47 protein-coding genes and 2 pseudogenes (1 of these 49 only partly in view) are annotated in these 57,671 nt (G+C 62.0%); 31 read left to right on the top strand and 18 right to left on the bottom strand.

The window, feature by feature from the left end; genetic code table 11:
- Nucleotides 1–541: 541 nt before the first annotated feature.
- Nucleotides 542–2,932 carry a helix-turn-helix transcriptional regulator gene (locus HCA61_RS26745; RefSeq protein ID WP_169687166.1) on the bottom strand — a complete coding sequence of 797 codons (2,391 nt, stop codon included), beginning with the start codon at nucleotides 2,930–2,932 and terminating at the stop codon, nucleotides 542–544.
- Nucleotides 2,933–3,764: 832 nt separating this feature from the next.
- On the opposite strand from HCA61_RS26745, the gene HCA61_RS05540 reads away from it, so the two are divergent.
- Nucleotides 3,765–4,121 carry a DUF2510 domain-containing protein gene (locus HCA61_RS05540; RefSeq protein WP_169687165.1) on the top strand — a complete coding sequence of 119 codons (357 nt, stop codon included), beginning with the start codon at nucleotides 3,765–3,767 and terminating at the stop codon, nucleotides 4,119–4,121.
- A gap of 280 nt (nucleotides 4,122–4,401) precedes the next feature.
- Complete coding sequence (locus HCA61_RS05535) at nucleotides 4,402–5,349, top strand: ERCC4 domain-containing protein (RefSeq protein ID WP_169687164.1); 948 nt, start codon at nucleotides 4,402–4,404, stop codon at nucleotides 5,347–5,349.
- A 79-nt stretch (nucleotides 5,350–5,428) separates the two neighbouring features.
- Here the strand turns inward: HCA61_RS05535 and HCA61_RS05530 are convergent, their stop codons facing one another.
- A complete protein-coding gene (locus tag HCA61_RS05530) occupies nucleotides 5,429–7,099 on the bottom strand; it encodes a hypothetical protein (RefSeq protein WP_169687163.1) in 1,671 nt (556 codons plus the stop codon).
- A gap of 245 nt (nucleotides 7,100–7,344) precedes the next feature.
- Nucleotides 7,345–8,532, bottom strand: coding sequence for a TerC family protein (locus tag HCA61_RS05525; protein ID WP_169687162.1), 1,188 nt, complete (start codon nucleotides 8,530–8,532; stop codon nucleotides 7,345–7,347).
- A 219-nt stretch (nucleotides 8,533–8,751) separates the two neighbouring features.
- Between HCA61_RS05525 and HCA61_RS05520 the strand changes: the two genes are divergently transcribed.
- On the top strand, nucleotides 8,752–8,937 hold the full coding sequence (locus tag HCA61_RS05520) for a hypothetical protein (protein ID WP_169687161.1): 186 nt from the start codon (nucleotides 8,752–8,754) through the stop codon (nucleotides 8,935–8,937).
- Between the two features lie 212 nt (nucleotides 8,938–9,149).
- Entirely contained in the window at nucleotides 9,150–9,305 is a 156-nt protein-coding gene (locus HCA61_RS05515; RefSeq protein WP_169687160.1) for a hypothetical protein, read from the top strand.
- 194 nt (nucleotides 9,306–9,499) lie between these two features.
- On the opposite strand, the gene HCA61_RS26160 is transcribed toward HCA61_RS05515, so the two are convergent.
- Nucleotides 9,500–9,889 carry an Ltp family lipoprotein gene (locus tag HCA61_RS26160; protein WP_346777503.1) on the bottom strand — a complete coding sequence of 130 codons (390 nt, stop codon included), beginning with the start codon at nucleotides 9,887–9,889 and terminating at the stop codon, nucleotides 9,500–9,502.
- A 294-nt stretch (nucleotides 9,890–10,183) separates the two neighbouring features.
- Nucleotides 10,184–10,270 (bottom strand): annotated as a pseudogene (locus HCA61_RS26155) (DUF2510 domain-containing protein); the annotation flags it as partial.
- Between the two features lie 651 nt (nucleotides 10,271–10,921).
- Here HCA61_RS26155 and HCA61_RS05505 point away from each other — a divergent pair.
- Together HCA61_RS05505 and HCA61_RS05500 are read left to right on the top strand one after the other, a co-directional pair.
- Nucleotides 10,922–11,230: a hypothetical protein gene (locus HCA61_RS05505; RefSeq protein ID WP_169687158.1), complete on the top strand. Its 309-nt coding sequence runs from the start codon at nucleotides 10,922–10,924 to the stop codon at nucleotides 11,228–11,230.
- A 120-nt stretch (nucleotides 11,231–11,350) separates the two neighbouring features.
- On the top strand, nucleotides 11,351–11,782 hold the full coding sequence (locus HCA61_RS05500; RefSeq protein ID WP_206039675.1) for a hypothetical protein: 432 nt from the start codon (nucleotides 11,351–11,353) through the stop codon (nucleotides 11,780–11,782).
- 101 nt (nucleotides 11,783–11,883) lie between these two features.
- On the opposite strand, the gene HCA61_RS26150 is transcribed toward HCA61_RS05500, so the two are convergent.
- Nucleotides 11,884–12,462, bottom strand: a complete 579-nt coding sequence (locus tag HCA61_RS26150; protein ID WP_240958959.1) for a hypothetical protein — start codon at nucleotides 12,460–12,462, stop codon at nucleotides 11,884–11,886.
- Between HCA61_RS26150 and HCA61_RS05490 the strand changes: the two genes are divergently transcribed.
- Entirely contained in the window at nucleotides 12,449–13,270 is an 822-nt protein-coding gene (locus tag HCA61_RS05490; RefSeq protein WP_169687157.1) for a DUF4041 domain-containing protein, read from the top strand. The genes HCA61_RS26150 and HCA61_RS05490 overlap by 14 nt on opposite strands.
- A 223-nt stretch (nucleotides 13,271–13,493) precedes the next feature.
- A complete protein-coding gene (locus HCA61_RS05485) occupies nucleotides 13,494–14,090 on the top strand; it encodes a YdeI/OmpD-associated family protein (RefSeq protein ID WP_169687156.1) in 597 nt (198 codons plus the stop codon).
- Between the two features lie 120 nt (nucleotides 14,091–14,210).
- Here the strand turns inward: HCA61_RS05485 and HCA61_RS25960 are convergent, their stop codons facing one another.
- Nucleotides 14,211–15,077, bottom strand: coding sequence for a helix-turn-helix domain-containing protein (locus tag HCA61_RS25960; RefSeq protein ID WP_206039673.1), 867 nt, complete (start codon nucleotides 15,075–15,077; stop codon nucleotides 14,211–14,213).
- Nucleotides 15,078–15,369: 292 nt separating this feature from the next.
- Between HCA61_RS25960 and manA the strand changes: the two genes are divergently transcribed.
- Nucleotides 15,370–16,800: a mannose-6-phosphate isomerase, class I gene (gene manA / locus HCA61_RS05475; protein ID WP_346777495.1), complete on the top strand. Its 1,431-nt coding sequence runs from the start codon at nucleotides 15,370–15,372 to the stop codon at nucleotides 16,798–16,800.
- Nucleotides 16,801–16,905: 105 nt separating this feature from the next.
- Here the strand turns inward: manA and HCA61_RS05470 are convergent, their stop codons facing one another.
- On the bottom strand, nucleotides 16,906–17,826 hold the full coding sequence (locus tag HCA61_RS05470) for a UTP--glucose-1-phosphate uridylyltransferase (protein ID WP_169687154.1): 921 nt from the start codon (nucleotides 17,824–17,826) through the stop codon (nucleotides 16,906–16,908).
- Nucleotides 17,827–18,393: 567 nt separating this feature from the next.
- On the opposite strand from HCA61_RS05470, the gene HCA61_RS05465 reads away from it, so the two are divergent.
- The 4 genes from HCA61_RS05465 (at nucleotide 18,394) to HCA61_RS05450 (ending at nucleotide 23,054) form a co-directional block, all read left to right on the top strand.
- Nucleotides 18,394–19,884: a sugar transferase gene (locus HCA61_RS05465; RefSeq protein ID WP_346777502.1), complete on the top strand. Its 1,491-nt coding sequence runs from the start codon at nucleotides 18,394–18,396 to the stop codon at nucleotides 19,882–19,884.
- 342 nt (nucleotides 19,885–20,226) lie between these two features.
- Entirely contained in the window at nucleotides 20,227–21,555 is a 1,329-nt protein-coding gene (locus tag HCA61_RS05460; protein WP_169687152.1) for a UDP-glucose/GDP-mannose dehydrogenase family protein, read from the top strand.
- A gap of 33 nt (nucleotides 21,556–21,588) precedes the next feature.
- Nucleotides 21,589–22,446 (top strand): glycosyltransferase, encoded by an 858-nt coding sequence (locus tag HCA61_RS05455; protein ID WP_240958957.1) that lies wholly within the window; start codon nucleotides 21,589–21,591, stop codon nucleotides 22,444–22,446.
- An 80-nt stretch (nucleotides 22,447–22,526) separates the two neighbouring features.
- On the top strand, nucleotides 22,527–23,054 hold the full coding sequence (locus HCA61_RS05450; protein WP_169687150.1) for a pentapeptide repeat-containing protein: 528 nt from the start codon (nucleotides 22,527–22,529) through the stop codon (nucleotides 23,052–23,054).
- A 660-nt stretch (nucleotides 23,055–23,714) separates the two neighbouring features.
- Here the strand turns inward: HCA61_RS05450 and HCA61_RS05445 are convergent.
- Nucleotides 23,715–25,598: a cutinase family protein gene (locus HCA61_RS05445; protein ID WP_169687149.1), complete on the bottom strand. Its 1,884-nt coding sequence runs from the start codon at nucleotides 25,596–25,598 to the stop codon at nucleotides 23,715–23,717.
- A gap of 447 nt (nucleotides 25,599–26,045) precedes the next feature.
- Between HCA61_RS05445 and HCA61_RS05440 the strand changes: the two genes are divergently transcribed.
- A complete protein-coding gene (locus HCA61_RS05440) occupies nucleotides 26,046–26,540 on the top strand; it encodes a hypothetical protein (protein ID WP_169687148.1) in 495 nt (164 codons plus the stop codon).
- Between the two features lie 7 nt (nucleotides 26,541–26,547).
- Here HCA61_RS05440 and HCA61_RS05435 read toward each other — a convergent pair whose 3' ends face one another.
- Together HCA61_RS05435 and HCA61_RS05430 are read right to left on the bottom strand one after the other, a co-directional pair.
- Nucleotides 26,548–27,510 carry an RNase H family protein gene (locus tag HCA61_RS05435; protein ID WP_169687147.1) on the bottom strand — a complete coding sequence of 321 codons (963 nt, stop codon included), beginning with the start codon at nucleotides 27,508–27,510 and terminating at the stop codon, nucleotides 26,548–26,550.
- 103 nt (nucleotides 27,511–27,613) lie between these two features.
- On the bottom strand, nucleotides 27,614–28,528 hold the full coding sequence (locus HCA61_RS05430) for a hypothetical protein (RefSeq protein WP_169687146.1): 915 nt from the start codon (nucleotides 28,526–28,528) through the stop codon (nucleotides 27,614–27,616).
- A gap of 293 nt (nucleotides 28,529–28,821) precedes the next feature.
- On the opposite strand from HCA61_RS05430, the gene HCA61_RS05425 reads away from it, so the two are divergent.
- Complete coding sequence (locus HCA61_RS05425) at nucleotides 28,822–30,120, top strand: insoluble domain protein (RefSeq protein WP_169687145.1); 1,299 nt, start codon at nucleotides 28,822–28,824, stop codon at nucleotides 30,118–30,120.
- 60 nt (nucleotides 30,121–30,180) lie between these two features.
- Here the strand turns inward: HCA61_RS05425 and HCA61_RS05420 are convergent, their stop codons facing one another.
- Nucleotides 30,181–30,432, bottom strand: coding sequence for a WhiB family transcriptional regulator (locus HCA61_RS05420; protein WP_169687144.1), 252 nt, complete (start codon nucleotides 30,430–30,432; stop codon nucleotides 30,181–30,183).
- A gap of 25 nt (nucleotides 30,433–30,457) precedes the next feature.
- The gene (locus HCA61_RS05415) at nucleotides 30,458–30,997 is read right to left on the bottom strand and encodes an HNH endonuclease (protein ID WP_169687143.1); all 540 of its coding nucleotides are present in this window, start codon (nucleotides 30,995–30,997) and stop codon (nucleotides 30,458–30,460) included.
- Nucleotides 30,998–31,585: 588 nt separating this feature from the next.
- On the opposite strand from HCA61_RS05415, the gene HCA61_RS05410 reads away from it, so the two are divergent.
- From HCA61_RS05410 to HCA61_RS05395, 4 genes are all read left to right on the top strand, one after another.
- Nucleotides 31,586–32,161, top strand: a complete 576-nt coding sequence (locus HCA61_RS05410) for a hypothetical protein (RefSeq protein ID WP_169687142.1) — start codon at nucleotides 31,586–31,588, stop codon at nucleotides 32,159–32,161.
- Between the two features lie 596 nt (nucleotides 32,162–32,757).
- Nucleotides 32,758–34,311 carry a hypothetical protein gene (locus tag HCA61_RS05405; RefSeq protein WP_169687141.1) on the top strand — a complete coding sequence of 518 codons (1,554 nt, stop codon included), beginning with the start codon at nucleotides 32,758–32,760 and terminating at the stop codon, nucleotides 34,309–34,311.
- 231 nt (nucleotides 34,312–34,542) lie between these two features.
- Entirely contained in the window at nucleotides 34,543–35,718 is a 1,176-nt protein-coding gene (locus tag HCA61_RS05400; RefSeq protein WP_169687140.1) for an ISAs1 family transposase, read from the top strand.
- A gap of 170 nt (nucleotides 35,719–35,888) precedes the next feature.
- On the top strand, nucleotides 35,889–36,350 hold the full coding sequence (locus tag HCA61_RS05395) for a hypothetical protein (protein WP_169687139.1): 462 nt from the start codon (nucleotides 35,889–35,891) through the stop codon (nucleotides 36,348–36,350).
- 72 nt (nucleotides 36,351–36,422) lie between these two features.
- Here HCA61_RS05395 and HCA61_RS05390 read toward each other — a convergent pair whose 3' ends face one another.
- Together HCA61_RS05390 and HCA61_RS05385 are read right to left on the bottom strand one after the other, a co-directional pair.
- Nucleotides 36,423–36,857: a MaoC/PaaZ C-terminal domain-containing protein gene (locus tag HCA61_RS05390; RefSeq protein WP_169687138.1), complete on the bottom strand. Its 435-nt coding sequence runs from the start codon at nucleotides 36,855–36,857 to the stop codon at nucleotides 36,423–36,425.
- Nucleotides 36,854–37,303 carry a MaoC family dehydratase N-terminal domain-containing protein gene (locus tag HCA61_RS05385; RefSeq protein ID WP_169687137.1) on the bottom strand — a complete coding sequence of 150 codons (450 nt, stop codon included), beginning with the start codon at nucleotides 37,301–37,303 and terminating at the stop codon, nucleotides 36,854–36,856. Before HCA61_RS05385 ends, HCA61_RS05390 begins: the two co-directional genes overlap by 4 nt.
- Before the next feature lie 68 nt (nucleotides 37,304–37,371).
- Here HCA61_RS05385 and HCA61_RS05380 point away from each other — a divergent pair, with 68 nt between their 5' ends.
- The 11 genes and pseudogenes from HCA61_RS05380 to HCA61_RS05325 all read left to right on the top strand — a co-directional run bounded on the left by HCA61_RS05380 (nucleotide 37,372) and on the right by HCA61_RS05325 (nucleotide 49,695).
- On the top strand, nucleotides 37,372–38,400 hold the full coding sequence (locus HCA61_RS05380) for an FRG domain-containing protein (RefSeq protein WP_169687136.1): 1,029 nt from the start codon (nucleotides 37,372–37,374) through the stop codon (nucleotides 38,398–38,400).
- A gap of 99 nt (nucleotides 38,401–38,499) precedes the next feature.
- The gene (locus HCA61_RS05375; protein WP_169687135.1) at nucleotides 38,500–38,763 is read left to right on the top strand and encodes a hypothetical protein; all 264 of its coding nucleotides are present in this window, start codon (nucleotides 38,500–38,502) and stop codon (nucleotides 38,761–38,763) included.
- Between the two features lie 28 nt (nucleotides 38,764–38,791).
- Nucleotides 38,792–39,820 carry a tyrosine-type recombinase/integrase gene (locus HCA61_RS05370; RefSeq protein ID WP_169687134.1) on the top strand — a complete coding sequence of 343 codons (1,029 nt, stop codon included), beginning with the start codon at nucleotides 38,792–38,794 and terminating at the stop codon, nucleotides 39,818–39,820.
- Between the two features lie 139 nt (nucleotides 39,821–39,959).
- A complete protein-coding gene (locus HCA61_RS05365) occupies nucleotides 39,960–40,640 on the top strand; it encodes a GNAT family protein (RefSeq protein ID WP_346777494.1) in 681 nt (226 codons plus the stop codon).
- Nucleotides 40,633–42,033, top strand: coding sequence for a wax ester/triacylglycerol synthase domain-containing protein (locus HCA61_RS05360; RefSeq protein WP_169687133.1), 1,401 nt, complete (start codon nucleotides 40,633–40,635; stop codon nucleotides 42,031–42,033). Before HCA61_RS05365 ends, HCA61_RS05360 begins: the two co-directional genes overlap by 8 nt.
- Complete coding sequence (locus tag HCA61_RS05355) at nucleotides 41,990–43,588, top strand: MFS transporter (protein WP_169687132.1); 1,599 nt, start codon at nucleotides 41,990–41,992, stop codon at nucleotides 43,586–43,588. Before HCA61_RS05360 ends, HCA61_RS05355 begins: the two co-directional genes overlap by 44 nt.
- A 35-nt stretch (nucleotides 43,589–43,623) precedes the next feature.
- Nucleotides 43,624–44,633 (top strand): annotated as a pseudogene (locus HCA61_RS05350) (zinc-dependent alcohol dehydrogenase family protein); the annotation flags it as partial.
- A gap of 101 nt (nucleotides 44,634–44,734) precedes the next feature.
- A complete protein-coding gene (locus tag HCA61_RS05340; protein WP_346777493.1) occupies nucleotides 44,735–46,036 on the top strand; it encodes a glycosyltransferase family 1 protein in 1,302 nt (433 codons plus the stop codon).
- Nucleotides 46,033–47,109 (top strand): polysaccharide pyruvyl transferase family protein, encoded by a 1,077-nt coding sequence (locus HCA61_RS05335; protein ID WP_169687130.1) that lies wholly within the window; start codon nucleotides 46,033–46,035, stop codon nucleotides 47,107–47,109. The genes HCA61_RS05340 and HCA61_RS05335 overlap by 4 nt, the downstream gene beginning before the upstream one ends.
- 1 nt (nucleotide 47,110) lies before the next feature.
- Nucleotides 47,111–48,208 (top strand): polysaccharide pyruvyl transferase family protein, encoded by a 1,098-nt coding sequence (locus HCA61_RS05330; RefSeq protein WP_169687129.1) that lies wholly within the window; start codon nucleotides 47,111–47,113, stop codon nucleotides 48,206–48,208.
- A gap of 41 nt (nucleotides 48,209–48,249) precedes the next feature.
- Nucleotides 48,250–49,695, top strand: a complete 1,446-nt coding sequence (locus HCA61_RS05325) for a lipopolysaccharide biosynthesis protein (RefSeq protein ID WP_346777492.1) — start codon at nucleotides 48,250–48,252, stop codon at nucleotides 49,693–49,695.
- A gap of 81 nt (nucleotides 49,696–49,776) precedes the next feature.
- Here HCA61_RS05325 and HCA61_RS05320 read toward each other — a convergent pair whose 3' ends face one another.
- The 3 genes from HCA61_RS05320 to HCA61_RS05310 form a co-directional block, all read right to left on the bottom strand.
- Entirely contained in the window at nucleotides 49,777–50,655 is an 879-nt protein-coding gene (locus tag HCA61_RS05320; protein ID WP_169687127.1) for a glycosyltransferase, read from the bottom strand.
- Nucleotides 50,652–51,929: an O-antigen ligase family protein gene (locus HCA61_RS05315; RefSeq protein ID WP_169687126.1), complete on the bottom strand. Its 1,278-nt coding sequence runs from the start codon at nucleotides 51,927–51,929 to the stop codon at nucleotides 50,652–50,654. The genes HCA61_RS05320 and HCA61_RS05315 overlap by 4 nt, the downstream gene beginning before the upstream one ends.
- Nucleotides 51,930–52,018: 89 nt before the next feature.
- Complete coding sequence (locus HCA61_RS05310) at nucleotides 52,019–53,848, bottom strand: DUF4012 domain-containing protein (protein WP_346777491.1); 1,830 nt, start codon at nucleotides 53,846–53,848, stop codon at nucleotides 52,019–52,021.
- A 213-nt stretch (nucleotides 53,849–54,061) separates the two neighbouring features.
- Here HCA61_RS05310 and HCA61_RS05305 point away from each other — a divergent pair, with 213 nt between their 5' ends.
- Nucleotides 54,062–57,671, top strand: the 5' portion of a protein-coding gene (locus tag HCA61_RS05305) for an amino acid adenylation domain-containing protein (RefSeq protein ID WP_346777490.1). It continues 15,122 nt past the right edge of the window; 3,610 of the gene's 18,732 nt are visible here — the first part of the coding sequence; it begins with the start codon at nucleotides 54,062–54,064; its stop codon lies off the right edge, out of view.

Genomic DNA, 57,671 nt, shown 5'->3' with positions numbered 1-57,671 from the left:
CGACGAAGTCGGGCGTACGTGGCACCGCGACGACGTCGGCCTGGCTGCCCGACTGAGCGAGCTTTGGAAGAGATTTACCTTCCATTGGTAACGATCTTGGCTTTCGATGGGATGTACCTGTTGGCGATTCCGAACCACAGGAATCGTGGTAAGAGCGACCGTGAAGCCTGGAGATGGCGCGATCACCTGTGCACATATGCGAGGGGCATGTGTGTGCAAGCCGCTGCAGTCTCCGGGCTTCACGGCGTGCCGAGAAAAACGCCCCCACCCTCGTGCTGGTGCGACAGTGGGGGCGTTCGTCGGGCGGCCCGAAGTCGGGGGATCCGGGCCGCGCTGCGGCCCGCTGTCGGGGAGGATTCGGGCCGCACGAGCGACCCGATGTCGGGGGGGAATCGGGTCGCTGTTGAAGGCTATCGCTGTCCCGGCTGCGGGGTCGGCCGATTCGGGGTGAAGGAACGGGTGAAATCGGATCCCCTGCTGTGACGATGGACTCACTATACGACACAGATTGGATCAGGCGTGTCACTGCACACATTCATGATCACGGGGAATGGTCGGACTCGGGCTGCGGTGTGCTCGTGTCGGTCTCGAGTAGTCGTAGCTTGCGTGCGGTAGCCAATGCTTCTGCCTTCGAATGCGCGCCGAGTTTCCGGTAGAGGCTGCGCATCTGTGATTTGACAGTATTGGCCGACACGAACTGTTCGTCGGCGATCTGCTGCTGCGACAAGCCGCGCGCCATACAGGACAGCACCGAGTGCTCGCGGGCAGTCAATTGGACGTGGTGAACCGTCTCGGGGAACACCGACCTGTCGATATCGAGGGTGGGCGCGATGCCGGTGGCGTCGGCCAGCGCACGCCGCAAGCGCAGCGAGACGGTGGTGAACGGGCGATAGCAGTCCGACTGTTCCGCGAGCGCACACGCGGTGCGCCAGCAGTCCGCCGCGACCTCCACGTCTCCCAGTTTGTGATGGGCGGCTGCTCGGATGAGAAGACCCTCGATGTGTTCACGCGGTGAGCCAGCTTCCGACGACAGCGACCGCGTGACGATCTCGAGTGTCTCGTCGGGGCAGCCGGTGTAGAGCGCCACGCGAGCGGAAGCAAGTACCAGAAGTGGGTGATTCAGGACCGCATCGGCGACGGTGGTGGCAGCGAGGTTGCCCTGTCCGAGTGCCAAGTGCAGATCGACCCGCGCCGCAGTGATCAGCACAGTAGCGAACGAACTCGGTGAACACTGGACGCGTCGCTCAGCGGCGAGGCGTTGCAGCTGCATCAGTCCGGCATACGCGCCGTCGTGCAACAACGCGCACTGGGCCTGCACGTAAGCGATGTATGCCCAGAGTTCCTCGCGGTGGCTCGGTTCACCGAGCGTGTCGAGCGCCGTGGTGGCTGTGGCCAAGTCGAGCCGATCCAACGAGGTCAATGCGGTGGCGAGCGAACCGCCCATCCGCACCATCGGAGCCAGCGCTTCCCCACCGTCGCCGAAGTCGACTTCACGGGCGAGCCATGCGTGGGCGCGGGGAGCGTGCCCGGTCATCGCCCATAGCAACGCCAGGTTGCCTGCGGAATTACGAGCAGCGAAGTCGATGCCCTCGGCCACGGCACCGCGGTAGGCCGACATGAACTCGGAAATGGCGTCGAAGTCGGCGCCCGCCAGTTGGAAGGTGAGAGCCCACTGCAGGCGCAGAACGGGAAGTTGTGCATGGACGAGCTCTGGTTGCTGGTCGAGTGCGGCAGTGGCCAGCGTGACGATCCGCCGCGTCAGATTCACTGCGTCGCGGTAGCGTCCTGCGACACGCAGCCCGATGGACTGCACCGTGGCGACATGAATGCTCGAGGTCACTGTCGGCGAGTCGGCGAGGTCGAGCAATTCGGTATCGCTGGCAGGGAGCGACGGTCCGAGTATCGGGGCTTGCGCCAGTAGTCCCACGAAAACCGACTTGCCGGCTTTCACACTCGGTCGATCCTGCAGGTACTGCTCGGGCACGCTGTCGAGGATCTCCCGCAGCTGGTCGATATTTCCGATGACCATCGTCACCCAGTGCTGTTCGCAGATGTCCAATGCCAACGGCCAATCGCCGGCATCGGCGGCGTAACGGGCCGCAGATGCCGGATCGTTGTTGCTCAGCGCGCGCCGGGCCAGAAGCGTCAACACAGATTCGAGATGTTCCGGATCGGCCTTTCGCGCCAGGTCGAGCAGGGCCTGACGCACCAACACCGGAAAGCGCCAGTATCGGTGCTGGTCGGATGATTCTGCCGGAACCAGCAGTCCCGCACGGTAGGTGTCGGTGAGGATCTCGCTCACCGACTGCGCAGTGGGAAGCAACTCCTGGGCGAGAGGCTCACTCAAGGTGCGCGCCGGCGCCAGCGTCCGGGCAAGTTCACGCTCGAGGTCGGCGCCGAGGGTCCCCAGCATGCTGTCGAGGTCTGCCGCGACCATGCCGATCAGTTCGGCAGCGGGACGTCCGTGCGCGTCGACCACAGGTCCGGAGTAACGGCCCGCCATGTCGACGGTCTTGCTCACCCATCGGGGAATGCCGTCGCATACTGCATGGATCCTTCGTCCCATGATCTTCGGTTGTGCCAGACCGGCCGACCGGCACAGATCCACCACCTCGGCCTCGGTGAACAGCAAGTCCTCTGCAGACACCTGGGTGTCGACGATCCCGCCGAGGACTTCGGACCACGGGGAGGCGGGCGCCACCGTCACCAGGATGGTCGGACGCGGCGAGACCCGAGCCAAGCGGGAGAGGCATTCGGCGACTTCCGATACCGGACCTGAAAACGTGTCGGGGCGTTCCAGCACGAGCACGCACTCCTCGCGGAGGGCGCCGAACAGTTCGACGAAGGTGTCTGCCGCATCCGAGCTTCGGGGGCCGGGGTGGCGAGGAAAGGAGCGCGGTGCAATTCCGGCGGTATGAACCGCGTCGAGCACCGCACTCCAGTATCGATCGTGATCATAGGGTGTCGACGGAGGCGGTACCCAGGTGGTCGGTGGCGTTCCACTGTGGTTGTGTTGCAACCATGTCGTAAGCAACGTGCGTACACCGAAGCCGGCGGGCGCGCACACCATAGTCAGCGCCGAAGGGCGGGACAATATTTCGAAGAGTCGAGGGCGAACCAACGTAGGCACCGTCGACCGACTTCGATTCGTACTGTCCATTCAGTGCGCCCTCCCGTTGCGCTTTTGTCCGGTTGCCGCGGTGCAGTTGTCAGCGAGCACCGAGAAAAACCGGGACAACTGTCATTGCACACCACCCCACCCCGGCGATTCGTCATTCACCCTTGGTTTCACCCTCGAGGTGACGCGGCGTCGTCGTGACGCTGTGTAGAAAGAGCTCCACCTCGTACAGCGAATGCGGCCCATGCCGAGGCAGGGTCGCACGTGCGCCGCCGTCCCCTCGGTGGGGCGTGGGAACGCAGATGGATCATAGAGTGTCACATGATCACAAGGGGCTTAATTCCCACGTGTAACAAACGAAAGACCTGGACCGATGTCTTGGACGGTTGCGGTGCATGCCTTTGCCATGTGCCTCGACCCCCTGCCCGCCCGGGCAGGGCCACACACCAAAAGGAGTTCTCCATGATTCTCGGATCGCTCGGCGCTACCCTTTTCGCTCTGCTCGCGGGTCTCGGCATCCTGCTCTGATCGCAGGCCGATGGTGCGCCCCGTCCGATCCGGGGCGGGCGCACCGCTGTGCCGCGGCAAGGTACTCAGGCGACGGCATCCGTGCTGACGCCCGCACGAAATGAAGGAGGACAGCGTCGTGACTGTCCGATATGGTGATCGGCACTCTGCGGTAGCAGGTCCGTCGAGCGGCAATCGTGCCGCATCCGGACCCCGGATCCCGGGGTGGTATCCCGACCCGTCCTACAACCGGATCGAACGATGGTGGAACGGCCACGACTGGACCCGGGCCGAACGGCTCCGTCGCTCGGATTTGCAGTCCGACGCCGACGGCGCTTCGGCCGACGCACGTCGGTCGCTTTCCGCCGACGCCAAGCGTGCACTCGTCATCACCGCGGTCGCAGCCCTATCGTTCGCGGCGTGGGGTGTCGCGACAGCAGAAGCCGCGCCCACTGTGCCGCAATCGTCGATTTCGGGGTCCGGCGCAGCTCGCTAGGAACTCGGCCGTTCATTCCGTCGGTTGTCGACGCCACCATCGCCGACGAGGACGAAAGCGGGTCGACCGAGACATGTCGACCGAGACATATTGGTCGCGAATCCTACTCGCGCACACGCCAGCCGCCCGCTGCCGCAATTGCCGTTGTGGGAAGCTGGGCCAGTCGCTGGAAGAGTGTTCCGGCGGCGACCGGTTGCCGCGACAGGTTGTCGGTGCACACGCTGTATCGGATACTGCTCGATATGAACCGCCGAGTGGGAGGCCGCTGAGCACTGTGGACATGGTGATTGCCCGCAACCCGGACCCGGCCTCACGGTTGCCGTTTCTGCTGCGACTCCCGCTTGCGGGCGGGCTGGTGTTCCGCACTTCCGACACCTGGCCGCGCACCAAAGCGCTGTTCTGCTATCCGGTTTCGACCGATGAGTGGCCCGGCACCCCCGAGATCGTCGAGCAGGTGGCGCTGCGTTCCTGTGTGCGCCGCGGGGCCGCGATCGACGTGGTGCTGGATCGGGGACGAGAGAACCGGTCCCAGATCGTATTCACCAAAGCCCGCGGCCGTGACGCTGTGTTCTGGCAGTCGCCGCGCACCAGGAAACAGGCGCGTCCGAACGTGCGCACCCCGGTCGCTCGGGCCGCAGGAGTCCCCGACCTGACGATCGTCGTCGATTCCCACGAGCGCTACGCATACAAATTCACCGGGCAGCAGGCCGTCACGGTGACGCGGGCGCTGCCGTGCGGCGACTACGGGCTTGTCGTCGACGACAAGCTGGTGGCCTCGGTCGAACGCAAGTCGTTGGCCGATCTGGTGGGCAGTCTGACCAGCGGGAAGCTGCGTTTCGCGATGGCCGAACTGGCAGCACTTCCGCGCGCCTCAGTGGTGGTGGAAGACCGCTACTCGGCCGTGTTCAAGTACGAACGGGTCCGGCCCGCGGTGATCGCTGACGGCCTTGCCGAACTGCAGGTCCGCTACCCGAGTGTGCCGATCGTGTTCTGTGAGACCCGGCAGCTCGCCGAGGAGTGGACCTACCGGTACCTCGCTGCCGCACACGAGTGGGCGGGCATCGAAGACGCTGCGCGCGAGCGCATCACACCGAAGCAGAACGACGCTGCCGCAGAACCGTCCACCGCACAGGTGCGCGCGTGGGCTCGCGGGGAAGGCTTCGATGTGCCGGATCGTGGTCGGCTCCGCCCCGAGGTGTGGGCTGCCTGGCGTTCCGCTCACGAGTAGGTTGCTCGTCCACGGGGCATCTCCTCGATCTCGACAACCGACCACACCGACACTTGCCGACAGTGATTGCCGGTCGAGGTCAGTTCGATCCGGGAGTGGGTTGAGTCTGCAGTGTGTGGACGACCGCGGTGAGCAGTGCGTCGCCGGCGCGTACTTCGTCATCGAGCGCGTTGGCCACTGCAGTCGCTTCGGCAGTGAGGATGGCAGCGTCGGAGTCTCCGAGGCTCGAGACGATGCGGTCGTAGACGCCGCCACTTTCACGGGCGACATGCGCGATGCGTTCGTGCGCGCAGCCCGGCGTGCAGACCTGGGGAGGCGAGCCTTCGATCAGGCCGAGTGCCTTCCGGAACTTGCCGTCCTCCCAGTAGTGGGGCGAGGTCCTGAGCCATTCAATCAGCAGATGGTGATCGGGGATGCTCGCGTCGCAGCCGTCGAGCGGTTCGGTGGCCGGGATGTCGGTGGGGGCTCCGGCGAGTGCTCCGGTGATATCGCTGAGGGTCGCGCTCATCGGGTCGAGGCCGAGGATTGTGCGGAACACGATGCCGGTGGCCGACGAGAGCGGGAGATTTCGTTCCTCTTCGCTGAACGGTTGGGAGAGCACACGCGGATTGTCGGTAGCGCCCTGAATCCAGCGTTCGAACTGTTTCAACCCGTAGGTGTTCGCATCGGTTCCCGGCATGCCGGCGGTGCGATGAAAGGCGCCGGCCGCATCGCGGGTGGCTCCCCAGGCCATCCGGTCCAGATGCCCGATCGGGAACAGCTCTGCGCCGCGCGCTGTGACAGCACGCAGTTCTTCCACTTGGGTATCGGTGAGCTCCGGCAGGTTGTGCTCGCTGAGCATGCGAATGAAGTATCGGCCCGATTCCTCGGCGACGAGATGCTGTGCGAGCTCAACCAGCTCGGTGTGGTCGGACGACGACATACGATCCGGGTCCAGTTGTGCGAGAAGGAGATCGACGAAGTGTGCGAGTCGGCCCTCGACGGGTTCTTCGCCGGGAACGAAGAACCGCGCGCGGTTGGTGTAGAAACCTTCGCCGAGAACGGTGCCGCTGTCCCACGTGAACGAACTCGTCGGTGAGGTCGGATGGACCTGGAGCAGCCCTCCGTCCCAGGCCGCGATGAAGAGGTCCTTGCTGAGTGATGCGTTCGGGGCGATCGTCTGATCGTTGATCTCGATGGGATAGATCAACCCGTCCGTGTCGCCGACCGCGTGGATCACCGACAGCGCTCCGAGCTTCGCCGGGAGCGAAGCGTCGGTGAGCAGCTGCTCCGGGTCGACGGACGCCACCGGATACTGCTCAGCGATCACTTCGCGGCGCGCTTGTTCGACGGCTACGTGCCCTTGCGTCTCGATCGCGCGTCGGGCGCTGGCCGTGAGCGCGCGTGGATTGAGAATCCCGGCTGCCTGATCGTCGACACGGGTATTGCATCGTCGGCACTCGACGGCCTTCCCGACGAGGGCGTCGGACAGTGCTTGCCTCGACGTCAAAACCAGCTCACCGTTGCAGGAAGCACACCAGTAGCCGAGGAGCGTTGCGGCGACGGCAGCGGCGGCTGCATAGTGTGCTCCACCCGACCACATCTTGTAGGGGAGTGCCCCGACGTTGTGCTCCCATACGGGCTCGCCGGTCTCCGGGTCGAGTCCGTCCAGCCGCCAATACGCGATTCCTACGTCCTGAAGTGCCGTGGGAGCGTAGGCGTTGATTTCGAGTCGGATGTTGGGATCGGCGGGCGGGACGGCGTAAGGCATGCCGGATTGTAACGGCACTCTCGGCCGATGCGGTATGTCGGAATCCCATTCGACATCGGCCTCCGGTAGCTACTCGACGCGGGCGCGAATCCGGGCATCGTGGACTCGAGCGGTCACGTCGCGTTGCAGAACGCGCAGCGGTGGCGAGCTTTGCCGTGTCTCCCGCTCGGATTCCAGCTTCCCGCTGCCGTATCCGCTGCTGTGGGAAGCTGGGGTCCGCGCGGGAAGATGCGCTCTGCCGCGTTTCACTGCTTCAGGAATGCGTCGTGGTCGGCGTGGGCGCGTTGGATGAGGTCCAACAGTCCTTCCTCCTCCCGCGCCTCCTGCCGGTACTTCGGCGCGAGCGCCTTCACCTGCTTCTCCTTGGCGATCAATTTGGCGTAGATGCGTTCGCGCTCTTCCTTGCTCGACGTGTAGTCGAGGTCGGCATAGTTGGTGGCGTAACGTCGCGCGCCGGCGATCGCAGACTGCGCCTTGCCTCGCTCACTGGTCAGTGAGGCGATGACGGTGACGACGAGCACGGCGAGGATGACGGCCAGCGAGGTCCCCGTCTCGATTTCCACCACGTGCACAGGTTCGCCGTGGTTGACGAACGGCAGATTGTTCTCGTGGAGCGCGTGCAGGATGAGTTTCACGCCGATGAAGGCGAGGATGGCTGCGAGTCCGAACGACAGGTAGATGAGGCGGTCGAGCAGTCCGTCGAGAAGGAAGTACAGCTGACGAAGGCCCATCAGTGAGAAGGCGGTTGCCGTGAACACGATGAACACGTTCTGGGTCAGTCCGAAGATCGCGGGGATGGAGTCGAGTGCAAACAGTAGATCTGTACCGCCGATGGCGACCATTACGAGCAGCATCGGCGTCAAGGCCCGCTTGCCGTTTTCGATGGTGAACAGTTTGTGGCCGTCGTAGTGCTCGCTGGTGTGGAGGAATCTCCTGGCGAGGCGGATGATGAAGTTCTCTGCCGTATGCGACTCCTCGGTTTCGGGCCGCAGCATGTTGCCGGCGGTGAGGAGCAGGATCAGACCGAATATGTAGAAGACCCAGGCGAATGAATTGATCAGTGTCGCACCGAGAATGATGAACGCTGTTCTGGCGAAGAGTGAGAACACGATGCCGAACAGAAGCACTTTCTGCTGGTCGTCTCGTGGCACCCGGAAGCTGGACATGATGATCAGGAAGACGAAGAGGTTGTCCACCGACAACGCCTTCTCCGTCACGTAACCCGCGAAGTACTCTGCACCCATCGCAGTACCACCGAAGACGAGTACCACGACGCCGAAGATGAGGGCGAACCCGACGTAGATCGAAGACCAGATCGCCGATTCCTTCAGCGTGGGCGTGTGAGCCTTGCGCACGTGAGCGAAGTAGTCGAAGGCGAGCAGGCCGACGATCACTGCAATCGTCAACCCCCAGGCCAGGGGAGTTACGTGCATTATCAGCCTTCGGTCTGGGTGGACAGGTGATTCGTCAGTCTAGTGACCGGCGGGGACGCCATCTTGTGTTTCGTCATGTGGCTGTTACAGGTCCGAGTACTCTCACACTTGGCGCCATGCTCCGCCCAGGCGTCGGAGATGGCCGTCTCGGGTTCGGCGGCCTGATCGCCGAGTTCCCTGATCGAGGCAGAAACGACACTCGGGTGAGAGGCCCAGAACATGGTGAACTTCGGAAGTCCCAGGAACGCACCGGACAGCGAAGTTCTCGAGGGCATCGCTTTCTGGTATCAGCGAATCCAGTACTTCATCGCCGAGGGGGAACTCGACTCGATCGAGAACGCCCGCAAGGCCCACCACGAGTTCGTATCAGAAGCCGAACGGCGCGGCCTGCGCCAGTGCCCGTGAGATCCCCTTGTCCGGGCGACTCCGTCGTCGACGTCGTCCCGCCCACCGATACGGCAATGCGCACAAGCTCCGCCTCGAACCCAGGCCATGCCGAGGTCACTGTTCACGTGCCGTCGACAGAGACCAGCGAGACGCGTTGCGGGTGGCGTGAATCGTAGGGCGATTTCTGTGTCTGCCGGTAACAATCATCCGATTCGGCCGATATGCGAGGTATGCACTGGATCGTTTGGCTGCTCATCGCATGGCTCACGCTGTCGGTTGTCGCGGCCCTGGTGTTCGGACGGGTGATCGCAGCACGCGACCGCGGTGAGAAGCCGCCTCCACTCGAGGACGACTCCTCAGACGAAACATGGAGAGACGCCGGGTGAACCGTCCGTGCGTAGAACGCGGATCTGAAAACGCCGATCGCCGCAGCACGAGTCGAACTTATCGAAACGCGAGCCGCCGGGAGTGCAGACGGTGGGGCTGCACCGGTACAACCATGGGCTGCGATCATGATGCCTGCGCCGCGTACTCCCTGCTCTGACTCTTGGTACAGGGCCTCCTGCCAGAGGCGATCAGACTAGATCCCGGTCTGTGCGACTCCGTACTGAGCTTGCTCATAGGTGAATCCCTCGAATACCAACTGGTCGATCAGCCCTTGTCGTGAGAAGGCGGTGAGGTCGAGGTACGACTCCGCGGACAGTGCGGCCTGCTCGTTCCAATCCGGCGACACGTAGTCCACGGCGAAAGTCGCGTCTTCGGTCGTATAGCCCTCGAACTCGAGTTGGTCGATCAGGCCTTGCCGTGAGAAGGCGGAGATGTCCAGGTAACTCTCTGCCGCACGTACAGCGTTCCTCTGACCACCGGTCATGCCGCCCGTCGTCGCGGGCTCCGCCCTTGCCGGTGCGCTAGCCTGCGGTTCGGCTGTCACTGTGGCTGCGACCGTCACGGTCTCGGGTGGCAGCGTCACCGTTTCGACAGGCGCGACAGTCGTTTCCTGGCGTGTCGAAGCCGCAGTCGAGGTCGTCGGCTTTGTTGTGGCCGGAGCTTTCTGTACCGCAGTCGATGGCGTCGTGGTCTCCTGGGCGCCGGCCGTATTGTCAGTGGATTGATCTGGAGAACTCACTGCACCAACAATGATGACGAGCACCGCGACGACGCCGACGATCCATGGCCACTTCTTGCGTGTTGACTTGCCGGGCTCAGAGTCTTGCTGTGGTGCCGATATCTGTTGGGGCGGTGTCGAGCTCACCTCGGGTGAGTGAACGGCTGACGTCCATTGTTGCCCGTCCCACCAGCGAAGTTGTCCGGAGCCGTCGGGATCTGGAAGCCATCCAGCAGGTGTCGTCAAGGCTGTTCCTTACTATGGGGGCAACCGCTTGGTGTTGCACATGAATGTCGTGTCAAATTGTTTGCGACATAGCCTTTTCAGATCGAATCGTTGGCGTCTCCACGATCTGTCGGAACGTCGATATGCGAGATATGAGGCGCGGCGATGTATGAGACTCCGATGGCGTAATGCCGATACCGAATGCATCCGATTCGATGCGCACCTACGTCCGTCGACCGCCGTGGCAGATTCGAGAATGGGCTACTCGGTGACTCCTGTCGAAATGCGACTGGCTGGAATCGGAACAGGCCCAGAAGTTTCCGAGATCTGCGGAAGCGGATGCAGAGGCGGCGAGAGCGCTGGAATCGTCGGCTTGATCGGTTCGTAGGCCGGCGTGGTGCTGGCGGCAGGTGGTTCCCTGCCCTCGATCGTCGTGTACATCAAGACAGCAGCGATCGCAGCCACCACAAGGAACGCCCAGAAGGCGAAATTGCGTCGGTTTCGCCTTTGGCTCGGTGTTCGAGAGTGGTGCACCATGTCCTCCTCATCGCCAGCAATTTCGGGGGTGTTACCAATGCTTTGTCATTTGTTTGGATGAATCCGTGAGTTACAGGGTTTACGCGCGGACGACCGCATTGGTGCAGGTGGATCGACCCGAAAGGGGCGCTCCGAGTGCTGATGATCCGTATCGACCACCGTCACCGCATTGGCCGAACCAGGGACTGCAACCGGGTGCCGTCTCATTCTGGGCAGATGGCGTGTCATCCGATCGAATTACATGGGCTGTACCAGTTCGTGATTTGTCGGCACGAGGAAGTAGTCTGCAGCCATGACGACGAAATCCATGCCGAGATCGGGCCTCTCGCCCCTCATCGGCTTGCTCAGGCGGTAGTGGCGCTTGCGCCGAGCCTGATCGCCGTCGTCATCGCCACCACTATCGCCATGATTGCTCGGGGCGCGGAATCTCCCATCCGCGACTGAATCTCCACTGAGCAAGTCTTGCGAATAGCCGCTACTGCCGCCTTGCATCCGTATCGGAGTGAAGGAAGTAGGGGACTGGTGCGTGATCCTCGTAGCTTTGGAATTGGAAGATAGGAAAGCATGAAGAAGTTGATCGCGTCCCTCGTTGGTGCTGCCACGATCGCGACGGGAGCGACGATGCTCACCGCGCCTGCAGCGCAGGCCGTGACGGTCTCGACCAGCACGGTCAAGTACGTGTTCTGCAGTGCGAACCCGAATGGCAATCACATCACCTACTACGACCGGTACGGCATGGTCGACAAGTACGTCACCTTGAACAACAAGGTCGACGCGAATACGTACTGCGCGGCCATCGAGGTCGGTATCGAATCAGGTTCGTACGTGTGGTCGTCGATCGACAACGATGACTCGACCTATGTTCATGCCGCGATCTACGAGGTGCGGTACCCGCTGTTCTCGGGCAGCTCCGGTGCGGCGCCCCAGTCCACTCTGGTGGCTCGCGATGAGAGCCGTTACCGAGGAGGCGGATTCAACTACGCAATCGCGTCGTGATCGGGTGGTGGGCTTGACCACCTTGCCTTGATCCCGGAGACGTGTAAGCGTCTCCGCAGCCCGAACACGTCAGGATCTGATGTCTGTTGTCTATGAGCGCGTCACCCGGATGGCACCCCGATCCTCGAGGCTTGCCGCAGCTGCGCTGGTGGGACGGAGTGCAGTGGACGTCGGCTGTCCATCCCTTCCCTCCTGAGAGCAGTCAGGCGCCGGCGGATCTGCCGCCCGCCGGTCCGCCGGAGTCGCCGCAGCAGCGCATCACGCTGTTCAACGGGAAGAAGCGTGCTCAGGAACTGCAGGCCGAGGTGGATCGCTTGCGCGTTCTCATCGATCGGATGGGCATTGGTGGGGTGGATGCGCTCGACGCCGAAACCGCCCGCCTGAACGATCAAGTTGCTGCCCTGCACGTCCAGCACGCTGATCTGAATGCGCAAATCGCGGCAGCGCGAGTCGAACTCGTCGAGACGCAAGACACGCAGGAACTGCAGACGGTGGGCTTGTATCGATACCACCATCCAGCCGAGACGTCCGTTCAACTCAAGGACGAACTCGCTCGGGTGCAGGCAGCAATCAAACAAGCTTGTCCGGGACAAGACCGCGATCACCGCTACGTCGAACTTCACGTTCAACAATTCGGTAGCGCAGGGGCGAAAGTTTGTCTCGGACATGTCGAAGATCATGCTGCGCGCCTACAACGCTGAAGCTGAGAACTGCGTCAAGACGGTGAAGGTCGGAAACCTTGATGCAGCCTCCGCACGGCTGTTCAAAGCCTCCGAGCAGATCGCCCGCCAGGGCAGGATGATCGCTCTGCGTGTGACGGACCACTATCACCGTCTGCGACTGAGAGAACTCGAACTCGCGGCCGATGTGCATCAGAAGGTGCAGGAGGAGAAGGAAGCCGAACGTGCCCGTCGTGAGGAGATGCGTGAGCAGCGGAAGGCCGAGCAGGAGTTGGCTTCCGAACGAGCCAAGCTGGACAAAGAGTTGGCGCACTACCAGGCGGCACTGGCAACTTTGGAGACCAATGGTGACAGTGCTGCAGCAGAGCGCCTGCGGGCCAAGCTCGCCGATGTCCAGCGCGCGATCGACGATGTGGACTATCGCGCAGCGAACATCCGCGCAGGGTACGTCTACGTCATCTCCAACATGGGTGCCTTCGGGATCAACATGGTCAAGATCGGAATGACACGGCGGCTTGATCCGATGGACAGGGTGCGTGAGCTCGGTGACGCTTCGGTGCCGTTCCGCTTCGATGTGCACGCGTTGTTCTTCTCCGAGGATGCGGTGACCGTCGAAGCGAAGTTGCACGAAGCGTTCGCCGAGCGGCGAGTGAACAAGGTGAATCCGAGGCGCGAGTTCTTCTACGCCGCCCCGGATGACGTGCTCGGGGCACTGCGTACGCATGTCGGCGAAGTGCTTTCGTTCACGTCCGAGCCTGAGGCAGAGGAGTATCGGGTCAGCATCGGGAAGAAGGACACTGCGTTTTGACTGTGAAAGCACTTGTCCGCAGTACTCGCGGCAAGTTCTGACAGCCGGGAGTCATGCTGCGGCTCCGTTATCGACGCGTGCCATCGGTGAGTAGTAGCAGGTGGGCGGGCGCCCATGGGAGGTGGCGGCTGCAATTCGTTCCTGGTCGCCGCGGGTCGATGATCTCGAAGTCACTGCAGAATTAGGTCGAGAGCTGACCGCAATGGGTGGGACAGTGGTCGTCATGAACGACAAAGAAGAGCCGCCGCAACTGGTCGTCGCAGATGCGGTGGCTTGGCGAAACTGGCTGGACTCGCACGAGGACTCCGTCGACGGGGTGCGGCTCGTCTTGGCGAAGAAAGGCACGTCGGTTCCGACGTCGTTGTCTTATGCCGAAGCACTGGAGGAGGCCCTCTGCAGCGGCTGGATCGATGGGCGACGCAATTCAATCGACGACTTCACGTTCCAGCAACTCTTTACTCCGCGGCGTGCCCGCTCGATCTGGTCGCAACGGAACGTGAAGCTCGTCGGTGCTCTGATCGCGTCGGGAAGGATGCGGGCTCGCGGAAATGCCGAGGTGGACCGTGCCAAAGCTGACGGTCGCTGGGAGCGTGCGTACCCAGGCCCGGCCGCGGCCGAGGTGCCCGCTGACCTTGCAGCAGCGTTGGAGCATTCACCCACTGCGGCGAAGCGGTTTGCTGAGCTGGATCGTGGGCGTCGCTTTGCGGTGATTCACCAAATCCTCACTGCGCCCAGCGCTGCCAGTCGCGCCGGTCGTATCGCCAAACTCGCTACCAATGGGGAGACAAGCGCATCCGAACCCCGAGGTGAGGACGAGTAAGGGGTACGAGGCACGAGTGTATTCAGTAGCACGGAGGAGGGGCCAACCTCGCACCACTGGGCGCAATCGTCGCCACGATGATCGCACCCAGCGGTGCCAGAATTCCGCTGTGGTGTTCAATCACCCATTGCATCCACACCATTCACTGCACCGATGAGGAATGCGCCGTCCCAGTTCATGCTGAGATCCTGCAACCGCCGGCGGGGCTGAGGTTGGCAGCGGCGCGAGATCGCCAACTGGTAGATCGTCGACCCACTTGCGAATGTCTTCCATGACCACGCGGGGGCGCGGCGCCCTCGGGTACACCCGAATCTCCCGGTACCGCGGGTGCTCGATTTCGAGGCCGGGTAGATCGAATTCCCTCAGACGGACCACCACATACCCTGCAGCAAGCAGATCCAGGCTTTTGCGTTGGTCGACGAGAATCTTCGCGTCCGCGCGATGCCAGTAGGCGCCGTCGTACTCGATCACCACCGTCACCCCCTGATGGTCGATGCTGATGTCCGTCGTCCACGACTTGCGCGAGGCGAACGCAGCATCGGTCATGGTGATGCCGGAGTGGGCGTGACCGAAAACCTCGACCGCGGCTGCATGGTGCTCGAGCTCGACACGCGATCTGCCCGACTGCAGGTGACCCGGGCTTGCGGCGCCGTTGGGCCGGCCGCTAAGCCGCGACATGCGGATGTTGTAGCAGGTGGGACGACGATCCTCACGGGAGATAGTGGCCGCCACCTGGCGCTGATCGCCGAGGCCGATGATCCTGAGTTCGACGAGTGCGCCGAGGCAGCGTTGCACTTGGCGTTCGCTCATTCGGGCGTATCCGGCGAGGGTGCGCACCGACGGGTACGCGCCTTCGCCCTGTCGTGAGGCGTGGTTCGCCAATCCGAGGAGCACCAAGGTCAATGCCGGTGCAGACGGCATGCCGTGTGGAGTGGGGGAGGGGATAGCAGCGTATTTGAGTGCCCAGGCGATCGCTTCGATACTCACGATGGCACCTGCACAAAGGTATGCTGACGCATGTTCGACTCCTTACACAGTCGGACATCCGGCCCGTCGCGATGCCAGTCGTGGCGGGCCTTCTGTTCAATTATTCGCACACGTGTTCGTGCGCGTAGTTGATCATCTTGGCACCGGTATCGGCAAGCGTCAATGATTTGTGCTTATCGGTTCGGCTCGCGAGGGTGCAACAGGGCACATAGGATCTTCTCGAACACGGGCAGCATGAGACTGTCACCGCTGATCCGAACGAGCAGCGTCTGCACGGAGTCCTCCCCTAGACGTGCAGAGGCAGCCACCACGTTCGGCGCGCGAACCGCATGGTGTCGCGAAAGATTCGGAAAATCAGGCCGGTCGGCCAGCACCCACGCAAGATGGATGTATCCGACGCCGAGGGGAGACGATCGAAATCAGTAGCGTCAGAACGAACACCGTTGGAGAATCGGACGAGGTTTCCGGCGACGTGCTGCATTGTGCACAGCGCTTACGCGGAATTGTCCAGCCGTATTCCTGGGGATCTCGAACTGCCCTCGCAGATTTGACGGGAAGAACGTCTCCGAGTGAGGAACCCGAGGCCGAACTTTGGTTGGGCGCGCATCCGAACGGACCTTCGGTACTGCAGTGTGGTGCCTCGCTGGCCGAAGCGATTTCGCGGTCACCGAAGGCAGCCCTGGGACCTGAATCCCTGTCGCGATTCGGTGAACAGCTGCCGTTCTTGTTCAAAGTATTGGCAGCCGAGTCTGCGCTGTCGTTGCAAGCACACCCGACGCGCGAGCAGGCACGCGCAGGTTTTGCAAGCGAAAACGCGGCCGGCATCCCGGTCGATTCACCGGTGCGGAATTATCGCGACGACAATCATAAGCCGGAGCTCCTCGTTGCGCTCACAGAATTTCACGCCCTGGCGGGTTTTCGTGACGTACCTACGACGGTTGCCTTGATCAGGGACCTCCGCGTAGCGGCGCTTGTGGGTTTCGCAGAGGAACTGTCGGCCGGTGGGTTACGCGACGTGTTCGAAAAGTGGTTGAAACTGGGTGAGTCAGACGCTGCCGCCTTGCTATCGGCTCTGGTGGAGGGATGCGAGAGATACCTCGATGAGCGTCCGGCGGGCGACTTTGCGGACGAAGTCGAAACGTTGATCGACCTGGCAGAACAGTATCCGGGTGATTCGGGTGTGCTCGCGGCCCTGCTTCTGAACCGCCTGACACTGAATCCAGGCGAGGGGATCTACCTCGATGCTGGACATTTGCACGCATACGTGCACGGCACGGGCATTGAAGTCATGGCGAACTCCGACAATGTATTACGCGGAGGGATGACCGAAAAGAATATCGACCGCGACGAATTGATGCGCGTGCTCCGGTTCGATCCCATCGCACCCCCGATCGTGCGAGCGGACCCGCTTGCGGATTCGTCGTGGAACGCGGTGATCTTGCATTACCCCACGCCTGCACCCGAGTTTCGATTGCGACGTGTCGAAATCGACGGGGGCCGTGCTGTGGGATCGGACGGGGCGCGGAACTATGCACGTGGTCCTCAGATTCTCTTGTGCACGAAGGGTACGTGCAGGATCACGATCGAAAATGCAGAGGTCATCGGCTCCCAGCGCGAGTTTGTGGTGGCGCAGGGCGAATCGATCTGGGTACCGGCAGGCGCGACGGTTGGTTTTGCTTCGGTCGGCGCAGATTCGCAGGTATTCATTGCTGCCGGCACTTGATACACCGCATTCCGTGCGAGTGCGACGCAGGGGGCGTATGAACGAGAGGGCGTTCGCCGGATCATATTGATCCGGGGAACGCTTGACTTCTCGGGACTGCGAGCGTTAGCCCTTGTTGTTCATTTCCAGACGCTCGGAAAGCCACTTCCGTAGATCGGGCCCGTACTCGTCGCTGTCGAGTGCTGTGTCGACTGCGGCACGGAGATAACCGCCGGGGTTGCCGAGGTCGTGCCTTGTCCCGCGATGCACGACTACATGGACCGGGTGGCCTTCCTCGATCATCAGAGCGATGGCATCTGTCAGCTGCAATTCTCCACCGGCGCCCGGCTTGATACGACGAAGTGCATCGAAGATCTGCCGATCGAGGAGATAACGGCCGGCTGCCGCCAACGTGGAGGGCGCGTCGGCGAGCTGTGGCTTCTCAACCATGCCGAGCACTTTCATTACATCCGGATCGGCGATACCGGAGACTTCTTCGACGTGGAAGATCCCGTAAGAGCTCACCTGTCCTTTCGGGACATCGATCGCGCACAGTACGGTGCCACCGTGTTGGGCGCGAACACTCGCCATCGTTTCCAGAATTCCTGAGGGCTGGACAAGGTCGTCGGGAAGTAGGACGGCGAACGCGTCCTCGTCGTCCGTCAACGATTGCTCGGCACACCCGACCGCGTGGCCGAGGCCCAGTGGGCGGTCCTGGATGACGGATTCGACTTCGAGCAGGTTGGGGGCGCGACGAACCTTCTCGAGCAGCCGGTGCTTGCCCTTGGCCTCCAGGTGGTTCTCGAGCACGAGATCATCGACGAAATGTGCTACGACGCCATCTTTACCTGGCGCGGTGACAATCAATAGCCGTGATGCCCCCGAGTCCGCAGCTTCACAGGCGACCAGCTCGATGCCGGGCGTATCGACCACCGGCAAGAGCTCTTTCGGGACGGTCTTGGTGGCAGGCAGGAATCGAGTCCCCATTCCAGCTGCCGGTACTACCGCCGTGCGGAATGCCTTGTGCACCCCCGCGTTTCCTTCCATTGTGGAACCTCGCCTCCCCAGTCGAGTGTGTTTTGTCCGGTACCCCGCGTTTCGGAAACAATTTCCGTGACGAGCTAATGTGATATGAATCTCACCGGCAATATGTTTACGCTGACGAACGCCATACCTACGGACTCCGTTGGAACGAAGTCTATGCCTGACTGTCGCAGTGCGCGAGTCGATGCAGCGTCGAAAAGGGCGGATAGACAGCCGTATTCCGTTTCTGGCCCTACGCAGGCCCTAATGCTGTGCCTTTCGGTACCGGCAAAATGTTGCAACGTCGCGCGAAGCCTGAAGACCCGGAAACTGGTCGAGCGTCCAAGCTGCCGATCCGGGTAAGTAACGTTACAGTCTCATCCAGGGATGTCGAGGCGAGAAGACCGAGTCGTCCAGGTAACGACGAGCCTGAGTGCTCGAACGGCGAGTGTGGGGTTATGTGGCTTGGGAGGGCCGCAAACTCTACTGCGCCGTACTAAGTGAACGCAGTGCATGTCTCGGGGAGGAGACAACAATGAGGGTGAACCCGTCGTGACCGCGGTCGGTGAAAAGCGGCAACCCGCTTCGGAAATCGGTGCAACCAGTACGAAACCGACACTCGTCCCAAACCGTTCAGGTTCGAACTCGACGCGGTGGGAGTGGCAGTCGAAATACGTGCGTAGCTTGTTCTGGACCGACGCCCTTATGGTGATCCTGTCGGTCTTGCTGGCGCATATCGTGCGTTTCGGTCAGGAGAACCTGCTGACCATGGAGCCGGTCAGCACGCTCAATTACAGCTTGATCTCGGTGGGGTTGGCAGTTGCGTGGCTGGTGAATCTACGGGTGTTCCGTACGCGATCGCGTCGAGTCATCGGGGCTGGCTACGACGAGTATCAGCGCATTGTATCCAGCACTCTCCGGCTGTTCGGCTTCATCGCGATCGTGGCATTGGTCTTCCGCTTGGAGCTTGCCCGAGGGTATCTTGCGATTGCATTGCCTGTTGGTCTAGCGGGGTTGCTCATTACCCGCTGGATGTGGCGGAAAGCTGTGGCGCGGAAGCGTCGCCGGGGTGAGTTCACGACGTCTGTCCTCGTTGTAGGGGGCGCGCGGGCAGTGCGGCATTTGAGCCGCACGTTCGATCGACAGTTCACCGACGGTTACCAGGTTGTCGGTGTGTGTGTCCCTGCATATTCAGGTGTGGTTGGGGATGAGATCGATGTCGATGGGCGGGCAGTGCCAATCCTTGGAGACGAGCATTCGGTTCTCGATGCGCTGGCAGCATCGGGTGCCGACACTGTGGCAGTGACCGCGACAGAGACCTTGGGCCACGACGGCATCAAGGATCTGGTGTGGAAGCTAGAGCCGCACGACACCGATCTCGTGGTAGCTACCGGAGTGGTGGATGTATCCAGTCCGCGACTCGAAATGCGCCCGGTCGCTGGACTTCCGTTGATTCATGTCGAGAAGCCGAGCTATCACGGTGCGAAGCGAAGCGGTAAGCGGATTTTCGATTTGGCATTCTCTGTGGCAGCGCTCTTAGTCCTAGCGCCAGTTTTCGCGGTGGTGGCGTTAGCGATCAAGTTGGACAGCAAGGGGCCGGTGTTTTATCGGTCTGAGCGAATCGGCCTGGACAGCAATCCGTTCGGAATGATCAAGTTCCGGTCCATGGTGACGGACGCAGACAGGTTGGTCGACACGTTGCTGACGCAAAACGAAGGCGCCGGCCTGTTGTTCAAAATGCGTGAGGATCCGCGTGTGACCCGGGTGGGTAAGTTGTTGCGCCGGTACAGCATCGACGAGTTGCCGCAGTTCATCAACGTGTTGCGCGGTGAGATGAGTGTCGTCGGTCCGCGTCCGCCGTTGCGTCGTGAGGTGGAGAATTATGACGGCCGCGTGAAGCGTCGTTTGTTGGTGCGTCCTGGTGTGACGGGCCTTTGGCAGGTCAGTGGTCGTTCGGATCTGTCGTGGGACGAGTCGGTGCGGCTCGACCTGTCGTATGTCGAGAACTGGTCGATGATTTCGGACGTGTTGATCATAGGGAAGACCGTCAAAGCAGTGCTCGCCAGAGACGGTGCCTACTAGCTCAATGGAGCGACGAATGTGACCAGCCGCCGCTCATTGCTAAGTACATAGCCATCGGGAGTTGAATGCCTTACGTACGAGGCAATGATCCTTCAAGGGCCGAATTGCGTCGAGAGGTTGAGTACTTGGTGTCTTGGTGCTTCCGCAGGCTGTGGTGCGATCACCAGCGGGAGAAAGGTGTCGAATCCTCGTCACCGCATCGATATTCAAGCAGTACCGTCAGAGCCCTCATGGCATCGGTACCCGTGTGAGGAAAAAGTAGGTCTCCTCCCGCGGTTGGTTGTGATGCTGGCCTCGGGGCTCATCGTGAGGCGGAGACTGTAGAAAGAACCGGAGATTCCTATGAGTAATCGTATTGCTGTCTTTGGCACTGGCTACCTGGGTGCTACACACGCCGCGTGCATGGCCGAGCTTGGACACGAAGTCGTAGGCGTTGATGTCGACATAAGTAAACTAGCCAAGCTAGAAAGTGGCGAAGTACCCTTTTACGAGCCTGGCCTCGAAGAGGTATTGAAGCGAAATATTGCAAACGGCCGACTCAGGTTCTCGTCCTCGTATCACGAGGCGGCAGAGTTTGCGGATGTTCATTTCGTCGGAGTTGGGACCCCTCAAAAAAGGGGCGAGTATGCAGCCGACTTGACATACGTTAACGCGGTAGTCGACACATTGGCCCCGCTATTGACACGACCCGCACTAATCGTGGGAAAGTCGACAGTCCCGGTCGGTACTGCTCAGAAGCTTGCCAATCGTGTGCGAGAGATTGCGCCCGCCGGAAACGAAGTCGAACTCGTTTGGAATCCGGAGTTTCTCCGGGAAGGATATGCCGTTCAGGACACTCTGCACCCAGATCGTCTCGTTCTCGGAGTCGACCGGCAGAGTGAAGGCTGGGCGGAACAGATCATACGCGAGGTCTACGCCCAGCTTCTTAACGAGGAGATCCCCCTTCTCGTAACGGATCTGGCCACTGCGGAACTTGTAAAGACAGCTGCGAACGCGTTCCTCGCTACAAAGATATCTTTTATCAATGCCATGTCGGAGGTGTGCGAAGCGGCGGGAGCTGATGTCTCCCTGCTTGCGGACGCAATTGGTCACGATGCCCGGATCGGGCGTCGATTTTTGAACGCTGGTATCGGGTTCGGCGGAGGCTGTCTTCCCAAGGACATTCGGGCCTTTATGGCGAGAGCGGGTGAACTGGGCGCGGACCAGGCGCTGACCTTCCTTCGGGAGGTCGACGCGATTAACATGAGACGCCGCACCCGGATGGTGGAGCTCACGCGGGAGGCGCTTGGAGGCTCTTTGCTTGGAGCGAGTGTGGCAGTCCTAGGTGCTGCCTTCAAGCCCGACTCAGATGATGTGAGGGACTCGCCTGCGCTGAACATCGCCGGACAGATTCAGCTTCAAGGCGCGAACGTGACGGTTTACGATCCGAAGGCAATGGAGAATTCAAAGGCGCTCTTTCCCACGTTGAACTATGCAACAGAGGCGCAGGAGGCGTGCCGAGGCGCAGATATTATTCTTGTCCTCACGGAATGGAAGGAATTCCGCCAACTTGACCCGCGTAGTATTGACGGGATCGTCCGAAAGCGCATGATAATCGACGGCCGAAATTGTCTCGATGCGAATCTGTGGAGGCAATCGGGATGGACATTCCGCGGCCTGGGCAGGAACTGATCGATTACCGGCATCCAGTGAGAGCGAAACATAATGTTTAATGCGGCTTCTGGTCCTTCGCATGTAGATGTGCTCCATGTATCCGAAGCCTACGGAGGCGGCGTTCAAACGGCGATTTCCCGGTATATTGAGAATTCTAGTGAGTTAACTCATGAGTTGCTTGTTAGGACCCGCACAGCTCACAACGTGGACGTTGGGCCTGATGTCCCTGTGTTCAGGCTCGAGGGATCCACCCCCGACTTTATCCGCCGAGCTGCCGAGTATATCCGGAAACGCAAGCCGAAGATCGTTCACCTCCATTCGAGCTTCGCAGGAATATTGCGGGCTTTTGATTATGGTGACGTCAAAGTTATCTACACCCCTCACTCCTATTCATTTCTGCGGCAGGACACCAGTGGGCTTGTCAGGGCTACATATTACTGTGCTGAACTTATGTTGAGCCAGCGGCCGCAGACGATCGCAGCGATCAGCCCGCACGAGGTGGCGACCGCTTCTCGCTTGGCCAACCGGCGCAGAACGTCAGTCAAATACCTACCCAATATCGCTGTGGCTTCGCTGAAGAAAGAGCACGCGTCATTAGCAGACTCCGGTCGGCTGAGGGTTGTTACCGTCGGTAGGATTTCAGCTCAGAAGGACCCGGGCTTCTTCTCGTCGACCGTCGAGGCTGCTGCTGATCCCGCGATTGAATGGTTTTGGGTCGGGGATGGTGATAATGCGCTGAAACGCCGCCTCGTCGATGCGGGCGTCACTGTCACGGGGTGGGTACCAAATCGTGAGGTCATGGAGCACTTGTACCGTGCTGACCTGTACTTNCCGGTCATCGTCTCGGACATCCCGCCGAAACTCGAGGCCCCGCAACAAGAAGTGGTGAACCTAACAAAGTACTACTAGCTGGTGGCACAAGAAGCCCCGGAGATCGAGAATGGAAATCGGGAATTCGTGAAGTCCTCATAGGTGTCGGTGCAGCAGCCTTGATCGCCTTCCTTGGAGTTGCGTACACGACTATCACCGACGATCGCCGGGCGGAACAGGCAGAGCGACTTGAGAACCTTCGGTTCATCCGAGAGCGTTCCGACGAAAAACTGGAGACACCCCGTCCGTTCAACGGAATGGACTTAACTGGGCAGAATATGGCAGGTCTCTTCCTTTACGACGCCGACATCGCACTTGCTGCTCTGCCCGACGCCAATCTCTTGCGAGCCGTACTCGCCAGAGCCGACCTTTCCGGCACCGACCTCTCCGGCGCTAATCTCGTCGGCACGGATTTCACCGAGGCCATTTTGGACCAGGCCGTACTCACCGGTGCAGACTTGACCGAAACCATGGTCGATTCTGCCTCCTTCGAGGGGGCCAATCTGTCCGATGCCAACCTCCTCGGCACCCGTATCACCTCACTACAGCTGTCGCGCATCTGCAAATACGGTGACCGGCCGCCGCGGAATCTTCCAACTGACGTGGAGCTCCCGGACAACCGCGACCTGACCGAGTGCGGACGCTAACTACCAGCAAGACTCACGATCAATCGCCCCAGGCTGGGAGTCTGCTGATTTCCTCCGTGCCAGCGGATTTGATTCGGTCGTCTCGACCAATGATTTTCGAATGCCCACAAAGCCGAATTAAGTAGAGAAGTTTCGGCGTATCAGCTCGTCGAACTCTAAGCGATCTTGGTCTGCGCTTTGGTTTCTACTGATTTGGTCAGGCATCAGGTCGCCTGAGCCTACCCCGGTGGTCTCCGCTACCGCATGGACTGCAGGAGGTTCCACGACCACCGGTGCATCCCACCAGCCTGCTGGTGTTGGCGTGCCGGCCGCGGCCGATGGAGACGTCTTGACCGACTCGGGTCGGCGGAGGGTTTGGCGGGCGTTGTCCCGCTCGCGGCGAAGGTGCTGCAACCTCCGATGCTGTTCGACCGCAACGGCGGACAGCATGAAGGCGAGCACCCCGAGTATCGCCACGAGCGGGAGGGGTATGACCCATCGTGGGGCTTCCGCCCACGCGAGAAGTGCGACCGGGATGTTCATCAGTGCGGAGACCGTTAGCGCAGCCCACCATGCGGGGACAGCGAACGCGGCCCGGATCAGGGCGATGCTGATGAGTATTGCGAGCACGAACGCGCCCGCGTGAAGTATCGCGGACATGGCCGGCGCCTTTCTCTTCGGTCAGTTACCCGCGGCTGCGGGCTCACCCTCGACGGTAAAGGTCGGCTGCGACGGTGTTGCAGATGTCGTTGCCGGAGCCCTCTTGCTGGTGGTCACGGCCGAATTGCGGCCTCCGAGTTCGCTGGTGAAGTAGTCCGCGGTCCAGCTCAGTGCGTCACGGCCGCGGGAGTCGACGACGAGCTGGCCGTAGTTCTGGTGCGCACCACCGGAATAGAAGGAGATGGCTCGGGTCGCGGAGCGAGTGACGGAGGCGACGTTGAACGAGGTGGCGAGGTTCGAAACGGCGTCGAGGTCGACGCCGTCGAGGATCCCGCTGGTGTCGGCCGCGGTGGCGAGGGTGTGGAGGATCAGCGGTGGGATCGCGAGCAGGTCACCGCTCATCACGTACTTGACGATCAGAGCGACGTTCTGAGCGAGTGCGGTCAGGTCGAGGCGGTTGATGACCTTGAGGACATCCCCGGCCAGCCTTTCAGGTGACCCGGTGGGCATGGTCTGCAGGATCGCAATGAGCGGGTCGAGATCGACCGAGTCGACAGCTTCGACGATGCCGACGAGCTTGGCGTTGAGGGCGTTGACGATGTTGGGCATGGCGGGGAAGTCGCCGACGGCGGCGAGCGAGCCCAAGGTGGTCAGGTCGTTGACGATGCCTTGGAAGTCGATGCGTGCGACCTTGCCCGAGGTGACCGAGGCTTGGCGGAGCAGAGAGACCGGTTGGATGCCACGCACGATGCGTGCGGCCGCGGTGACATCGCTACCGCCGAGTCCTGCGAGCGGGCCGAGAACTTCGGCGAGGTCGGCGGCGGAACCCATGAGTTGATTTGCGCCGAGGCTCTCGGCTCCGTCGGCGAGGCTGTCGAGGATCCTTGAGAGGTTGTCGATGTCGACACTGCGGACTGTGTTGAGGACGGTGCTGGCGCGGTACTGGGCCGTGTCCTGGGAGAAGTCAGTAAGGGTGGCGGCGGCGTATCCGTTGCTGATGTTCTGCGCGAGGCTGCGGACCAGCTGGCTGTCCTTGCGTGTTTGGGTCGCGATCGTGCGCGCGCCAGCGGTGTCCCCGGAGGAGAGTGCGGTCTGGATGCGAGTAGATGCGGTCTTGAGGCCGTCGATGTTGAGATGGGCGAGATCGGTGGCCGTGGCGGTGTCGGCAGGGTTGGTGGGGGCGTCGTCGGCGCTGCTTGCCAGCCCGACGTTGCCGAGCACCGATCCGATGCCACTGAGGAGACCGTCGTCGCCCGGGGTGGCGCAGTAAAGGTCGGGGGCGGGATCGCAGATGGTCATGACCTTCATGCCGGAGAACCCGTCGGTACGCGGACCGGCGATGCCGTGGCCGGGCGGATTCGGGCCGACGACAGTTTCCCCGGGGGTACCGCGGCGAGGGTCTGCGATCAAGACGGTGGCGCGCAGTCTGGATGCGGGGATCGGACCGTTGCCTTGTGCGATCTGTTCTGCGATGTCGCCGGCGATGTCAGCGCCTTGGCTGTATCCGGTGAGTCCGAACAGGGTGGACGGGCAGCGAGCGGCGCGCTGCTTGAGTGCGGTGCTGACGGCGGCGACGCCGTCGGCCTTGCTGTCGGCGTAGCCGACGCCTTGGTCGAAGGCGGTGGCTTCGTAGGCGGGGAAGAGAGAGCTGATGGTGCCGCCGGACTTGGCGGCGGCCTTGTCGGTGACAGTCTTGAGCATCCCCACGGGCGTACTCGGGTCTGCGTTCTTGTTGGTCTCCCAGGTGCCTGGGACGGCGATGATTTCGGCGGGGGAGCAGTCGCCGGCAGCGGCGTATGCCGGGGGGCCGGCCAGCGCGCCGACGCCGAGGCTGGTTGCGCCTGCGACGGCTGTGGTGAGTGCAGCGGTGGCGGCGCGTGTGAGCATGGATGCGCGGGGCGTCATCGGGCATCTCCGAGTCAGGTGTGGGCCCGGATCGACGTCGATGGCCGGTGTGATTGGCCGGTCTCGCTGTCCCCGGATCCGCTGGGTGTGGACGCGGACACCCTGGCAAACGCCTTCTCCACTCTGATGAAAAAGGCCATCTACCTGAACAAAAAGGAGGAGCGCCGGCAAGGCCGACGCTCACTACGCTCTATCGGATCTGCCCACACACACCCGCCGCGAGGGAGGGGTGCATAGGTAGCGCGACTCTCTGGGAGACGCGGCCGCACGACGTGGATGAACCAGCCGCCAGCACGTCCAATAGTAGTAGACATTCTCGGTGAGGCCAACCGCGATGGGGGATCGGCGCGGTGCCCGAGCCTCGTGCCCACTGGTCATCAGCTCCGACCGGCTGCTGGTGAACCGGACCGATAGCTTGTGCCGCACCACCGATTGGAAGGAGCGCAGATGACCAACGCTGAGTCCGTATTCGAGATGGCCGCGACCCGGCTGCGGAGTGTCGCCGGTCGCGCCACCCCGGGGCCTTATCTCCGATCGAAGGCCGTACCTGGCGCTTTGCGCTGCGTGGACGCTCCCGATGGCGGGGAGCAGCACCTCGCATTCGGAATTGCGCGGCAGGAGGATTTTCGCCTTCTCGTCGGTGCCGATCCGGGGATGTACGAGCTGTTAGCGGCGGTGTTCGCGGCGGCCGCCGGGTCCGATGCGGCCGCACCGGAGCTGGCGGACCTGGCGGCGTACCTGAGTCAGAAGATGGGGTTGAAGCTGCCTGCGGTCGCGTTCTATCCAGCAGACGAGGCGGTTGTCGAGGACCCGGAAGCACCCGCTGCGGCGCCCGTCGTCGCTCCGGAGCCGACTCCCACGGCACCCTCACGGGCACCTCGCGCACACTCCGTGGTCCAGCCTGCCGCAACCGCCCCGGCGTTGGACGCCGCAGACCTGTAGTCACGGTTCATGCAGCGACCAACTGAACTGCGTCACCACCGATCCTCCGGTACATGTCCGACGCGACGGTTGGAGAAACGTCGAACTCGTTGTTGCGGCGCACCGCAATCGCTGCCCGGTGGGCCACCTCGTTCAGTGGATGCCCATCGTGACCACGGACCCAGCGCACCGTGCTTCCGGTCCGTTGCAGCTTCTCCCTCAGCGCCCGGACTCGGCCGGCGTGACTCGAAATGAGCCAACGGGGGACGTCGGGATCGTTGCTCTGCAGGTAGGTAGCGACGTGCAGACTGTCGGTGAGGATCTCCAGCTGGCCAATGTGTCGGCGCACCGCCATCTCGATCGCGAGGCACTCACCCAAGTTGATGCTCTCCACGTCGGGTAGGTAGTCGACGTAGACCCTGCCGGCGGCGTCCACTGCGCTGATGCCGACACCGGCGCGGCCGCGACGCTTCGACGCGTCGGTGGCGACCTGCAGAATCGACTCCCGTTTGCCGCTGCGGGTCGGGTCGGGGTTCTTCGACGATTTCGGTACCTCGGGTAGAGCGCGTCCGGCGGCATGGAAGAGTTCGGAAAGGCAGCCGAGCGGACTCGCTGTGAGGACGACTGCGGGGAAGCTCGCAGCGCATCGTCGTGTCTCGGCGCGAACTCCCGAATGGTCGATGTACAAGGCGGGGCGGATGATGGATTGTTCGGCGAGCGCATAGAAGTGCTCGAACGCATCGAGTACTACCGCTTCGGCGCGCTGCGTGTGGTCACGTTCGAAGGGGACTGTCGTGGTGTGGCCATCTATGCCTTGATATGTCACAACGGCTCTGTGCGGCCGGATGCGTTGCGTCAGATCGGGGGAGGGTCGATCGACGCGAATGACTCCCGCGACCACCGTGTTTTCTGTGCGGTCTTGCCAGTTCCTCCATGATGCGTGCAGTGCAACGGGACTGAGGATGGCGTGGAGCGGCGACAGCGTGGGCATGAATCCTCCTCTGTGGGGATCGGTCCGCAGGACCGGGTTGTCGGGGACGCCTCCACAGAACCTCCTCGGGCGGCGGATGTTTCAGTCCCCGGCTGTCGCACTGTCAGGGGGTCGGGCAGACCGAGTCGCAGCTCAGCTTGTTCGCGATGTAGAACCGTCCTCCGGCTGAGACCACCGTGTACTGCTGGTGGTACTCGTGGCTCACGCCGTCAGGGGTGGTGACCGTCAGTCGCACGTTGTAGACGTTCTCGGTCTCGGTGCTGGTGATCACGATGTTGTGGGTCGTCAGCGGGTCGAGTCGGTCGATGTCGGTTTGGATTGCCTGCGCGGTGGCGGGAGTGTTCTGGCTGGCGACGAGGTATCCGGCAGCGGCGGCACCGTTGCGCTGCTCGTAGTACGCGTTGTCGAAGCCGAGGATCACCCCGGGGCCGCTGGTGGTGTCCCCGGGAGCAGGAGCGGAAGCGACGGTGCTCGGCGTCGCCGGCGCGGTCGTCGTGACGGCAGCGGTTGTACCTACCGCCGCCGAGGATTCCTGATCTGTGAAGCCGCCCCGGAAAGTGCCGACGGCAACGGCGCCGAGGACCACAACCCCGGCGACGACAGCGACCACGCCGACGCGACGACGCTTTCCCGCGGGGGTTCGGGTCGGTTTCTGGGGAGTCCGAAGAAACGCGTCGGTGTCGAAGTCCCCTTCGGGCATGCCCCCGTAGGGATCTGCTGTGCGGGCGTCGGAAGAGTGGTGGTCATAGTCGGATCTCTCGTAGTGATCGGCACCACGGTATTCGGACTCGGCGCGCGGATCCCAGGGCTCGTAGTCGGGTAAAGGGGCAGGGGTCACCGCGGGGAACGCAGCGGTCACCTCCGAGGCGTCGTCGAAGCCGTCGGTGCCCCCGCCGAATTCGTCCGCGACGTACTCGTCGCCGAACCCCTGGTCGTACCCGGGAGTGAAGCTCTGTCCGTCGGTGACTGGTTCCTCAGCCCATGGGTCGTCGCTGTCCCACTCGTCGTTCCCGGGCATTGGCTGTGTGTCGGGTTCTACGCGTCCGCGTGCCATGGCGTTCCTCGTATCGGGTCGGTCTGGTGGTCGGTGCGCAGAACCGTAGCCCCATGCTTCTCCACGCAGGTCATCGCTTGTTTGCCCTGCATGCGAACGCTTTTCACTCGGCGTCGGGTGGGAGTGGAGAAGCTCCGCTCTACGGTCGGCGCGACCTTTGCGACAACGTGCGGGGCCCCGCGTCGCACAGGCTCACCGGTCCCGGAGTCGCCGGGAACTCGGTATCAGCTCTGGCTGCAGCACAGGAGGAACAACAGATGGCCAAGAAGCACCGCAAGCCACGAAGCTCGTGGATTGCTCCGACGGCGGTTGCCGCTGGTATCGGCATGACCGCCGTCACCGGCGCGGGGATCGCCACTGCCGCCCCGGAGTCGGGGTGGTCGAACCCGGATCCTTCGGACAGCGCACCGGAGTCCGGGTGGTCGAACCCGAACCCGACGCCGGCAGCTCCGGAACCCGCGCCCGTGCAGAGTGCTCCTGAGCCCGAGGAGTCGTTCTGGGTCGCTCCGCCGCCCCAGTACAACCGCGGCACGCGGGCGTACAACCCGGAAACCGGCGGTGGCGTGACGCAGACGGTCTGGTCCGGCAACGACTACTCCGGGGGCAACAACTACTCCGGAGGCGACGATTACTCGGGTGGTACCAACTACTCCGAGAACACCTCGCCCCAGGTCGACTGGAGCAATCTGCATGCACCCACGCCGGTGATCGATCCGACGCTCCCGATCGAAGCTCCCAAGGACAAGATCCGCGTCGGACGAGTGATCTTCGATCAGCCGAACTGGGTCTCGGACATCGACGCCGAGCGCACCAACAACACCACGGCTGTCATCGAAGCCCAGGTCACCGACGCGTGGCGCTCGGTTGGTCTGGAAACCACCGAAGCCGAAAAGGTCGCCTCCGGGCAGGTGGCAGGAACGGCGCTCGGCGCGGTGAGCGGGTTCGCGACCGGTTGTGCGGCCACAGCAGTTCCGGCAGGGCTCATCGGCGGCACGATCGGTGGAATCGGTGGTGCTGTCCTGGGCGGATGGGTTCCCTCCCCGATCCCCGGAACCGCACCGATCACCACCGGTGTCGCGGGCACTGCCGGCGGCGCCGCGATCGGTGCTGCAGCAGGCTGCGTTGCCGGTGGTGCGATCGGCGCCGGAATTGGTGGCGCCGCAGGCCTCGCGGCTGGTACCGCCTACGGAGCCGGCGAGGGTGCCACCCCGATCGAGACGACGGTCCCGGACGTCGAAGAGGACCAGATCGCCGAGCAGGTGGACACCACCTTCGATCAGTGGTCCCAGGATCCGGTGGGTGCGACCGTGGTCGACGCGGTTCAGTCGTTCACTACCGAGACGGCCCCGGCCCTCGACACGCAGGTCCGGGACTTCGTCGGCGCTCAGGCGGGTGGCGAACAGATCCTCGACCAGGTCGACCAGACCCTCGAGACGTTCTTCAACGACGCCACGCCGGGTCTGAGCGGAAACCTGATCAGCACGGCGGTCGGTGACGCCATCGCAGCTTTCGGGGCTGCCCCGGCCTCGGATCCGGCTGCGCCGATCGCGGGCTGACCGCAGCAGCAAGGCAGCGGGCTCCACACCAGCATTGGTGTGGAGCCCGCTGTCGTGTGCTCAGCGAATCAACTTGCCGCGACGGTATTCACGGCCACCCCAGACGCCGGTCTGCCCGGTCGCGCTGGCGTAGGTGCCGCACGCGTCGGCGATCGGGCAGCGAGCGCAGATTCTGGCGGCGTAGTCGAACGACTCGCTCGGGTCCGGGAACCATCGGTCCGGGTGCTGATCTCCACGGCAAGCGGCGACGTCCCAGTCCGTGGCGTCCTCGGAGATGGGGAGCAGGTCGGTCAGGGTCAGCGTGACTGTCATCGGGATGCGCCTCCTTCCAGGCGATTCAGGTAGTTGGGGCCAACTCGCGCCAGATGGCCTGCTGGCGCTTCTGATCGGTACGGGGTGCCCGGGGCACCCACAGGAGCGGCATGTCGGCCTCCTCGGGGGTGCGGTCTGCCTTGCGGCCGTTGCAATCCGAGCAGGCGGCAACGAGGTTGCCGTAGTGGTCTCCTCCGCCGCGACTCTTGGGAAATACGTGGTCCACCGTCCGGGCACCGGGCTGGCCGCAGTACGCGCACCGGTGGTGGTCGCGAGCGAGCACCGCTGCGAAGCTCGCGCGGGTGTCATCATCGATCGCCGGTCGCGGGGGAGTGTGGACGTACTCGAGCAGCTGGATCGTGTGCGGCAGAGGGATCGCCACGTGCTGCGATCGCACCACGAAGCGTGGAGTGTGCTCGACCAAGGTGATCGCGAGTTCCTCGTTGAGCAGCACCACCGCTCGGGCGGCCGGTACGACGTCGAAGTCCTCGTAGGTGACGTTGAGGACCCGCACGCGGGTGTTCATCCAGGTGCGGGCGGTGATGGCGGTGGGTGGGCGGTGCATGGCAATCGACAACCTCGTTCTCTCGCAGGGGGAGTGGCGGGTTCTCGAGGTGTGCTCGTCCCGTTGAGGCCGGGGTCGGCCGGAAGTCACCTCGGGGGTGACTGGAGGTCGGGGCGCGCACGCCCCGAGAGGAGGGGCGTCAGTAGACGCGGAATCCGGCGGTCGTGCCGGAGTGTTCAGCGAGCCGGTCCAGGAGTTGGATCTTCGGCTGCGACATGCGCTGCGGGTACGAGCTGGTGTGCATTCGAGTGTCCTTCCTGGTCGTAGGTGGCTGCTACCGGCCGCCCAGTGTGCCACGCGAGGGCGGGGAGGTGTTGCAGATATTGCGCTCGCTCGCTGCTGGCGTCCGCCGACCGCGCTTTCGGGATAGGCCATCGTCAGGGGCCTATCGGGGAATCGAGTTCGATTCCGGTTAGTGCTAGGAAGGGCTGGCCGGAGCCTGGGTCGCGACGCTCAAGGCAACCGCGACAGACTGTTCGCCCAATCTGGTCTCCGCGGTGTACTCTGCTGACCAGAGAGCATGCTCGCTCTCCGTGCGGCACATCGATGGGATGCGCTCTGCTGCACGCTAGGACACTAGGAGTTCCGATGACCCTTTCTCCGCTGGCTGCCCATCTGGCAGCCGAGATCAATGCACACGACTGGAGCGACGCTCCGTACCGCTTCGACCGGGCGGGACACCGTCGCGACTGGGACTCCGCCTCACGGCGCAGTCAAGAGGTGCTCACCCCTGACCAGACCGAGTTGGTGCAAGCGAACGCCGCCATGGTGGTTGCCCAGGTGGTCGGATACCTGGAGGGTGAGAGCTTCGACCCCCACGAGTTCGCACTGATGGCCGGGGTCGCCCGAAACATCCGTCTCACCGCAAGGGGGCAGAGGTCCGGGTCGATCGACGCCGCGCTCCGCAAGGACAACGATCTTTACGACACTCCGGGCAGCACCCTGCGAGTAGAGGAGCGCCAGGCGTATTCCCTGGAAGATGCCATGACAGGGATGCTCCGTACCCCAGAGGAGGAGCCCCACAATCTGGCTCCTCGCACCAGTGTCACCCTCTCCTTCAACGGACAGTCCTACGGCCACGGAGTGGTGGATCGGGTGGAGGTTCGACACGGCTGGCAGGTCGTCGTCTGGGATCGCTACACCACCTACGCCGTTCCGCGTTGACCTGGCTTGTACCGGAAGACGGCCGCCCGACACCTATCCCAGTCGGATGGCCGTCTTCTGGGGTAGCGGTATGGGAATTGCGCCGCGATCAAGCCGACGAGCTGCCGAATCTGACCCGCTGGAGCGGAGATATGAGGGAAATCGGGGCCCGATCGCGTCCGCAGATTCAATAGGTGAACACAACGCGACATAGGTGAACACCCTCGACGAGCGGGGTGTTCACCTATGTCGGGTGGTACTGGGCCGTCCGCGAATTGGATTGGTTGACAAGTCGGTAATCACGCTTCACGGAGGCTATAGCTCACACCGACCTGATGGGCTCGTATTACCTCAGCACGCTCGCCCGGCTATCTGCTTGATCTGATTCGACGCAGTGGCTCGTGCGTCAGAAGTGACATTCTAAGGCCCGTAGATGTACAGGGATCGGTGTTGGATACGGCACCTGGTGGACTCGGTTTGCATAGCGTCGAGCTGTCCGGGTGAGCGCACGCCTGCTGCCGGCAACTAGTGGGCTGAGCTCCCTGGTCTATGTGCGGCACTATTCTGCGCACTGGTTGATTATCGATCACCGAATCGATCGAGGGAGAGGCTTCGACATGGTTGATGCTGGTGTGCTCAATGCCGATGAACTGCCCATAGGAACACCGGAACATCGCTTCTGCAGGTACGTGCGGGGCGGGTCCGGATCTTCCGGACCCCTTTTTCCCCGCGAAGGCGCCCCTGGCCCTCTTGAGCTTGCGCTAGACGTCGCAACACTGCCCGAGAGGCTGCTCGAGGACGACGATTTCATGTATGCGTTGCAGCGCCCGGATGTGAGCGTTCAGCTCATCCATTTCGAGTCCGAGGGTGAGGTTCCGGTTGTTAGGGCCTGGAAGGCGGCGCTCCCCGACTCGGACGTAGCGGTGATCGGATTCGAATCCGTCGAACGCGCGAGCACGATGGGCGACTCAGTCGAGTTCTGGGTTGAAACTTTCCACAAGGGGGAACGTAGATCCGTCCACCGCGCAAACTTCTTCCCGGTCTATGTAGATCTCGACATAGCGGCCGGAATCGGAGAACCGATTCCGAAAGGCCTTCGCGTCCGAAGTGCGGCGCTGGCTGCCGCATGCGCACGTAGTGTGCACGCGATCGTCAGCACGATGGCGACGGTCGGTCGACCGGACGTGGCAGAAAACGATTGGATCGCGTTGTGCGATCCTGACGGAGCCGTGAGTCTGATCGGCCACTACCTGCGTATGTCCGGATCACGCCGCATATGGGTGACTCCGGATGGGCGCAAGAAGGTTGGCATGCAATCGCTGGTTGGTCTCTACAGCACGTGTATCGAGGTCAAAATTCCGTTCCTGCGGTTGATGAATCAGGTGGCGGCATTCAAGTTCCAAGACCAAGAAGTTGTCACAGCAACCAGAACGGTGGACGCGAGATTGCAGCGAGCAGCTCGAGCGGTCGACGACCTGCTCCGCGCTTTGTCCCGAATCGAAAAGGGCAGGCTTGACGAGGACTCCGAGGAGGAGATCAGCGAGGCTTTCGACCGTGAGCTGCTCTATCTCATCGCGGCCGTCGACACTCTCGGTCGAATGCACGAACGGTGCATCAACACGGAGGTGTCCAAGCCGAGGTCGTCCCTGCATTCGGGCGCGACCTTCAAGAAGCTCGTCGATCCGTACTACCCGGATACACCTGAACTTGCGAAGCTTCACGACTTGCAGCTGTTGATGTACTTCGCCAACCAGCTGCGCAACTACATTCACGCTACCCGGATCGACGCCGCACACGCGTACACCCGCGACTACGGGAGCGGTCGAACCGCGGTTATCAACATCGAGTCCCTTCCAAGCACACTCAACCACGCACACCGACTCGGAATCTGGCGAGCGGCCCGAGACCCGCTCTCCTCCGGACCGGATCCCGTTGTAGCGGACCTGGCGACGATGGCGACAGCGCTCCTCGAGAGTGCATACGAGTTCGTTGACCTCTACTGCTTCATGGTCTTGAAAGAGGTTCCGGCCGGCGCACCGGCGCCGGCGCCGATATTGACCGCCCCCATGATCGTGGACGGGGCACTCACGTCACGACGGGTGGATCAATGGATCGGACGGTTATTTGGATGGAATGTTCCTGAGCTGGTGCCTACCGTCATCGTGGACTAACGCTGTGCCCGACCCAGTCGTGCCGACCCAGTAGGTGAACCCAANTGAGGTCATGGAGCACTTGTACCGTGCTGACCTGTACTTCAGGGTGCCGTAGTTGTTGACCAGTAGGCTGCTGAGCTGGGGTTCTGCGGAATTCGAGGGCGTTGTTCGGGCCGATTGAGCGGGCATGGGGACAGGGATTGATCATGGGTGTGTCTCACGCACCGGATCGTCCACAAGGAGTCACCCATGCCCGCCGGGACAGTGTCCCTGATCGACCCCTGCCTTGACCAACTGACCCGCTGGAGCGGTGTCGCTGCGGACAACATGCAGGTGCCGGATCTGCTCACCGCGCTCGAGGACGTACCCGATCCGCGGGCTCGACGCGGTCGCCGCTACCGACTGCCGTCGCTGATTGTGGTGGCTCTGTCCGCGGTCGCCGCCGGAGCCCGATCGTTCTACGCCATCGCCGATTGGGCCACCGGTGCATCACCACAGGTGTTGCAACGCTGTGGGATCCGATTCCGAGTACCGAGTGAGGCCACGATCCGGCAGGTGTTCGGCCGCATCGACGGTGACGCCCTGGACCGGGTGCTCGGCCGGCACCTGGCCGCCCGGGCCGGCACCGACGCCGGGCGGGTGGCCGTCGCGGTGGACGGCAAGACGATCCGCGGCGCCCGCACCGCCGATCGGGTGGCTCCGCACGTGGTCTCGGCGGTCACCCACGGCGACGCCATCGTCCTCGGGCAGCGCCGCACCGCCGACAAGTCCAACGAGATCCCCACGGTCCGAACACTGTTGCGTGGTCTCGATATCGCCGGAGCGGTGGTCACCGTCGATGCGATGCACACGCAGAAGGCGACCGCCCAGTGCCTGCGCGAGCAGTGTCGCGCCGAGTACGTGATGGTCGTCAAAGCGAACCAGCCGGGTCTGCTCGCCCGCGTGCGGGACCAGCCGTGGGAGCAAGTGCCGGTGGTGTGGTCCGATCCGGTCGAGCGCGGCCACGGCCGGGAGGAGTCCCGCAGTTACAAGATCGTCACCGTCACCCGTGGCCTGCGGTTTCCCTATGCCCGACAGGCGATTCAGATCATCCGACGTCGACGACCGATCGGCTCCGAGACCTGGAGCGTCGAGGTGGTGTATGCGGTCTGTTCGTTGCCGTGCGAGCAGGCGCCACCGAAGCTACTGGCGTCGTGGATTCGTGGACACTGGCACATCGAGAACAAGATCCACTATGTGCGGGATGTGACGTTCGGCGAGGACCGATCCACCGTCCGCACAGGACAGGGTCCCCAGGTGATGGCGACGATCAGGAATGTGGTGATCAGTCTTCATCGTCGGGCTGGGGAGTCGAACATCGCCCGGGCGTGCCGGCGACTGGCGGTCAGCCCTCATCACGCGGTCGACTTGGTGTTGAGCGCATGAAACCGCAGTTCACAGCCTCGGAAGTCAACAACTACGGCACCCTGGTGAACCCAACGGGCCTCAATGAGTGAAGACCCTCAGCCGAGATGGATGGATCGAGCGAGCCTGCGATCTGGTGAAGCGGCTCCGTACCGTCGGGCCGCCAGTTCACCAACGATCAAGGGGATTCCATGAGCAAGCTCAACGGTGCAGTGCGACGTGCGGTTCAGATAGCAGCCGGAGCGGCTGCGGCAGGAGCCCTGGCTATCTCCGGAGCCGGGCTCGCATCGGCGGCATCACCGCCGGTCACACCGAGCCCGGGCGGAGACAACGTCTGGCCCGTCGTCAACCTCGACCGATGCGGCGGTCCGATCCAAATATCGAGGGACACCGTCCCCGGCCGAACGGACCTGCTCGGGGTGACACTCACGCCGACGGGCAACTTCGGCGCCAGCCCAGAGTGCGCTGTCCCGGTGAAGCTGGAATGGGTGAATGGCATCGCGCCGTTCGGCCACGCGGTAACGGTCACGGTGGACAGGCCCGGACCCACTCGAGTCGACATCCCGATTGGTGCGGGCGCGAGCCTACTGACGGTCCAGACGCTGGGAGTGCCGGCGTTCGGGACATCCCAGTACGTGTGGATGCAGCCGTGATGCGGGGGTAACCCACTGCAGCGCAAGGCCCTGCCACACGTGGTGGCAGGGCCTTGCCGCGGTTGTACGAGATCAGGCGGAGAACTTGAGGTGAGCCTGGGTCTTCCCGAGGACCTTCTGTCCCTCAGCGGACACGGTGACGTCGATTCGTGCAGTGCGTTCCTCGTCGTCGAGTCGAGCCACCTTCGCCGAGATCGACAGTTCGGCACCCTTCACCTGGTCGACCACGACCGGCCGCGTGAACCGGGTCTCGTACGAGACGACCGTGGTGGGGTCGCCGACCCAGTCCGTGACGACCTGCAGACCGAGGGCCGCGGTCAGCATCCCGTGGGCGAGAACGCCCGGTAGTCCTGCGCTGGTCGCGACGGCGTCGTTGAAATGGATGGGGTTGAAGTCGCCCGAGGCGCCGGCATAGCGGACCAGGTCATCTCGGGTCACCGTCAGGTCGGCCTTCGCGACAACCGCACCGACCTCGAGGTCCGTGAAGCGAGGAACTGTGTAGGTCATTCGTCATCTCCTCGGTGCAGCAGCGACGAGGTGATGGTGACGACCACGTCGCCGCTTTCATCTCGGATTTCGCAGATCGTGGACAGGATGGAGCTGCTGGCACGCTCGGTGACGTCGGTGATCGTCAGCGTGGTGCTGAGTTCCTCGCCGGCGACGATCGGGCGGCGGTATTCGATCTTCTCCGAGGCGTGGACGATGCGGTGCGGGTCGAGTCCGGTGTCCGGGGTTTCGACGAGCTGGATCACCGAGGGGGACTGGACGACGGTGGTGAACGTCGTCGGCGCGATGACATCTGCGAAGCCAGCGGCCCGGGACGCCTCGACGTCGTGGTGCAGCGGGTTCGTCGCACCCACGGCGCGGGCGAACTCGCGAACCTTCTCGCGGCCGACGAGGTATGTCGTCGGCGGGAAGACCCGGCCGGCGAGGTTGGCATTCAGTGGTGGCATCACGCGAGACTAACGGCGAACGGTTGGGGGCTGGCTGGGTGTCGTTGCAGACATGGAAGCATGGCGGTGTGAACGGCACGACCAGTAGCGATAGCACCGCCAGACCAGCTGACCCTACGCCCGTCCGCTCGCGCCGGCAGCTCGACTGGTACGAGAAGTGCCGAATCCCGGGCGCGCTCCGCCCGCTCGGAGACTTCGGCTCGGTTCCGATGGCAACCTCACTTCCGCAGTTCATCAAGATTGCGCAGGCGATCGCCCGTAATGCTGACCACAATGGCATCTGTGGGTGGCGCGGTCAGGCCAATGCCGAATGGAAGGTGCAGTCGGGTGCCGCTCGGCGTGTGCAGCGACCTTGGCTTGAGCACTTTGGTCGTGACCGTGAGATCGTTCACGAGGTGCTTGAGAAGCTCGGAGCGAAGACGCCGAGGGAAGCGATCGCAGGTTCGACAGGTTCGAAGCAGCACGCTGACGCCGTCCTTGCCTATGAACGACTACTGCTGAATCAGGCCCGTGTGAATGGCTTCGGCCACCACGACGGTCGCAGATTATCGGACCTCGAACTCCTCGCGAACCTGCAGCACCATGGTGCAGCTACGAGCCTTCTGGACGTAACCAAGAATCTGTTGGTTGCCCTCTGGATGGCGGCATCCGAGCCAGAACATGACAACAAACCGGGCGTCGTCATCGCATTCGGTCAGTCTGCACTGCGAACGACCGACGATGAGAATGCCCAATGCCCGCTCCTTAAGTGGATGCAGTTACCCGGTGCGGGAGCACGGAAAGCGAAGTACTGGATTCCTTCGAAACTGAACTTGCGGATTGTCGCGCAGAGTGGATTCTTCGTCCTCTCACCGATCGTGGACGAACCCTGGGGAACCGTAGATCTGAGAGGAACAGTGGTCTGGGATACCGACGAGACTGCGGGCATCGAGGACCCTGATTGCTATTTCATTGGCGTCTCTCGGAAACTCAAGAAGGAGATGCGCGACGCTCAGAAGTACGGGCTATTTCCGTACGCGCAGAACACAATTTACCCAGATCTTCCGGGTTTCGCGGACTCACACAGTGCACGCCGAGACATACCGTTCTTCGCATAGAATCCCCGCTTGCTAGATAATCTATATTATCTAGCAACAACCGATCGGCGCCTACCGCTCCTCAATCGCGGCCGACGACAGTCAGGAGACCACCTAACCGTGACCGTGATGTTCCTGCTGCTCCCTGGAGCGCTGCTCCTGCTGTTCGGACACCAGTGGAGCCGCAGCACGACCGAAGCTGCACCGAAGGTGGCCGCCCTCTCCATCCAGGCTTGCGGCGCTCTGACCATCGGTGTGGCAGCGCTCGCTTCCGCTGCATCCTGGACGGCCAGACTGCCGATCCTGCTGAGCTCGACGATCCTGCTGGCGATGTGCGCGTACGCGTACGTCCGCGTCCGGCAGACCATCCAGGACCCCGACTAACCCATCACCCAGACCCCAGGAACATCGCATGCCCAACATAGGAAGTCTCGCCGCCCGGTTCGACGAGTTCCTCGTCTACCGCAGCACCGGCAAACCATCGGAGGCCACCCTCAAGGCCTACCGGCAGGACTTCACCGCGATCGCCGAACTTCTCGCCACCCACACCGGTATTCCGGCCCACGACCTGGCCTGCAATGTGGTCGACAAGGACCGGATACGCGCGGCGTTCGCGGCCTACGCCGACACGCACTCCCCCGCCTCGATCCGACGCTGCTGGTCGACCTGGAACGCCCTGTGCAGCTACCTGTTCACCTCGGATCTGATCGTCGCGAACCCGATGGATGCGGTCCTGCGCCCCAAGGTCGCCAAGACCGTACCGAAGGCCTTCGACCAGGACGCGGTCGAGAAACTGATCACCGCGCTGACCACAGACGAAGACGACAACGCACACGCCTGGCGCGAACGCGACCTCGCCATCGTCCTCACCACACTGCTCACCGGATGCCGCCTGTCCGAGCTGGTCACCCTCAACATCGGGGACTTCCGCGACCTCGACGACACCGGCAGCGTCAAGGCCATCACCGTGCACGGCAAAGGAAACAAGCAACGCGTCCTCACCGCCGAGCCCGCACTTGTCGACGTGATCACGTCCTATCTCGACTCGCGCCTGCAGCGATTCCCCGGCAGCGGCAAGGCCCGCACCTCCCCCACGGCCTCACCCTGGCGGCGCCTACGGGCCACCGATCCGCTCTTCCTCGGTGCCGATGGGGAACGCATCACCGCACCCACCATCCAGTACCGCGTCGAGCGCGCCTATCGCCGCGCCGGCATCAACGGACAGCGCGCGAAAGGCGCTCTGGTCCACCAACTCCGCCACACCTTCGCGACCTCACTGGCCGACAGTGATGTCAACGTCTACACCCTGATGCGGCTGCTCGGACACGAGTCGATGACCACCACCCAGCGCTACACCCAAGGCGCTGGCAAGGAAACCCGCGTCGCCTCGGCCACGAACCCGGTCTATCGACTGATCGAGAAGAACGAGACGGGGCAGTGACGTGACGCCGCAGAACCCTTGACTCCGCGGCGCGAGGGAACCGGTCGACTCGCGGAGTCTGCGACCCACTGGGACCCAGAAAATTAGCTTCGCTAAAATTCAGGGTTGGACTGGGAAAAACGACACGTCCCCTTCTGTCGTGTCGATCGGAGAAAGCACCACCACAGAGAATGGCGATCAAATGACTGAGAGGACGGTTGGCGTGGATCTTCCTTTACACGGCGATCTGGTGAGCCTGGTTCCGATGGAATCGGAACATATTCATCCCTTATGGGAAGCGACCGCCGGTGGACACGAGTCGTATCGATTCACGCTCGTACCAACGGATCTAGACGGCATGACCGCCTATGTCGACAGCGCGTTGAAAGAGCGTGACGCGGGATCGGGACTGCCCTTCGTTCTCTTGAACCGCGACGGCAGGGTGATGGGATCGACGCGGTTCCGCTGTATTGAGCGCTGGCCGGCTACTTCGGTGCGTCCATCGGTGACGGTCGCAGAGATCGGTGGTACCTGGCTATCCGTTGAGGCGCAGCGGACCGGCGTGAATGCCGAAGCCAAACTGCTGCTACTGGACTACGCCTTCGGACCCATGGACGCTTATCGCGTATCGCTCATGACCGACTATCGAAATGAGCGGAGCCGCAGAGCAATCGAGCGTATCGGGGCTACCTTCGACGGGGTCCTGCGCGGCCACATGCCTGCTTTCGACGGAGCAGTCAGGGACTCCGCCATCTACTCCATCCTGCGGAGCGAATGGCCCGAACTGCGCACATCGTTGCAGCAGCGAATCCGGAAGGTGAATCATGCTCCGAATGAGTAGTCTCGACTCCCTGATGCTTTACCGCGACAGGCGCGGGGCGCAGCGGCAGATCGCATACGTCGGGTTGTATGAGCCGCATCCGTCCAAGTCGATCGACGAGGTCGTTGAGTTGCTGGTCGATAGATTGACGGACCTCAGCGGTGAGATCCCGATTCTCACGCGGAGGCCGGTGACTCCTCGTTTCGGTGTCGGGCGTGCCTATTGGAAGGACGTGACCGATTGGAGTCCCGCAGTCGGTGTCGGACGGGGCCGGGTGCCGGATCCCGGCGGCTGGACCGAATTGTGTGACTATGTGGCCGAGCTACACACGCGGGAAATCCCGTTGACCGGGCCGTTGTGGCGGCTTGACGTAGTCACAGGCCTGGACAATATCGACGGAATTCCGTCGGGTGGATTCGCGGTCGTATTCCGTGTTCATCATGCTGCTGTAGACGGCGGGTTCGGGCTCGAGATTCTGAAGCGACTCCATGACGGTGCGCGGCCGGAGCGGGGGCTGGTGGGCTCCCCCACACCGCGCTCGGATGCGGAGCACCGACGGGCACGGGAGGATTTCCGCGCCTTGATTCAGGAGTTGCGCACGCTCGGTAGCGGACTCGCTGGGTCTCTCAAGATTCTGGCGGGCGGTGGAATATTCGGCACAACCGTCGAACGTACCGAGATGAATTCGACGGTCACCCACGAAAGAACAGTGAGGGTTTGCCACTTTCCCTATCAGGATATTCGTGCTGTGCGTCGCGCTGTCCCGGGCGCCACCGTCAATGACGTCTTCCTGGCGGTCGTCGGCGCGGGAATGGATAGGTACCGTTCCGGACGGACGAATAAGCACACCGATCTCCGGGCGCTGACAACATGCATGCCGGTCTCGATCGCCCAGGGTTGCACCGCCGACCCGCTGGATGGTCAGTCGAGTGCAAATCAGTTCGCGATTCGTTTTATCTCTCTCGGTGAGCCCGCCAGCCGACCACTCGACCGCTTAGCGAGTATCCGGGACTGGACCGCGGAAGCGAAATCCACTGTTAAATTTGGAAGCGACGACGGACACGACCTTCTTCCAGGGCCGCTGGAATGGAACTATCGGCTCAATGTCCGGGCAGCTGCCCGGGTCGGTCATGTCCTCGGTGGGCATACCGTGACAACGAATGTGCCCGGCCCGCGCGACAACATTTCCCTGGACGGATGCAAATGTATCCGGCTCTTCGGTTTCGCGCCTATATATGACGGCGTCGGGGTCGTACATACTATGTCGAGTTATGGCGATGACGTCTCGCTCACAATCCTCGCAGACCCGACGATCATCGATATCGAAGAGTACGCCAGTTCGATTCAGCGAGCCTTCTTCGATCTCGCGGATGCGACTGCTGACGTGGGCGCGGGACAGGCCGACCGCCGATGACCGCGGAACAGTGACTGCGATCGGCGCGCAGAGTATCTCCCAATCACCGAGACGGTGGCTGGGGCTTGCGGCTCTGTCGGTGAGTGTTCTGGTCGTGGGTTTCGATGCGACCATCCTCAATGTCGCGCTGACCACGTTGTCCACCGAGTTGGACGCTTCGACCAGTCAATTGCAATGGATCATCGATGCATACCTACTGGTCTTCGCGGCCATGCTCCTACCGGCGGGTCTGGTTGGTGACCGTTTCGGGCGCACACGAACCCTGGTGGCCGGCCTGCTGATTTTCGGCGTGGCCTCGCTCGTCGGCGCCTGGTCGGAGACGTCGACGGAGGTTATCGCGGCCCGTGCCCTCATGGGTGTCGGTGCGGCGATGATCCTACCCGCGACCATGTCCTTGATTCCGACGTTGTTCGCCCGGGAGGAACGAACGCGAGCCATCGGAATCTGGTCGGCGGTCTTCGCAGCCGGAATACCGTTAGGTCCCATCCTCGGCGGATGGCTATTGCGGCACTTCTGGTGGGGCTCGGTGTTCATGGTGAACCTGCCCGTTCTGATCATCGCGGTGGTCGCATCGATGGTGTTCCTTCCGGAGTCTCGCGACGAATCGGTGCCCCGGATCGACTTCCTCGGAGTTACCCTGGTCGTGGTCGGCTTGTCCGCGCTGGCGTACGGGATCATCGAAGCGCCCACCGAAGGTTGGGCTGCTGCGAATGTCATTGTCGCCCTGGTCGCCGGGGTTGTGCTGCTGGGCGCCTTCGTCGTCTGGCAGCACCGGGCGAGAAGTCCGATGATCGATGTCGCACTGCTGCGTTGCCGTTCGTTCATGGTGGCGATCGTTGTAACAACGCTCGCTAGCGCCGTCATGTACGGCGTCCTGTTCCTCGTGCCGCAGTATTTGGAATCGGGCATGGGCAACGATGCCTTCGGCACCGGTGTTCGTATCTGGCCCTTGGCATTCGGTGTCCTGTGCGCGGCGGCGGTGACCGAACGGCTCGCTCTCCGCCTCGGGTACGCGAAGGTGATCGCCGCCGGGATGGCGATCCTTGCCGCGGGCTGCGCGATCGGGGCGATGACCTCGGTAACTGACCGGTATTGGTACGTAGCGGCTTGGCTTGCCGTTGTCGGGTTGGGACTTGGCTTGTCCCTGATTCCCGGACTGGACGTCGCGCTCAAGGAGCTATCCGACGACGAGGCCGGGCGGGGAAGCGGATTGGTCATGGCCTTCCGGCAGATAGGCGCGGCGCTCGGCGTCGCCGTGCTGGGCAGCGTGATGTCCACCCAATATCGACGTCACCTTGTGGTCGAAGCCTTGCCGCAGGATGAGGCCGATACGGCGCAGCGGTCGTTTGAGGGAGCGGCGGTTGTTGCGCAACGGATGACGGAGTTGGGGTTGGACGGTGAGCACCTGCTCGGCAGCGCATTGCACGCGTATCTGCGTGGCATGTCGCACGCATTGGTGGTGTGCGGAGTCATCGCCATTCTCGGATCAGTGACCAGTCTGATCTTCCTGACGAGCAGTTCGGGGGCCGACGGCGATCCGATTGCCACCGATTAGTCCCCACCATGTCTCACAAGAATCGAGGAACCGCCATGCGCGCGACCATCATTCACGCTCCTGGCGATATTCGGGTGGAGACCGTGCCCGACCCGACCATCGTCGCCTCGACCGATGCGATCATCCGGACTGTCGCCACCTGCGTGTGTGGTTCCGACCTCTGGGATTATCGCGGGGTCAATCCGGTCGTCTCACCGCATCCGATCGGTCACGAATATGTCGGTGTGGTAGAGGAAGTCGGGCGCGACGTCAGCTCGGTCACGCCGGGAGAGTTCGTCATCGGCTCCTTCTATGCGACCGACAACACCTGCCAGCACTGCCGTAGCGGCTATCAGTCAGCTTGCGTGCACCGTGAATTTCTAAACGGTTGCCAAGCCGACTACATTCGCATCCCTTTCGCGGACGGCACCCTGGTCTCCACCTCTGACCTGCCCGACGACACTCTAATCCCCGACCTGCTGGCGCTGTCGGACGTGATGGGTACCGGCTGGTACGCGGCGGTAGCCGCTGACGTCAGACCGGGCTCCACAGTGGTAGTGGTGGGCGACGGCGCGGTCGGTCTGTCCGGGGTGCTCGCAGCTCATGAACTCGGCGCGGAGCGGATCATCGCGATGAGCCGCCACGACACTCGGCAGCAGTTGGCAATCGAGTTCGGCGCCACCGATATCGTGACTGAACGTGGCGGCGATGGCATCGCGGCTGCCATAGAACTGACCGGCGGCATCGGGGCCGACTGCGTACTCGAATGCGTCGGAACGCAGGAGGCGATGCGGCAGGCCCTACAGTCCACCCGGCCGGGTGGCAACGTCGGGTTCGTTGGCATCCCGCACGACGTTACGATCTCAGGCGAGGAACTGTTCTTCTCACATGTCGGGCTGCGCGGTGGACCCGCCCCGGTACGCCGCTTTCTGCCTGACCTCATCGATCGAGTTCTTACTGGCCGAATTGAACCGGGCAAGGTTTTCGACCTCGAGTTGCCGTTCGACCTAGTCGCTGACGGGTACAAGGCGATGGACGAACGCCGCGCCATCAAAGCCCTCCTGCGNTCATCACGCGGTCGACTTGGTGTTGAGCGCATGAAACCGCAGTTCACAGCCTCGGAAGTCAACAACTACGGCACCCTGACCTGTACTTCCATCCGGCACGATGGGAAGGCGCGCCGATCACGCCACTCGAGGCGTCAGCGATTGGGACACCGGTGCTGGCGAGGGCAGTGGACACAATGACGGGTCTTGGCTTTCCCAGCGCTGGTGCGACGCCCAGCGAGGCGGCGAGCGCCATACGCCGATTCGCTTGCGATTCAGAGTATCGGTGGCGGGTGAATCAACAGACCTCCAGCTCCACGAGAGTTCATTCACCCGAGGTACAACGACGTGCTTTGGACAGTCTCTATCGAACAGCAGGGAAGCAGAACTCATGCAGGTCTTGATGCCAGGGAGAATCCTCGAACGTCATGTTGGGGGGAACACAACCTACGCCCGTACGATCGCCGCCGGCTTGCGCTCGCGCGGAGTTGTGGTGGATCCGATCGGATACGGGAATAACCCGATATCTACGTTGGCGCGTGAGACATTCGCGGGTCTGAAACGTCGAGGCCTTGGAACGGTCCTCCACTACGTGGCAGACACGGGACCACTGATTCCGACAAGAGTGCCGTCGGTCGTTACGGTCCATGGTGTCGCAAGCAATTGGGTAAGCGGTGTTCGAAGTCCGCGAGCGGACCGCATTTGGCGCACACGCGTGAAGGCGGCAATATCCTGCACAAACGCTGTCGTCACTGTGTCTGAATCGAGCGCAGATGACGTCGCTGATGTTTTTGGGGTCGATCGTCATGCCATTACCGTGATACGTCACGGAATTGATTCCGCAAAATTTCACGCTCGCCATTCAATCTCAGCTGAAGTCGGGTCGAAGCTGCCGAACGAGTTTATCCTGTACGTGGGTAATATTGAGCCGCGGAAGAACCTGATCGAGCTTGTTCGGGCATTGAAGACGCCCAAGCTTTCCGGATTGCGCATCCCTCTGGTGATCGCTGGAAAACCCGCCTGGGATTCTGACGATGCCATGACCGAGATTGTGTCGAGCGAAAAGGTTATCTACCTCGGGTTCGTGTCAGAAGAAGATAAAATTGGCCTCATGCAGAGATGTGCTGCGTTTGTATTCCCCAGTAAATACGAAGGGTTTGGATTTCCGGTGCTGGAAGCCATGGCGGCTGGGGCCCCCGTAATCAGCTCGAGCAAGGGGGCCCTTCGAGAGGTCGCCGGGCCCTCACGGATCACCGAGGAAATTGGATCGGATGCCATAGCAGACTGTATCCACGATGCGCTAACTGATTCGGACTGGCTCGATCACGCTGGAAAGTTGGGTCGGGCTTGGGCGTCGCAGTTCTCTTGGGACGACAGTGTTGAATCACACCTTCGGGTATACCGATCGGTGGTGGACCTGTGAAAGTAGTCCTGTTGCATGCCTACAGTGCAGCTAATGCGGGTGATGGGCTTCTCGTAGATGAGTCTCTGGCACTGCTGCGCGAGGCGCTCGGGCAGTCGGTCGAATTTACTGTAGTTGCTTCTCATCCTGAGACATTTTCCCACCTTGATGTCGCACTCGTCGACGCTGCGCCCGGAAAATTCGGCTTCAAGCGATCGTACTTGAAGCTCCTTCGGAGCCTTGGGGAGTTCGACCTGGTAGCAGGAGTCGGCGGCGGGTACCTCCGTGCTGGCCGTCTTGAAGAGACGGCCAAGTCCGCCGTCATACATGGTCCGCAGCTTCTGGCTGCCGCAAGGTCTACGACGCCCACAGTCTACCTTCCGCAAAGCATTGGGCCGGTGAATCAGATGATGTTGCCGCCGCTGAAAGCAGCTATTCGGCGACTGGATCGCGTGTTGGTTCGCGATGATCGGAGTCTCGGCGAACTGTCGGACTGTGGGGTCGAACGAACACTCGACCTCGCAATTCTGGGCGGCCAGATCAACGATCGCACTCTGGAACCTCATCCGGTTCCGGTGGTGTCGGCGAGGCCGGTAAGAGGCGCGGTTCCACCGCTTGTCACAGACCTCTGCGCGCAGCTGGGACGTTTTGACGGCTACGTTCAGAGTGAAACGCGTGGAAACGACGATCGGTCTGTGATGGCAGCGATTGGAGCTGAACGAATCCTGACCCGGGCAGAATTGCTGGACTCAGCATCGACGTCTCCACGAGTTGTAATCGCAGTTCGATTACACGCGGCTTTGATGGCGCTTCGCGCGGGGCACTTCGTGATTCACCTTGCGTATGAGCGCAAGGGTTTCGGCGCGTTTGCTGATCTCGGGTTGACGCCTTACGTGCACAATGTTTCCATGTTTGAGCCCAACCGTGTGGTGCGCCAGGTCGAAGACTTTGTGACCGATAAGCGAGTGCGCGATTGTTATCGGGCTAGTGTGGCCCAGGCGATGGAAAGAGGTAATTCTAGGCGCGTGGAACTCGTTCGGGAGATCCGATCACTTGTTGATGCAGCAAATGCGCAGATTTCAGCAGGCGATTGACGTGATCAAGAAGTCGACAGAAGCTGGTCAGCCGAATCGAGTGTTCGTCTGGGCAACTGGTCAAGATGACAACATCGGCGACTCGCTTTTGCGACGAGCTTACCTGGGGCGATTGCGCGAGATAGGTGACCTTACAGTCTGGATTGGCTCGGGGAGTGCATCTTTCATCAGCGGTTTGGGGTTGACCAAAGCTGACCGCATCGTTTCAAGCTATTTGCGCTGGTACCGGGAGGCGTTGGCAGCAGGCGCGCGAGGACGCACCGTCGTCGCCGTCAACGCGGGCGAGGTACCTGTTTCGCGCCGAGGTGCGGCACGCATGATGTCGATCGTCCTCCTTGTGTTGTTTGTCCGGGTGCGGGGAGGTGCAGGTGTCTGGGTGGGTGCGGGTGTTCCGATTCCACGCGAGCGAACCGCACTCGCACATTGTTACTGGCTCATGCGGCGCGTCTGCTCTTATGCGGGATTCCGCGATCGGGAATCTCTAGATGTTGTTGGTTCTGCCGAGGTTGTACCTGACTGGGCGTTTGAACTAGGTTCGTCGGTTCATGACTGGCAGCCGATCGAGTTCAGATCAACACTGGCGGTTGTCCTTCGCGGCGACAGGCCATATCCGAGCTCAGACTGGATCAATTGGCTTAGGGATTTTGCCACGCGCCTCGCGCTGACCGTGGTTGTCGTGGTCCAAGTGAGCCGTGACCTCGAAACTGCGGACCGCCTCGCTAATGACCTTTCCGGTACGGTCGTGGAGTTCACTGCCGACGACCATAAGACGCAAGAAAAGTGTCTACGTAAGGTCTATGCGGACAGCGCGGTCGCCGTTGGTGACCGATTGCATGGTCTGATCGTCGCAGCGACAGAAGGCGCGGTGCCGCTGGGTTGGGTTTCGTCGTCCGGAGGGAAGATCAGCAGGCATTTCGACGCAATTGGGCTGTCATGGGTCGGGCAGCATGAAGGTTCCGAGCACTGCCTGCGCGTTGAATTGGATATCGACGATATCCGCACGCTCCGTGCACAACTGGATGAATCGATCTGCGCCACCCGAATCAGACTTGATCAGATTGCCAACGAGCTGACCCTCGGAGCGGGAGCCAACACTTGAGCGAGAGAAGTGACAGTACCGCTAGGTCGTCCTTGGCCTCGGTGGCAGCACGCGGCGCATCATTCACGATCGCCGGCCAGCTGATCCGCGTGGTTACTATGCTTCTTGGAACAGTCGTGCTTGCAAGGCTTTTGGCGCCGGAAGCGTTCGGGCTCGTAGCGGTCGTGTTGTCCTTAGTCGCGTTTGGTGAGCTAGTCCGTGACTTCGGGCTGTCAACGGCAGCTGCGCGCGCGGAAAAACTGACCAGAGGGCAGCAGTCCAACCTGTTCTGGATCAACACTGCAATCGGTGTTGTTCTCACGGTAATTGCATACGCATGTGGCCCATTTGTGGCTGATGTGTTTGGGCAGGAGGAGCTATCGGAAATTGTCAGGTGGACCGCACCATTATTCATAGCTAACGGTCTCGCTACACAGTTTCGTGCTGAAATAAACCGCAAGTTGAACTTCAAGGGTCTCGCAGTTGTTGATACGCTTCCACCGATACTCGGACTGGTCTCCGCTGTAGGCTTCATATTTGCATTTTCGCAGGCCAATTATTGGGCGCTAGTTGCCCAACAACTCGCAACCTCCATGTTTGGTCTTCTTCTCGCGGTCCCTCTTGCAGGGTGGATTCCCGGATTGCCGAGTAGGCGTGCTTCGGTTAGAAACCTGCTGTCGTTCAGCGCCGGATTATTTGGAACCCAAAGCGTTGCCTACCTTGCGCGCAATATTGATAATCTGGCTATCAGCTATTTTTGGGGTCCTGCTAGCCTCGGCATATATAGTCGCGCATACCAGTTGCTCATGGCGCCTATTAATCAGATTTCTGCACCGCTTACCCGTGTGACGGTTCCAATTCTGACGCGAGTCGCAGATCAGCGCGGTCGATTCATGTCCTATTTGGAAGCGGGACAACTCGTCGGTGGGATTGGAATCGGCCTCCTCTATGGAGTGCTTTTCGGACTTGCGGAACCTGTGGTTCTCCTCGTGTTCGGAGAGCCCTGGGCTCCGATTATCCCGGTTTTCCAGGGCCTTGCGGTAGGTGGAGTGTTCAGGGCTCTCAACCAGGTCACATTCTGGGTATTCTTGGCTAAAGGCGCCACTGGTTCACAGTTTAAGTTCTATCTGGTATCTCAACCGTTAATCGTTGCGTGCATGATCGCTGGTATCCCCTGGGGCGCCTTGGGAGTTGCGGTTGGTCATTCAGTTGGGTACGCACTTAATTGGACGATTTCGTTCTGGTGGTGTGGCCGGGTCACAGATACACCCATGGCTGCCCTCTACTGGGCTGGAGTCAAGAGCATTTTCGCGTTCTCGGTACCAATTGCAGCTATTGGACTTGCTGCGTCGTGGCTTGTGCCAGGCCACCTCGCATGCATCGGAGTGGGAGCGGTCGCGATATGTGTGTACCTGGGACTCCTCTGGTGCATTTCTGACTATGCAAAGGGTGTCGCGGCACACACAATCTATGTCTTGCGTAAAGTGCGAACGCGAGGTGCTGTATGAGCACCCACGAGCAGGCTGTGGAGAGGGAACAGGCGGCGCAATGCGACTATTGAACTATCGCACTAGACTTTTGCGTATTTCCTAATTCCTCGCCCATGGTTTGGTGGATAGCTTTCGTGCTGCTGCCAATGGATCACGGCGGAACCAGTGCATCAGATACTTCGCTGTCTGGACCTTGTTTCCGGATGCCCATTCGGCGCGCGCCTGTCGGACGTCAGCGGCCATGCTGATCTGACGGGCGGTCATCAGATCTATGTCGATTCCAAGGTAGGTAGCGTAGTGCTGTCTAATCTCTTCCTTCGATCTAATCGCGTTTATAGCGGATCGCACAGATTTTCCGCCCGCCAGGCGATAGCGGCACGATGCCTCGGTACGCACGTCGATGTCACCCACAAGTGACAGGCGGATCAAGAGCTCGTAGTCCTCTGCGAATCGTGGGTGCAGTGGTAGTGGGTCGATCTGCTTGGACTTCTCATACGAGTCGCGCCGTATAACCGCAGCGCACGGCGGCCAGGGCCCGTGGCCGTTGATAAGCAGTGTCTCGGTGGTCACTGGGGAAAAACGAATGGGGAACGGTCGTTCGACTCCACCATCGGCTATTCCTATGACTGTTCCGGCTGCGACCGACAAGTTCTTGGATTCGGTGAGGATGCGGACCGAGTTGCGGACCGCGTCCGGAATAAGTTCGTCGTCAGCGTCGAGGAAGGCCAGATACTCAGTGCTTGCGTGTGCGGCACCATTAGATCTTGCAATTGCAGCACCAGCGTTTGATTGCTGGATGCACGTAGCGCCAGCTTGCCTTGCCCGTTCGGCCGTCGAGTCATCGGAACCGTCGTCGACTACGAGTACCGCTCGTGCCGAGGCTTCGAGGGCCGATCGAACGGCATTTGCGATAGTGAGTTCTGCTCGAAAGGCTGGAATCACGATCGTTAGATCGAGGGTAGGCGATGTGGAGTTCATATAGCTCGGCTTTCGACTGTAGGAGATTCACTGCTTGCCGTGTGCGATCGATTCGATCTTGTTCGGGTGTCGATTAGGCCATATATCGCCACCGCGAATAGTAGAGGTACCCAGTACTGTTGCTGATTGTAGAATGCGGATGTCATACCAAAGATCAGGATCGCTGCAATCATCGCAGCAGGTAGTGCGTTTCTTCCCTCCCTGAGGGATATGATGATTAATCTGCACAGTGCAGCGGTGATCGTTGCCATGGCGAGAATTAGGAGTATTCCGCCCTGATACCAGGCTCGGAGGAGGTAGTTGTGCACTACCGTTGTCCCGTTGAAGGTGCCTTGGTTCGTGGAGTCCATTCCGACGCCGGTAATCGGGTCATGGCGGATCGACTCAAGAGCAAAATCGTAGGTCGCCTGTCTAATTGAGAGCGAAGCAACCCCATCGTTTGTGACACCGAGAACGGTATTGACTCTGGATTCGACTGGGTTGAGGAGATCCGATGGCTCGTATCCAAGGGCGATTGTCCCGATTACAATAGAAATTACAGCGGCAAACACGGCAATTGCGGTCTTGATGGTTGCGCGACTTGCAACGAGCATGACGATTGCACCTGCTGCGAGTGCGGTCATCGTGCTGAGGCTTCCACTACCGATCAGTGCTGCTGCGTTGATTACTGCAATTAAAACGCAGGCGACGCGCTTTCGGCCTGACGCTTTGGTCGTATAGTAGTAACACATCAGAATAGTGAGTGATGCCATGAGGCCAAGGACATTGGGGTGGGCAGCGAGACCGTTAGCTCGCCCCGAGTTCGCCTCGAGTCCGAAAACTGAAGCGCCGGAAAGCTGGGCAATCCCCACGATGGACGAGATCGTCTGTATGGATATGAATCCGATTAGTGCCCGGTCAATGAAAGTTTCGTCACGGCTCGCGTAGTATCTAAGGACAAAAGGCATCATCCCTACCAGCGCGCCGAGCTGTATTCCGACCGCAAGGCTCCTTGTCGTATCGGATGAGGCTCCGGAGAATAGTGACGCGAGAGGAATTAATATCGCGCAGATAATCCAGATCGGCGCAGCGGCCGGACGTCCGACGCGCCCAAGTGCGACGCATATCACCAGGGCTGCCAACACCAGGATTTCGAAGTTATTTCCGAAAGTCGAAGCTATGAGGCGGTGAATCGGCACGATCGCGATTACGATCACCCACAGGTAGCCGCCAAGCTTTCCTTTCGGGTCCTGGTGACTGAATTGGACATGAGCGGGATTCGGAATGACCGTCATTGGTTTTCTCTGGAATTCGGATAAGGCTGTGTTTCATCCATCGGTGTGGATACCTCTGGTTTCATATCGAGACGTACTGAGATGTACCTTCAACTGCATTGCGGCACGTCCACGGTGACGACGGGATCATCGATCAATGGTTGCACCGGGACCCGGGCGGTCCCTGGAGACGTTGGTTCGGTGAGCGTGTAGACGATTTCGACGGTTTTGCCTTGTGGAATAGGGACCTGGACGTTGAACATCGGATGTCCGCGCTCCTTACCATTGTAGGCGAAGTTAGAGGTGCCGTTGATTGTTACACTTTTTAGCTTTGCGCCCTGAGTAGCGACTAGTGCAATGTCTGATAGATTCGTCCCAAATGGAGCGCCAATCGGGTTGTCGAACATGCCTGCGACATAATCCGTGTACGTACCTTCAGGAAGGTTATTTGTCAATCGAATTGTCACGCTCGAGGCGCGTGTATCTGATTCGCATGCTCCTGCGGCGTAGTGAATCTCTCTCTGCAAGTAGTAGTCGAGCTTGTTGCCTCCGAGGTTATTGATGACAACACCCGCATAGGGCGCGGAATCATCGGGGACTATGTGCCCGAGCGGAGTGCCCGCAAGGACCTCTTGCTCGCCAGGAACAGAACTCCATACGGCGAGACGCCCCTCGCTTGCTGCGCGTCCGAGTGCTTCGAGAAGCGCTTGTGGATTGGAGATGCTGCCGGTCAACTTCTCAACCACGGTCTTTGCCACTAGTTCAAGATATGCCTTGCGGGCAGCCTGATTGTCACCAAAACGTGAGTATGCGGTCGATTCGGTCAATTCCACCACGTTGTCTGCCGTGATCTTCTCACCATCGGGCAGTGTGACGTCGCCGACAACGTCAAGAACGTAGCTGAGGGCCACTGGGTCGGTTGCGATCGCACCGTCGACGCGTTCTCCGGTCTCTTGTTGCCACATCGACTGCCAAATCTGTCCCGCGTAAGGGAAATGTGAGCTCACATTGCTGTTGACGGAGCGTGTTGTGGCACCGCTGTGGCCATACGCTTGCTGGAAGTCGGGACCGAGGTCAATCGGGTCGTACTCTGGCTTGAAATCTCGTCTGGATACTTCATCGATACTTACCGCGCCATCGTTCGCCCTGGCCACCGCGAACCCGCCCAGCAACCCACCCGTCCCACGCGCCTCCGCATTGGTTTGGAACCCGATGAAGTAGCTGCGCGGACCATCCGCACCCAGCATCGCGGGTGCAATCTGCGCTGCGGTCGACGTATTGTTCAGCAGCCCAGACAATTCGGACACTTGGCTTTGAAGGTCGAGGCGCGCGTCGTCGATCAGGCCGAGATAGGTGCTGTCGACTGCTTGGGCCTGCGCATCGAGGTCGGTGGCCGCCGCGGAAGTGGTCTCGAGCACCGGAGCAGCGTCGCGAAGGGCTGCGAGATTGATGCGCGCGCCGCCGAGAATCAACTGATCCGGCGACACCGCACTGCCCGCGTCGACCGCAGGAAGCAATACATCGTGTGTGAGACCGCTCACAATTGTGGTCATTTGCCGGGTGGTGTCGAACGGGCTGCCCAACCATGGGGCGGCACCGGCGACGCGCCACGGGAACGAATCGACCGACCCCTGCGCGTCCTGAGCGTAACGGTCGGCGTCGCCGGCCGCGCGCGTTGCTGTTTCTGTATCACCCGACAGCAACGCATCTTTGGCCTGCATCGCGAAATCCTGCGCCTTCTCGAGGCTCGACTTCGCCTGGAGTCCTTCGTATCCGAGCCAGCCTACGAATCCGACCACCGCGAGAACGCCGACACCGCAGCCGATCTGCACGCGACGCCGCTTCTTGCGGCGTGCTGCAATCTCTTCGTCGGACAGGCGTCGCCGCACCTTGCGGCGACTCTGACCTGACGAATCTGACTCACCGGTAACATTGTTCACGCGGCCTGTGCCCCCTTCGTGTTCTCCCGCCGAGACGATAACCGACTTCGAGTTGGCCGTCCGTTCAAGTGGTGAGCCTCCGTAACCATAGATACACTTTGTGCGGTTGATCGTGGCAATGGTGTTGGGAGGCACCGTTCGCGATCTGTCGGGGCGGATGCAACAAAGCTGTCGTGCCTCGAGTATGTGTTTTGTCGGGTGAGGCGAGGGAGCGTGGTGCAAATACTTCCGCTGTCCCCAAGTCAGCGGGGTCTGTGGTACGCGCAGGCATTGAACCCGGACGTACCCTTCATTACTGCCCAGTACCTGGAGTTTCGGGGCAGTCTCGATCACAGCCTTGTGACGAAGGCGATGCTCCAGGCCGCGCGCGACGTGGAATCGGGATTTCTTTTTCTCGCCGAGCGTGCGGGTATTCCTGAGCAGTTCGTGGACGTCGACTATGAGGACGATGTCCCCTATGTCGATTTCCGCGGTGTCGATGACCCCGAAGCAGCCGCGCACCGCTGGATGACGACGCGCTTCTCGAAACCGCTCGATCCACTTCGAGACCGTCTGACTGCCAGCTCGCTGCTGCACGTCGAAGACGAACGATATTTCCTGTCGAGCTATGTCCACCACATTGCGCTCGACGGTCACGGCGCGATGATTCTGCTGAGTCGCGCCGCGGATCTGTATTCCGCGTGGCTCGCCGACGAGGAAACCCCGCCGGTCACCTCGTTGCAGATCGAGAAGATCACCGAATACGAGTCCGCCTACATCGGATCGAAGCGGCAGGCCGGCGACCGCGAGCATTGGGCAGACCGCCTCGCCGACCTGCCCGAACCGCTTTCTCTGATCGACGACGTCGCGCCACCGATGGTGCCTGCCCGCCGCTCCGCGACTGCAGTGTCGCGGGAACTTGCGGAGGCGATCACCACACGTGCGCAGGAAGTGAACGCCACCGACGTTCCGATCGTGCTTGCTGCGTTCGCCGCGTTCCTGGCGCGCACTCGAAGCACCACCGATGTGGTGTTGTCACTCCCGGTATCGGCGCGCACCACCGCTGCGTTGCGCCGCTCGGCGGGTGTGGTGTCGAACGTCGTCCCCCTCCGGGTGCGCCTCGACCTGGCCGCACCGGTCACCGCGCTGATCCGGAATATCCAGGTAGAGCTCAACGGCGCGTTACGCCACCAGCGATACTCCTACGCCGACATGCTCGCCGACCTCCGCGCACTCGGCCGCGAACACACCGAGACCCGTAACGCTTTCGGGCCCGTCGTCAACGTCATGAATTTCCATCAGTCGATCGTCTACGGCGACGTGCCCGCCGACTATCACGTGCAATCAACCGGGCCGGTGGACGACCTGTCGGTGAACGTGTATGCGGGAATCCCGGGCCGCTCTCTTCGCGTCGATTTCGAGGCGAACCCCAACCTATACACGCAGGATTACCTCGATTTTCTGCACCGCAGGTTCCTCGATTTCCTCTCGCATTTCGTCAGCGATCCGTCGGCGCCTGTGGGCGATCTGCCGTTCGCCACCGCCGCCGAACTCGATGGGTTCACCCCGGCGCGTGGCCGAAGCACGCCCGCACCGGCGCTGTTGCCTGACTTGCTGACCGCACACGCCCAGACGTCTCGCGTGGCTGTGCGCGACCGCAGCGAAGTACTCACCTACCGAGAACTCGACGCGGCATCCGACGAACTGGCCCACCGTCTTGTCGCCGCAGGCGCAGGCCCCGAAGACCGGGTCGCGGTGCTGCTTCCACGCTCGATCGACTCGGTGATCGCGCTGTGGGCCGTCGCGAAGACCGGCGCCGCATACACCCCGACCGACCCGGAACTTCCCGCGGTTCGTCTCGCGGAACTCCTCACCGGCATTCAGGTGGCCGTCGCGGGTGAGCACCCGCATCTGCCAGCGCACATCACACGCATCACGCCTGGTCGCGGCAACGACACCACGGTGACGTTCACCGCCGAGCACCGGGTGCGCCCCCTGCACCTCGACAACCCCGCGTGGGTGATCCACACCTCCGGCTCCACTGGCACACCCAAGGCCGTCGCCGTCGGACACCGCGGCATCGCCGCGCTTGTGACAACTCTTCGCGACCGCTACCGCGCCGACCCCGACTCGCGTGTGCTGCACCTTGCCGCACCCAGCTTCGACGCATCACTGCAGGAGCTACTGCTGGCCTTCGACGCAGGCGCGACCGTGGTGATCTGCCCGCCCGATGCCGTCGGCGGTCCCGCCCTTGCGACACTGCTGCGCACCGAACGCGTCACCCACGCCATCACCGCACCCGCGGTGCTGTCCGTCACCCCGGAGCACGGGCTGCCCGATCTGACGATGCTCGACGCCGGTGGCGAATCGGTGCCGCAGGCCGTGGCCGACCGCTGGTCGCCCGGACGCACCATGCTCAACGCCTACGGGCCGACGGAAACCACCGTCCTCGCAACGCTGAGCGCGCCACTCGAGCCCGGCGCGGGTGTCCCCATCGGGCGACCCATCGATGGCATGACCGCCGTGGTCTTCGACTCTCGCCTGCATCCCGTTCCCGTCGGTGTGTCCGGCGAGCTGTATCTCGGGGGAGATGCCGTGGCCCGCGGCTACCTCGGCGCACCCGCACTCACCGCCGAACGCTTCGTGGCATCCCCGTTCGGTGGTCGGGTGTATCGCACGGGCGATGTGGTGCGCTGGCATTCCGATGGTCAGCTCGTCTTCCTCGGTCGCGCTGATCAGCAGGTGAAGATCCGTGGCCGCCGCATCGAGCTCGGGGAAATCGAAACGGCCCTCACCTCGTTCGACGCCGTGCGCGCCGCCACCGTCGTGGTGCGCGGCGAGCACCTCGCCGCGTATGTGGTGGGTGAGGTGGATACAGCCGATCTGACCATCCACCTCGCCGAACAACTTCCCGGTTACTTGCGACCCACGTCGATCACCGTGCTCGACGTTTTGCCGCTCACCCCGGGCGGCAAGATCGACCATCGCGAATTGCCGGAGCCCGCGGCCGTTTCCGCAGGTTCGAAGCCGCTGAACGGACCCACCGAGACCCTCGTCGCGGGCCTGTTCTCCGATCTCACTGGCGCCGACACGGTGGGCGGCGACGCCGACTTCTTCGAACTCGGCGGCCATTCGCTCGGGGCCGCGCAGCTCGCCGCGCGCCTCGGTGCTGCGCTCGGCCGCGACGTGCAGCTCCGCGACGTATTCGAGCATCCCACCGTCGCCCGCCTTGCCGTCGCCGCCGAAGCACGTCCGCTCTCGGCGTCGGCGCCGGTCGCGCTGGCCGATACCGGACCGGCGCCGCTCGCCCCGGCTCAGCAGCGGTTGCTGCTTCTCGCTCGCGCGCACCGCGACCCGGCGGCTTACCATCTGCCCTTCGCCCTGTATCTGGACGGCAACCTCGACGTGCAGGCACTGCGGGCCGCGATCTCGGATGTGCTCGGGCGCCACGACATTCTTCGCAGTGTTTTCACAGTCACTTCCGACGGGCCGGTGCAGGAGGCCCTGCACCTCGACCGCGCGATGTCGGTGCTCGACTTCACGCCCGAAGATGCCGACGAAGACGCTGTCGAGTCGCTGATCGCGGAGTGGGCGGCAGCGCCGTTCGACCTCGCCGTCGATATCCCGTTCCGCGTCCGGCTGCTGCGTATCGACCAGCGTCGGCACGTACTCGCGGTGGTCGCGCACCACATCGCGCTCGACGGTGCGTCGTTCGTGCCGCTCACCGTCGACGTCGCTGCCGCGTACGCCGCGCGCGCCGAAGGGAACGCACCCGCGTGGGAGCCACTGCCGTTGCAGTACCGCGACTACGCCCGCTGGCACCGCGACCGGCTCGGCGACACCG

It is taken from the genome of Rhodococcus sp. HNM0563, from assembly GCF_012726195.1.
In the GTDB taxonomy this organism is placed as follows: Bacteria; Actinomycetota; Actinomycetes; order Mycobacteriales; family Mycobacteriaceae; genus Rhodococcus.
The sequence above is the reverse complement of the archived record's forward strand: the minus strand, read 5'-3'. Positions and strand labels throughout refer to the sequence as shown.

Coding starts and splice junctions, on each gene's coding strand:
- HCA61_RS05515 (WP_169687160.1), top strand. CDS start 9,150: ATGCACTGGATCGTTTGGCTGCTCATCGCATGGCTCACGCTGTCGGTT.
- HCA61_RS05460 (WP_169687152.1), top strand. CDS start 20,227: ATGAGTAATCGTATTGCTGTCTTTGGCACTGGCTACCTGGGTGCTACA.
- HCA61_RS05445 (WP_169687149.1), bottom strand. CDS start 25,598: ATGACGCCCCGCGCATCCATGCTCACACGCGCCGCCACCGCTGCACTC.
- HCA61_RS05370 (WP_169687134.1), top strand. CDS start 38,792: ATGCCCAACATAGGAAGTCTCGCCGCCCGGTTCGACGAGTTCCTCGTC.
- HCA61_RS05485 (WP_169687156.1), top strand. CDS start 13,494: ATGAACGACAAAGAAGAGCCGCCGCAACTGGTCGTCGCAGATGCGGTG.
- HCA61_RS05340 (WP_346777493.1), top strand. CDS start 44,735: ATGGGAAGGCGCGCCGATCACGCCACTCGAGGCGTCAGCGATTGGGAC.
- HCA61_RS05470 (WP_169687154.1), bottom strand. CDS start 17,826: ATGGAAGGAAACGCGGGGGTGCACAAGGCATTCCGCACGGCGGTAGTA.
- HCA61_RS05530 (WP_169687163.1), bottom strand. CDS start 7,099: ATGCCTTACGCCGTCCCGCCCGCCGATCCCAACATCCGACTCGAAATC.
- HCA61_RS05395 (WP_169687139.1), top strand. CDS start 35,889: ATGAGCAAGCTCAACGGTGCAGTGCGACGTGCGGTTCAGATAGCAGCC.
- HCA61_RS05420 (WP_169687144.1), bottom strand. CDS start 30,432: ATGACAGTCACGCTGACCCTGACCGACCTGCTCCCCATCTCCGAGGAC.
- HCA61_RS05405 (WP_169687141.1), top strand. CDS start 32,758: ATGGTTGATGCTGGTGTGCTCAATGCCGATGAACTGCCCATAGGAACA.
- HCA61_RS05410 (WP_169687142.1), top strand. CDS start 31,586: ATGACCCTTTCTCCGCTGGCTGCCCATCTGGCAGCCGAGATCAATGCA.
- HCA61_RS05500 (WP_206039675.1), top strand. CDS start 11,351: ATGAAGAAGTTGATCGCGTCCCTCGTTGGTGCTGCCACGATCGCGACG.
- HCA61_RS05315 (WP_169687126.1), bottom strand. CDS start 51,929: ATGACGGTCATTCCGAATCCCGCTCATGTCCAATTCAGTCACCAGGAC.
- HCA61_RS05385 (WP_169687137.1), bottom strand. CDS start 37,303: ATGCCACCACTGAATGCCAACCTCGCCGGCCGGGTCTTCCCGCCGACG.
- HCA61_RS05435 (WP_169687147.1), bottom strand. CDS start 27,510: ATGCCCACGCTGTCGCCGCTCCACGCCATCCTCAGTCCCGTTGCACTG.
- HCA61_RS05430 (WP_169687146.1), bottom strand. CDS start 28,528: ATGCCCGGGAACGACGAGTGGGACAGCGACGACCCATGGGCTGAGGAA.
- HCA61_RS05355 (WP_169687132.1), top strand. CDS start 41,990: ATGCGACTGCTGACGTGGGCGCGGGACAGGCCGACCGCCGATGACCGC.
- HCA61_RS05425 (WP_169687145.1), top strand. CDS start 28,822: ATGGCCAAGAAGCACCGCAAGCCACGAAGCTCGTGGATTGCTCCGACG.
- HCA61_RS05520 (WP_169687161.1), top strand. CDS start 8,752: ATGGTGAACTTCGGAAGTCCCAGGAACGCACCGGACAGCGAAGTTCTC.
- HCA61_RS05535 (WP_169687164.1), top strand. CDS start 4,402: ATGGTGATTGCCCGCAACCCGGACCCGGCCTCACGGTTGCCGTTTCTG.
- HCA61_RS05440 (WP_169687148.1), top strand. CDS start 26,046: ATGACCAACGCTGAGTCCGTATTCGAGATGGCCGCGACCCGGCTGCGG.
- HCA61_RS05490 (WP_169687157.1), top strand. CDS start 12,449: ATGTCGAAGATCATGCTGCGCGCCTACAACGCTGAAGCTGAGAACTGC.
- HCA61_RS05390 (WP_169687138.1), bottom strand. CDS start 36,857: ATGACCTACACAGTTCCTCGCTTCACGGACCTCGAGGTCGGTGCGGTT.
- HCA61_RS05415 (WP_169687143.1), bottom strand. CDS start 30,997: ATGCACCGCCCACCCACCGCCATCACCGCCCGCACCTGGATGAACACC.
- HCA61_RS05360 (WP_169687133.1), top strand. CDS start 40,633: ATGAGTAGTCTCGACTCCCTGATGCTTTACCGCGACAGGCGCGGGGCG.
- HCA61_RS26150 (WP_240958959.1), bottom strand. CDS start 12,462: ATGATCTTCGACATGTCCGAGACAAACTTTCGCCCCTGCGCTACCGAA.
- HCA61_RS05400 (WP_169687140.1), top strand. CDS start 34,543: ATGCCCGCCGGGACAGTGTCCCTGATCGACCCCTGCCTTGACCAACTG.
- HCA61_RS05525 (WP_169687162.1), bottom strand. CDS start 8,532: ATGCACGTAACTCCCCTGGCCTGGGGGTTGACGATTGCAGTGATCGTC.
- HCA61_RS05320 (WP_169687127.1), bottom strand. CDS start 50,655: ATGAACTCCACATCGCCTACCCTCGATCTAACGATCGTGATTCCAGCC.